This is a genomic window from Nocardia sp. NPDC050435 (genome assembly GCF_040655395.1).
Taxonomy (GTDB): Bacteria; Actinomycetota; Actinomycetes; order Mycobacteriales; family Mycobacteriaceae; genus Nocardia.
On sequence record NZ_JBFAJW010000002.1, the window covers coordinates 593,482 to 649,395 of the forward strand.

52 protein-coding genes (2 of these 52 cut by a window edge) are annotated in these 55,914 nt (G+C 69.5%); 23 read left to right on the forward strand and 29 right to left on the reverse strand.

The genetic code is table 11. From position 1 onward, the window contains the following. Positions 1-157, reverse strand: the start of a protein-coding gene (locus tag AB0I43_RS07105) for a YciI family protein (RefSeq protein WP_356971970.1). 251 nt of this gene lie to the left of the window's left edge; only the first 157 of its 408 coding nucleotides appear in the window; it begins with the start codon at positions 155-157; its stop codon lies off the left edge, out of view. A 25-nt stretch (positions 158-182) separates the two neighbouring features. Next, positions 183-680 carry a pyridoxamine 5'-phosphate oxidase family protein gene (locus tag AB0I43_RS07110; RefSeq protein ID WP_356971971.1) on the reverse strand — a complete coding sequence of 166 codons (498 nt, stop codon included), beginning with the start codon at positions 678-680 and terminating at the stop codon, positions 183-185. A gap of 257 nt (positions 681-937) precedes the next feature. Between AB0I43_RS07110 and lon the strand changes: the two genes are divergently transcribed. After that, the gene (gene lon, locus AB0I43_RS07115; protein ID WP_356972254.1) at positions 938-3,277 is read left to right on the forward strand and encodes an endopeptidase La; all 2,340 of its coding nucleotides are present in this window, start codon (positions 938-940) and stop codon (positions 3,275-3,277) included. Positions 3,278-3,358: 81 nt separating this feature from the next. Here the strand turns inward: lon and AB0I43_RS07120 are convergent, their stop codons facing one another. Both AB0I43_RS07120 and AB0I43_RS07125 read right to left on the reverse strand, forming a co-directional pair. After that, complete coding sequence (locus AB0I43_RS07120; protein WP_356971972.1) at positions 3,359-3,805, reverse strand: PaaI family thioesterase; 447 nt, start codon at positions 3,803-3,805, stop codon at positions 3,359-3,361. 53 nt (positions 3,806-3,858) lie between these two features. Further along, the gene (locus tag AB0I43_RS07125; protein WP_356971973.1) at positions 3,859-4,419 is read right to left on the reverse strand and encodes a TetR family transcriptional regulator; all 561 of its coding nucleotides are present in this window, start codon (positions 4,417-4,419) and stop codon (positions 3,859-3,861) included. Positions 4,420-4,492: 73 nt separating this feature from the next. Here AB0I43_RS07125 and AB0I43_RS07130 point away from each other — a divergent pair, with 73 nt between their 5' ends. Beyond that, positions 4,493-5,548, forward strand: coding sequence for a DNA polymerase IV (locus tag AB0I43_RS07130; protein ID WP_356971974.1), 1,056 nt, complete (start codon positions 4,493-4,495; stop codon positions 5,546-5,548). Positions 5,549-5,551: 3 nt separating this feature from the next. Here AB0I43_RS07130 and AB0I43_RS07135 read toward each other — a convergent pair whose 3' ends face one another. Beyond that, positions 5,552-5,794 (reverse strand): hypothetical protein, encoded by a 243-nt coding sequence (locus tag AB0I43_RS07135; protein WP_356971975.1) that lies wholly within the window; start codon positions 5,792-5,794, stop codon positions 5,552-5,554. An 81-nt stretch (positions 5,795-5,875) separates the two neighbouring features. Between AB0I43_RS07135 and AB0I43_RS07140 the strand changes: the two genes are divergently transcribed. Next, the gene (locus tag AB0I43_RS07140; RefSeq protein ID WP_356971976.1) at positions 5,876-6,871 is read left to right on the forward strand and encodes an oxidoreductase; all 996 of its coding nucleotides are present in this window, start codon (positions 5,876-5,878) and stop codon (positions 6,869-6,871) included. A 55-nt stretch (positions 6,872-6,926) separates the two neighbouring features. Here AB0I43_RS07140 and AB0I43_RS07145 read toward each other — a convergent pair whose 3' ends face one another. Beyond that, positions 6,927-8,438: an MFS transporter gene (locus AB0I43_RS07145; RefSeq protein ID WP_357431505.1), complete on the reverse strand. Its 1,512-nt coding sequence runs from the start codon at positions 8,436-8,438 to the stop codon at positions 6,927-6,929. A gap of 127 nt (positions 8,439-8,565) precedes the next feature. On the opposite strand from AB0I43_RS07145, the gene AB0I43_RS07150 reads away from it, so the two are divergent. Then, the gene (locus tag AB0I43_RS07150) at positions 8,566-9,297 is read left to right on the forward strand and encodes a TetR/AcrR family transcriptional regulator (protein ID WP_356971978.1); all 732 of its coding nucleotides are present in this window, start codon (positions 8,566-8,568) and stop codon (positions 9,295-9,297) included. A gap of 88 nt (positions 9,298-9,385) precedes the next feature. On the opposite strand, the gene AB0I43_RS07155 is transcribed toward AB0I43_RS07150, so the two are convergent. Next, on the reverse strand, positions 9,386-11,266 hold the full coding sequence (locus AB0I43_RS07155; RefSeq protein WP_356971979.1) for an ABC transporter ATP-binding protein: 1,881 nt from the start codon (positions 11,264-11,266) through the stop codon (positions 9,386-9,388). 138 nt (positions 11,267-11,404) lie between these two features. On the opposite strand from AB0I43_RS07155, the gene AB0I43_RS07160 reads away from it, so the two are divergent. Together AB0I43_RS07160 and AB0I43_RS07165 are read left to right on the forward strand one after the other, a co-directional pair. Beyond that, entirely contained in the window at positions 11,405-14,323 is a 2,919-nt protein-coding gene (locus tag AB0I43_RS07160) for an FAD-binding and (Fe-S)-binding domain-containing protein (RefSeq protein WP_356972256.1), read from the forward strand. 256 nt (positions 14,324-14,579) lie between these two features. Continuing rightward, complete coding sequence (locus tag AB0I43_RS07165) at positions 14,580-15,518, forward strand: DNA-3-methyladenine glycosylase 2 family protein (RefSeq protein ID WP_356971980.1); 939 nt, start codon at positions 14,580-14,582, stop codon at positions 15,516-15,518. Between the two features lie 187 nt (positions 15,519-15,705). On the opposite strand, the gene AB0I43_RS07170 is transcribed toward AB0I43_RS07165, so the two are convergent. Beyond that, positions 15,706-15,912 (reverse strand): hypothetical protein, encoded by a 207-nt coding sequence (locus AB0I43_RS07170; protein ID WP_194816555.1) that lies wholly within the window; start codon positions 15,910-15,912, stop codon positions 15,706-15,708. Between the two features lie 494 nt (positions 15,913-16,406). Between AB0I43_RS07170 and AB0I43_RS07175 the strand changes: the two genes are divergently transcribed. The 3 genes from AB0I43_RS07175 (at position 16,407) to AB0I43_RS07185 (ending at position 17,814) form a co-directional block, all read left to right on the forward strand. Then, a complete protein-coding gene (locus tag AB0I43_RS07175) occupies positions 16,407-17,339 on the forward strand; it encodes a helix-turn-helix transcriptional regulator (protein WP_356971981.1) in 933 nt (310 codons plus the stop codon). Next, positions 17,336-17,545 (forward strand): DUF397 domain-containing protein, encoded by a 210-nt coding sequence (locus tag AB0I43_RS07180; RefSeq protein WP_356971982.1) that lies wholly within the window; start codon positions 17,336-17,338, stop codon positions 17,543-17,545. The genes AB0I43_RS07175 and AB0I43_RS07180 overlap by 4 nt, the downstream gene beginning before the upstream one ends. Positions 17,546-17,676: 131 nt before the next feature. After that, positions 17,677-17,814 carry a hypothetical protein gene (locus AB0I43_RS07185; RefSeq protein WP_356971983.1) on the forward strand — a complete coding sequence of 46 codons (138 nt, stop codon included), beginning with the start codon at positions 17,677-17,679 and terminating at the stop codon, positions 17,812-17,814. Positions 17,815-17,862: 48 nt separating this feature from the next. Here the strand turns inward: AB0I43_RS07185 and AB0I43_RS07190 are convergent, their stop codons facing one another. From AB0I43_RS07190 to AB0I43_RS07200, 3 genes are read right to left on the reverse strand one after another with little or no spacing between them, the layout of a single operon-like run. Then, on the reverse strand, positions 17,863-18,609 hold the full coding sequence (locus AB0I43_RS07190; protein WP_356971984.1) for a succinate dehydrogenase/fumarate reductase iron-sulfur subunit: 747 nt from the start codon (positions 18,607-18,609) through the stop codon (positions 17,863-17,865). A gap of 2 nt (positions 18,610-18,611) precedes the next feature. After that, complete coding sequence (locus tag AB0I43_RS07195; protein ID WP_356971985.1) at positions 18,612-20,543, reverse strand: fumarate reductase/succinate dehydrogenase flavoprotein subunit; 1,932 nt, start codon at positions 20,541-20,543, stop codon at positions 18,612-18,614. A 33-nt stretch (positions 20,544-20,576) separates the two neighbouring features. Further along, complete coding sequence (locus AB0I43_RS07200; RefSeq protein WP_356971986.1) at positions 20,577-21,407, reverse strand: hypothetical protein; 831 nt, start codon at positions 21,405-21,407, stop codon at positions 20,577-20,579. Between the two features lie 368 nt (positions 21,408-21,775). On the opposite strand from AB0I43_RS07200, the gene AB0I43_RS07205 reads away from it, so the two are divergent. After that, on the forward strand, positions 21,776-22,933 hold the full coding sequence (locus tag AB0I43_RS07205; protein ID WP_356971987.1) for an acetyl-CoA acetyltransferase: 1,158 nt from the start codon (positions 21,776-21,778) through the stop codon (positions 22,931-22,933). 58 nt (positions 22,934-22,991) lie between these two features. Here the strand turns inward: AB0I43_RS07205 and AB0I43_RS07210 are convergent, their stop codons facing one another. The 4 genes from AB0I43_RS07210 to AB0I43_RS07225 all read right to left on the reverse strand — a co-directional run bounded on the left by AB0I43_RS07210 (position 22,992) and on the right by AB0I43_RS07225 (position 27,993). Further along, a complete protein-coding gene (locus AB0I43_RS07210; protein WP_356971988.1) occupies positions 22,992-23,279 on the reverse strand; it encodes a hypothetical protein in 288 nt (95 codons plus the stop codon). A gap of 192 nt (positions 23,280-23,471) precedes the next feature. Next, positions 23,472-24,443 carry an alpha/beta hydrolase gene (locus AB0I43_RS07215; protein WP_356971989.1) on the reverse strand — a complete coding sequence of 324 codons (972 nt, stop codon included), beginning with the start codon at positions 24,441-24,443 and terminating at the stop codon, positions 23,472-23,474. A 298-nt stretch (positions 24,444-24,741) separates the two neighbouring features. Further along, positions 24,742-26,682: an acyl-CoA dehydrogenase family protein gene (locus tag AB0I43_RS07220; protein WP_357431507.1), complete on the reverse strand. Its 1,941-nt coding sequence runs from the start codon at positions 26,680-26,682 to the stop codon at positions 24,742-24,744. Between the two features lie 129 nt (positions 26,683-26,811). After that, entirely contained in the window at positions 26,812-27,993 is a 1,182-nt protein-coding gene (locus tag AB0I43_RS07225) for an AAA family ATPase (RefSeq protein ID WP_357431509.1), read from the reverse strand. 112 nt (positions 27,994-28,105) lie between these two features. Here AB0I43_RS07225 and AB0I43_RS07230 point away from each other — a divergent pair, with 112 nt between their 5' ends. The 4 genes from AB0I43_RS07230 to AB0I43_RS07245 all read left to right on the forward strand — a co-directional run bounded on the left by AB0I43_RS07230 (position 28,106) and on the right by AB0I43_RS07245 (position 30,303). Further along, positions 28,106-28,363 (forward strand): hypothetical protein, encoded by a 258-nt coding sequence (locus AB0I43_RS07230; RefSeq protein ID WP_356971992.1) that lies wholly within the window; start codon positions 28,106-28,108, stop codon positions 28,361-28,363. 337 nt (positions 28,364-28,700) lie between these two features. Beyond that, positions 28,701-29,279, forward strand: a complete 579-nt coding sequence (locus AB0I43_RS07235) for a C40 family peptidase (protein ID WP_356971993.1) — start codon at positions 28,701-28,703, stop codon at positions 29,277-29,279. 9 nt (positions 29,280-29,288) lie between these two features. Then, positions 29,289-29,681: an RNA-binding S4 domain-containing protein gene (locus tag AB0I43_RS07240; protein WP_356971994.1), complete on the forward strand. Its 393-nt coding sequence runs from the start codon at positions 29,289-29,291 to the stop codon at positions 29,679-29,681. Between the two features lie 97 nt (positions 29,682-29,778). After that, positions 29,779-30,303: a hypothetical protein gene (locus tag AB0I43_RS07245; protein WP_356971995.1), complete on the forward strand. Its 525-nt coding sequence runs from the start codon at positions 29,779-29,781 to the stop codon at positions 30,301-30,303. Between the two features lie 3 nt (positions 30,304-30,306). On the opposite strand, the gene AB0I43_RS07250 is transcribed toward AB0I43_RS07245, so the two are convergent. The 3 genes from AB0I43_RS07250 to AB0I43_RS07260 all read right to left on the reverse strand — a co-directional run bounded on the left by AB0I43_RS07250 (position 30,307) and on the right by AB0I43_RS07260 (position 33,016). Then, positions 30,307-31,398: an RNA ligase (ATP) gene (locus AB0I43_RS07250; RefSeq protein ID WP_357431511.1), complete on the reverse strand. Its 1,092-nt coding sequence runs from the start codon at positions 31,396-31,398 to the stop codon at positions 30,307-30,309. 68 nt (positions 31,399-31,466) lie between these two features. Continuing rightward, positions 31,467-31,895 (reverse strand): DUF4189 domain-containing protein, encoded by a 429-nt coding sequence (locus tag AB0I43_RS07255; RefSeq protein ID WP_356971997.1) that lies wholly within the window; start codon positions 31,893-31,895, stop codon positions 31,467-31,469. Positions 31,896-32,044: 149 nt separating this feature from the next. Then, entirely contained in the window at positions 32,045-33,016 is a 972-nt protein-coding gene (locus tag AB0I43_RS07260) for a nitronate monooxygenase family protein (RefSeq protein ID WP_356971998.1), read from the reverse strand. Positions 33,017-33,233: 217 nt separating this feature from the next. On the opposite strand from AB0I43_RS07260, the gene fadD5 reads away from it, so the two are divergent. Then, positions 33,234-34,805, forward strand: coding sequence for a fatty-acid--CoA ligase FadD5 (fadD5, locus tag AB0I43_RS07265; RefSeq protein WP_356971999.1), 1,572 nt, complete (start codon positions 33,234-33,236; stop codon positions 34,803-34,805). 38 nt (positions 34,806-34,843) lie between these two features. Continuing rightward, on the forward strand, positions 34,844-35,449 hold the full coding sequence (locus AB0I43_RS07270) for a cysteine hydrolase (RefSeq protein ID WP_356972000.1): 606 nt from the start codon (positions 34,844-34,846) through the stop codon (positions 35,447-35,449). On the opposite strand, the gene AB0I43_RS07275 is transcribed toward AB0I43_RS07270, so the two are convergent. Then, positions 35,409-36,035 (reverse strand): helix-turn-helix domain-containing protein, encoded by a 627-nt coding sequence (locus AB0I43_RS07275; RefSeq protein WP_356972001.1) that lies wholly within the window; start codon positions 36,033-36,035, stop codon positions 35,409-35,411. The genes AB0I43_RS07270 and AB0I43_RS07275 overlap by 41 nt on opposite strands. A 105-nt stretch (positions 36,036-36,140) precedes the next feature. On the opposite strand from AB0I43_RS07275, the gene AB0I43_RS07280 reads away from it, so the two are divergent. Next, a complete protein-coding gene (locus AB0I43_RS07280) occupies positions 36,141-36,830 on the forward strand; it encodes a methyltransferase domain-containing protein (protein ID WP_356972002.1) in 690 nt (229 codons plus the stop codon). On the opposite strand, the gene AB0I43_RS07285 is transcribed toward AB0I43_RS07280, so the two are convergent. Beyond that, on the reverse strand, positions 36,827-39,202 hold the full coding sequence (locus AB0I43_RS07285; protein ID WP_357431604.1) for a lysylphosphatidylglycerol synthase transmembrane domain-containing protein: 2,376 nt from the start codon (positions 39,200-39,202) through the stop codon (positions 36,827-36,829). The two genes, AB0I43_RS07280 and AB0I43_RS07285, sit on opposite strands and share 4 nt — an antisense overlap. Before the next feature lie 274 nt (positions 39,203-39,476). Between AB0I43_RS07285 and AB0I43_RS07290 the strand changes: the two genes are divergently transcribed. Then, positions 39,477-40,328: an SDR family NAD(P)-dependent oxidoreductase gene (locus AB0I43_RS07290; protein WP_356972003.1), complete on the forward strand. Its 852-nt coding sequence runs from the start codon at positions 39,477-39,479 to the stop codon at positions 40,326-40,328. 5 nt (positions 40,329-40,333) lie between these two features. On the opposite strand, the gene AB0I43_RS07295 is transcribed toward AB0I43_RS07290, so the two are convergent. Then, positions 40,334-41,098 carry an SDR family NAD(P)-dependent oxidoreductase gene (locus tag AB0I43_RS07295; protein WP_357431513.1) on the reverse strand — a complete coding sequence of 255 codons (765 nt, stop codon included), beginning with the start codon at positions 41,096-41,098 and terminating at the stop codon, positions 40,334-40,336. Further along, positions 41,085-41,879 (reverse strand): 2OG-Fe(II) oxygenase, encoded by a 795-nt coding sequence (locus tag AB0I43_RS07300; protein WP_357431515.1) that lies wholly within the window; start codon positions 41,877-41,879, stop codon positions 41,085-41,087. The genes AB0I43_RS07295 and AB0I43_RS07300 overlap by 14 nt, the downstream gene beginning before the upstream one ends. A gap of 287 nt (positions 41,880-42,166) precedes the next feature. Here AB0I43_RS07300 and AB0I43_RS07305 point away from each other — a divergent pair, with 287 nt between their 5' ends. Together AB0I43_RS07305 and AB0I43_RS07310 are read left to right on the forward strand one after the other, a co-directional pair. Continuing rightward, positions 42,167-43,291 carry a nitronate monooxygenase family protein gene (locus AB0I43_RS07305; protein ID WP_356972006.1) on the forward strand — a complete coding sequence of 375 codons (1,125 nt, stop codon included), beginning with the start codon at positions 42,167-42,169 and terminating at the stop codon, positions 43,289-43,291. 177 nt (positions 43,292-43,468) lie between these two features. Next, a complete protein-coding gene (locus AB0I43_RS07310) occupies positions 43,469-44,863 on the forward strand; it encodes a threonine/serine exporter family protein (protein WP_357431517.1) in 1,395 nt (464 codons plus the stop codon). Positions 44,864-44,911: 48 nt separating this feature from the next. Here AB0I43_RS07310 and AB0I43_RS07315 read toward each other — a convergent pair whose 3' ends face one another. Then, positions 44,912-45,679 (reverse strand): GntR family transcriptional regulator, encoded by a 768-nt coding sequence (locus tag AB0I43_RS07315; RefSeq protein ID WP_356972008.1) that lies wholly within the window; start codon positions 45,677-45,679, stop codon positions 44,912-44,914. Positions 45,680-45,813: 134 nt separating this feature from the next. Here AB0I43_RS07315 and AB0I43_RS07320 point away from each other — a divergent pair, with 134 nt between their 5' ends. Further along, a complete protein-coding gene (locus tag AB0I43_RS07320) occupies positions 45,814-47,214 on the forward strand; it encodes an AarF/ABC1/UbiB kinase family protein (RefSeq protein ID WP_357431519.1) in 1,401 nt (466 codons plus the stop codon). A 21-nt stretch (positions 47,215-47,235) separates the two neighbouring features. Here AB0I43_RS07320 and AB0I43_RS07325 read toward each other — a convergent pair whose 3' ends face one another. The 6 genes from AB0I43_RS07325 to AB0I43_RS07350 all read right to left on the reverse strand — a co-directional run bounded on the left by AB0I43_RS07325 (position 47,236) and on the right by AB0I43_RS07350 (position 54,876). Beyond that, positions 47,236-47,835: a GDSL-type esterase/lipase family protein gene (locus AB0I43_RS07325; protein WP_357431521.1), complete on the reverse strand. Its 600-nt coding sequence runs from the start codon at positions 47,833-47,835 to the stop codon at positions 47,236-47,238. Positions 47,836-47,882: 47 nt separating this feature from the next. Continuing rightward, the gene (locus AB0I43_RS07330) at positions 47,883-49,232 is read right to left on the reverse strand and encodes a wax ester/triacylglycerol synthase family O-acyltransferase (protein ID WP_356972011.1); all 1,350 of its coding nucleotides are present in this window, start codon (positions 49,230-49,232) and stop codon (positions 47,883-47,885) included. A 395-nt stretch (positions 49,233-49,627) separates the two neighbouring features. After that, positions 49,628-50,560: a DMT family transporter gene (locus AB0I43_RS07335; RefSeq protein WP_356972012.1), complete on the reverse strand. Its 933-nt coding sequence runs from the start codon at positions 50,558-50,560 to the stop codon at positions 49,628-49,630. A gap of 168 nt (positions 50,561-50,728) precedes the next feature. Continuing rightward, a complete protein-coding gene (locus AB0I43_RS07340; protein ID WP_357431523.1) occupies positions 50,729-52,414 on the reverse strand; it encodes a cutinase family protein in 1,686 nt (561 codons plus the stop codon). A 244-nt stretch (positions 52,415-52,658) separates the two neighbouring features. Then, entirely contained in the window at positions 52,659-53,840 is a 1,182-nt protein-coding gene (locus AB0I43_RS07345) for an FAD-dependent oxidoreductase (protein ID WP_357431525.1), read from the reverse strand. 76 nt (positions 53,841-53,916) lie between these two features. Then, complete coding sequence (locus AB0I43_RS07350; RefSeq protein ID WP_357431527.1) at positions 53,917-54,876, reverse strand: WYL domain-containing protein; 960 nt, start codon at positions 54,874-54,876, stop codon at positions 53,917-53,919. A gap of 99 nt (positions 54,877-54,975) precedes the next feature. Between AB0I43_RS07350 and AB0I43_RS07355 the strand changes: the two genes are divergently transcribed. Next, on the forward strand, positions 54,976-55,389 hold the full coding sequence (locus tag AB0I43_RS07355; RefSeq protein ID WP_357431529.1) for a VOC family protein: 414 nt from the start codon (positions 54,976-54,978) through the stop codon (positions 55,387-55,389). Positions 55,390-55,485: 96 nt separating this feature from the next. Beyond that, positions 55,486-55,914, forward strand: the 5' portion of a protein-coding gene (locus AB0I43_RS07360) for a serine hydrolase domain-containing protein (RefSeq protein WP_357431531.1). It continues 648 nt past the right edge of the window; 429 of the gene's 1,077 nt are visible here — the first part of the coding sequence; its start codon is at positions 55,486-55,488; its stop codon lies off the right edge, out of view.

The window sequence follows — 55,914 nt, forward strand, 5'->3', positions numbered from 1 at the left end:
GCTCGACGAACTCGCCGGTCGCCTCGAGGCGGGCGCCGAAATCCTGCATGTACTGGATGTGCGCGGTCACCTCCTCGGGCGTCCACTGGTCCATCGGGACGTCGTTGACCGAGGCGGGCGCGCCGCGGTAGTGCTTGAGCAGCAGGTACTTGGGCATGATGTCGCTCCTGGAGGTTGTCGGGTCAGGCGTGCAGGCGTTCGGCCCGCTGCTGGATCAGCTCTTCGACGGCGCTGGGCAGTGTGGTGTCGAAATCGATCAGCTTGACCCAGGTGGGGGTCACCACGATGCGGACCATGCCGTCGTAGAGCGCGTGCACCTCGGCCTCCCACTGGACGCGCTGCTCGGCGGTCATCTGGTAGGTGCCGTTGGTCTGCAGGTATTCCTCGGGGATCCCGTCCACCTCGTCCAGTTCCACGCGGCCGCGGATGAGCAGCAGTTTCGGCGGGTGCACCTCGGTGTCGATGGTGAGCGCCACCTGGGGATTCTGCCGCAGCGCGGGCAGCTTCGGGGCGTTCTTGGAGGTGCACAGCACGATCTGCGAGCCGTTCCAGGTGAAGCCGATCGGGATGTTGCGAGGCGTGCCGTCCTTGGCGACGTAGGCCAGCCGCACCAGGTCGCGGTGCAGCAGCTCCTGGCTGACGGGGCGGTTCAGGATCTCGGTGATCTCGGTCTCGTGCATCGGTCGTCTCCTTCGTGGGTTGCTCGTACCCCTGGGACGGAGCCGCGGACGCGTTCTCGACATCCCCGCGCGGAAACCTCGAGAATTTTCGATTCGGCCCTGGATTCGCTGTCAGCGAACGCGTGACCAGGACAGGAACAAACCGGAACCGTGCGGGGTTGACTGGGCATCGCTCAACTTTCAGAAGGGTCGAACACGTGACTACACCTCAGAACCTGCCGGTGCTGTTCCTGACCGATCCGATCGTGCTGCCGGGCATGGTCGTGCCCATCGAACTCGACGAAGCCGCGCAGGCCGCGATCGACGCCGCGCGGGCCGCGAAGGCCGGGCAGGTCCTCATCGCACCGCGCCTGGACAACGGCTACGCCTCCTACGGCGTGGTCGCCACCATCGAACAGGTCGGCCGGATGCGCGGCGGCGCGCCGGCCGCGGTCCTCAAGGCCGAACGCCGCGCGAAGATCGGCCACGGGGTCACCGGGCCGGGCGCGGCGCTGTGGGTCGAGGCCGAACCGGTCGAGGCCGGCGCCGCCGACGGCCGCACCCGCGAACTGGCCGCCGAGTACAAGAAGCTCGTGGTCTCGGTGCTGCAGCGGCGCGAAGCCTGGCAGATCATCGACGCGGTCAACCAGCTCGACGACCCGTCCGCGATCGCCGACACCGCCGGCTACGCCTCCTACCTGACCGCCGAGCAGAAGCGCGAACTGCTCGAAACCCCGGACGCCGCCGCGCGTCTGGCCGTCCTGATCGACTGGACCAAGGCGCACATCGCCGAGGCCGAGGTCACCGAGAAGATCAGCGACGAGGTCCGGGAGAACGTCGAGAAGACCCAGCGCGAATTCCTGCTCCGCCAGCAGCTCAACGCGATTCGCAAGGAACTCGGCGAGGACGAGCCCGACGGCGCCGACGATTACCGCACCCGGATCGAGCAGGCCGACCTGCCCGCCGACGTGCGCGAAGCCGCGCTGCGCGAGGTCGGCCGGCTGGAGCGCGCCAGCGACCAGAGCCCGGAATCCGGCTGGATCCGGACCTGGCTGGACACCGTCCTGGAACTGCCGTGGACGGTGAAAACCGAAGACAGCACCGATGTCTCGGCCGCCCGCGCGGTGCTGGACGCCGATCACCACGGGCTGGACGAGGTCAAGGACCGCATGGTCGAGTACCTGGCCGTGCGCGCCCGCCGCGCCCAGCGCGGGCTGGACGTGGTCGGCGGCCGCGGTTCCGGCGCGGTGCTGGTGCTGGCCGGTCCGCCCGGAGTCGGCAAGACCTCGCTCGGCGAGTCCGTGGCGCGAGCGCTGGGCCGCAAGTTCGTGCGCGTCGCCCTGGGCGGCGTGCGCGACGAGGCCGAGATCCGCGGGCACCGGCGCACCTACGTCGGAGCGCTGCCCGGCCGGATCGTGCGCGCGGTGAAGGAAGCGGGATCGATGAATCCGGTGGTGCTGCTGGACGAGATCGACAAGGTCGGCGCGGACTTCCGCGGTGATCCGGCGGCCGCGCTGCTCGAGGTGCTCGACCCCGCGCAGAACCACACCTTCCGCGATCACTACCTGGATCTGGATCTGGACCTGTCCGACGTGCTGTTCATCGCCACCGCGAACGTGGTGGAGTCCATCCCGGGCCCGCTGCTGGACCGGATGGAGCTGATCACCGTCGACGGGTACACCGAGGAGGACAAGGTCGCCATCGCCCGTGACTTCCTGGTGCCCCGGCAGCTGGAGCGCAACGCGCTGACCGCCGAGGAGGTCTCGATCACCGAGGCGGCGCTGCGCGAGATCGCGGCGAACTACACCCGGGAAGCCGGTGTGCGGCAGATGGAGCGGCTGGTCGCCAAGGCCCTGCGCAAGGCCGCGACCAAGCTGTCGGAGGTGCCGCCGCGGCTGGGCTACGACGCCGGGCTGGGTTACGACACCGTCGAAACCGATACGCGCGCAACGGCCCTGACCATCGATCTCGGCGACCTGAAGGACTACCTGGGCCGTCCGCGCTTCACCCCGGACGGGGTGGAACGCACCGCGGTCCCCGGTGTCGCGACCGGTCTGGCCGTGACCGGCATGGGCGGTGACGTCCTCTACATCGAGGCCAACGCCGCCGAGGGCGAACGCGCCCTGACCCTGACCGGTCAGCTGGGTGACGTCATGAAGGAGTCGGCGCAGATCGCCCTCACCTACGTGCGTTCGCACCTGGAGGAGATCGGCCTCGAGCCGAAGGTCCTGGACCGCAACATCCACATCCACTTCCCGGCGGGTGCGGTGCCCAAGGACGGTCCCTCGGCGGGCGTCACCATGGTGACCGCCCTGGTGTCGCTGGCCCTGGACCGGCAGGTCCGCGCGGATGTCGGCATGACCGGCGAGGTCACCCTCAACGGCCGGGTGCTGCCGATCGGCGGCGTCAAGCAGAAGCTGATGGCCGCCCAGCGCAACGGCCTGAAGACGGTGTTCATCCCGGCTCGCAACGAGCCGGACTTGGACGACGTCCCGGCCGAGGTGCTCGGGGCGCTGGACGTGCGTCCCGTCGCCGACGTGGCCGAGATCCTGGCCTACGCGATCGAGCCGGTGCGGGAACCGTCGCTGGACGCCCCGAAGTTCGCGGCCACCGCCTGACCGACGCCGAACGGGCCGGGTACGGAATGTTCCGTACCCGGCCCGCTCTCGTGGGCCGGGACCTCGTCGTCCCGGCGCGGATCAGCCCCCGGTCGAGTCGAGCTTGCGCTCCACGGTGCGCGTCGTCCCCTGCGCCACCGCGCACAGCACGGGCTCGGAACCGTCTGTCTCGGCATAGATCTCGCAGCTGACCACGGCTTGGCGGCGCGTGGTTCCGGTGACCTTCGCCTCGGCGCGCAGCCGGGCCCCGGCGGCGGGGCGCAGGTAGGTGACGCTGAAGCCGCCGGTGAGCACGTTGCCGCCGAGGACGGTGCCCGCGGCGAAGGTGAGGGCGTTGTCGGCGGCGTAGGCCAGCACGCCGCCGTGCACGAAACCGAACTGCTGGCCGAGCTGGGGACGGATGGGGATGATCAGCGTGGCGGCACCGTCGCCGAAGGCGGTGATCTCGGTGCCGACCAGTTGCGCGAACGGCTGGGCGGCCAGGATCTGCTGGGCCAGTTCGTGGTTCAGCGCGGTCGAGGTGGTCATCGGGGCTCCGTTCATCGGGGTGGTGCGTGCGGCCGGGCGCGGCGTTCCGGGGGTCAGCGGTCGTCGGCGCGCAGCGCGATCCAGGCGGCGTCGGCCAATTCCTTGCCGACGTCCTTGGGTGAGGTGCGCATGTCGCCGCCGAGCCACTGGCGGGCGTATTCCTGCGCCGGGCCCAGCCACAGCGCGTAGACGAGATCGAAGTCGAGGTCGCGGACGGCGCCGTAGCGGGCGTGCGTGCGCCACCAGCGATAGACGTTGGCGAAGAATTCCCGGTTGCTCTCGCTCTCGCGCACGCCGGGCGGGCGCGCCGAGGTGAGAACCTTTGCCCGGTACTGATTCTCGGTGATCCACCGCAGATGCTCACGCACGCCGGCGGTGACCCCCTCCTGCGCGTCGGTGCTCTGCCCGACCGCGACCCAGAAGTGCTCCTGGTAGTCGGCCAGCGCGTGCGCCCACACCTGCCGGTACAGCTCGGCCTTGTCCGGAAAGTGGTGGTAGAGCGCCCCCACGCTGGCTCCCGCGGCGTCGCGGATCTGCGTCAGCGTCGCCTCGAGCGCCCCGCGCTCGGCGAACTGCCGCTCGGCCGCCAGCAGCAACCGATCTCGAATCTTCATATCCAGAACTTAGTTCTGTTTTCGGTCCGCGCGCAAGCCCCGTCTTGTCGCCCCGGTGCGGTAGGAAGGAGGTATGGCCAGGTGGCTGCTGCATGTCGATCTCGACCAGTTCCAGGCGGCGGTGGAGTTCCGGCGCCATCCGGAGCTGCGCGGCAAGCCGGTGATCGTCGGCGGCAACGGCGATCCGAGCGAGCCGCGCAAGGTGGTGACGTGCGCGTCCTATCCGGCCCGGGCCTTCGGGGTGCGGGCCGGTATGGCCCTGCGCTCGGCCCAGCGCAGATGCCCGGAGGGCGTGTTCCTGCCGCTCGACATGGCCACCTACGAGGAGGCCTCCGAGGAGGTCATGGCGGTGCTGCGCGGCTTCCCCGGCCGGGTCGAGGTGTGGGGCTGGGACGAGGCGTTCCTCGCCGCCGACACCGATGATCCGGAGCGGCTGGCCGCCGAGATCCGCGCCGCCGTCGCCGAGCTGGATCTCACCTGCGCGATCGGCATCGGCGACAACAAGCTCACCGCCAAGCTGGCCACCGGTTTCGCCAAAGCGGTGAGCAAGTCCGATGCCCCCGCCGAAGGGACCGGCATGTTCCGGCTCACCGCCGAGAACTGGACCGAGGTGATGGCGCACCGCCCCACCAGCGCGCTCTGGGGCGTCGGCAAGCGCATCGCCGCCCGGATGTCGGAGCTCGGCATCGAGACCGTCGCCGATCTCATGGCCGCGGACAGGCAGCGCCTGGCCGCCGAATTCGGCCCGAACACCGGGCCGTACCTGTGGGTGCTCGGCCACGGCAAGGGCGACACCGACGTCACCACCGAGCCGCGGGTGCCGGTGGGCCGCAGCAAATCCGAGACCTTCCCGCACGATCTCACCGACCGGGCCGAGATCGAAGCCCAGGTCGCGCGCCTGGCCACCGAGGTCGCCGAGGAGATGGCCGCCGCAGGCCGCACGCCGTTCCGGGTGTCGGTCACGGTGCGCAGCAACACCTTCTACACCCGCAGCAAGCAGACCAAACTGCCGGAACCGACCACCGACGTGGCCGTCATCGTCGAGGCGGCCGTCCGCATCCTGGACCGTTTCGAGCTCGAGCGCCCGGTCCGCCTGCTCGGCGTGCGCCTCGAACTGCTGCCCGAATAGCGCTCAGCGCCAGCGATGGATGACGGCCACCGGTCTACCCGCGAAGTCGGCCGCGGTGACGGCCAGCCGCCAGCCCGCGTAGGCGCTGTCCTGCAGGAAGCCCTGGCCGGCGTCGACGTCGACCCAGGAGCCGTCGGGTAGCAGGCAGGTGCCGGCACCGATGTCGGAGAGCTGATTCCACGCGTCCACCCAACGCATTTCGATTTCCGCGGAGGAGACGTGGTCCGCGGGATCTTGGTGCGTCATGCGACCACACTAGGTTTCGCGCGGGGTTCTCTCCACCGGTGAATCCCACCAAGGCGCGGGCATCCTCGTATGCTCGGGGCCATGGAGTTCTGGGCGATGGTGGCACGCCGGTCGGACAGCGGAATCGAGCTGCGGCGCGAGCAGGTGGGCGAGGATTTCCTCGGCCCGGGCACCGTGACGATCAAAGTGCATTATTCGAGTGCGAATTTCAAGGACGGCCTGGCGGTCACCGAGGGCGGCGGTGTGGTCCGCGAGTACCCGATCGTGCCGGGCATCGACCTGACCGGTGAGGTGGTCGAGTCCGCGGACGATCATTTCGCGCCCGGCGATCAGGTGGTGGCCCACGGGTACGACATCGGCGTCGCGCACCACGGCGGGTTCGCCGAGTACGCGCGGGTGCCCGCGGAATGGGTGGTGAAGCTGGACAGGCTCAGCACCCGCGAGGCCGCCGCGCTCGGCACCGCCGGGTTCACCGCCGCGATGAGCGTGCAGGCCCTGCTGAACCGCGGGTTGACGCCGTCCGACGGTGCGGTGCTGGTCACGGGCGCGACGGGCGGCGTGGGCAGCGTGGGGGTCGACATCCTGGCCGGCCTGGGTTTCGAGGTGGTCGCCTCCACCGGCAAAGCCGATGCGGCGGAACTGTTGTCGAAGCTCGGCGCCGCGTCCGTGATCGGCCGGCTGCCCGAGGATCCGGACGCGAAACCGCGCCCGCTGTCGAAGACGCGCTGGTCCTCCGCGGTCGACAGCGTCGGCGGCAAGTCGCTCGCCTACGTGCTGAGCTCGATCGGCTACGGCGGCGCCGCCGCCGTCAGCGGTCTCACCGGCGGCGCCGAACTGCCCACCACCGTGCTGCCGTTCATCCTGCGCGGGGTCACGCTCATCGGCATCGATTCCGTGCAGTTCCCCATCGATCAGCGCCGCGACCTGTGGAACCGGCTCGGCAAAGAACTGAAGCCCCAGCACCTTTCGGAACTCGAGCACCTCGTCCCGGTCACCGAGGCCGCCGACGTCCTGCGCGCCATCCAGTCCGGAGCACACACCGGCCGCACCGTCCTGGCAGTCGCCGACAGCTTCTGACACAGACGGCATCGGCCCGATCGGACACTGTCCGATCGGGCCGATATCGTCGGTGCTACGCGGCGAGCGCCAGTTCCCGCACCTCGGTGTCCGGCGCGGGCCGGTGCTTGCGCAGGACGAAGAAGGCCAGGACGGCGGCGGTCACGACGCCGGCGGCGCCCGCGAGGAAGCTGGCCGACATCGCCTCGGCGAAAGCCGCTCGGGCACTGGTGATCAGCGTGTCGTCACCGGTCGCGGCGGCCACGGCGAGCGCGTCGCCGATGGAGTGCCGGGCCGCCTCGGGGACCTCGGCGGGCATGGCGGCGGTGTATCCGGTGGACAGGATGGCGCCGAGCACCGCGATGCCCAGGGCGGCGCCGGCCTGCTGAATGGTGTCGTTCAAAGCCGAACCCGCACCGGCCTGTTCGGCCGGAACCGCGCCCATCAGCGCCGCGATGGCGGCGGGCTGGGCCAGACCGGCGCCGGCGCCCAGCACGGCCAGCGCACTCGCGATCATCCCGAAACCGCTGTCGGCCTGCAGGTTCGACAGCAGCACCAGACCGCCGGCGCTGATCAGCATGCCGCTCACGGCCAAGGCGCGGTTGCCGAGCTTGGCGCCGAGCCCGGCTCCGAGGGCGTTGCACAGGATGGAGGTCAGCAGCATCGGGATGAGGGCCAGCCCGGCCGCGGTCGGGGAGTAGCCGAGCACGAACTGCAGGTACTGGGTCAGCACCAGCAGGATGCCGCCGTTGGCGACCTGGACCAGCGTCAGCGAGAGGCTGCCGCCCGCGAAGTCCCGGTCCCGGAACAGGTTCAGCGGCACCATCGGCTCGGCGACGTGCCGTTCCCAGGCGAGGAAGGCCGCCAGGCTCGCGACGGCGACGGCGAGGGTGACCTGGGTGCCGGTGTGATCGAAGCCGCCCTTGGGAAATTCGATGATGGTCCAGACCAGGGCGGTCATGCCGACCATGGACAGCAGGGCGCCCGGGATGTCCGGCTTGGTCTGCGGGCCACGGGATTCCGGCATCAGCACCAGGGCCGCCACGATGGCGACGACCGCGACCGGAATGTTGATCAGGAAGGCCGCGCCCCACCAGAAGTGCGCGATCAGCACGCCGCCCAGCACCGGGCCGCCGATCAGGCCGAGCACCGAGGCCGCGCTCCACGCGCTCATCGCCTTGCGGCGCTCCGCGTCGTCGAACACGGTGATCAGGATGGACAGCGTGCTCGGCAGCACCAGCGCGCCGCCGATGCCCATCGCGGTGCGGGCCGCGATCATCTCCAGCGCGCTGCCGGCGAGGGTCGCGCCGAGCGAGGCCAATCCGAACAGGGCCAGGCCGATGATCATCACCCGCCGGCGGCCGAACCGGTCGGCCAGGCTGCCCGCGGTGAGCAGCAGGCCGGCGAAGACCAGGATGTAGGAGTCCAGGATCCACTGGATGTCCTGGGCGCTCGCGTCCAGATCCGCGGCCAGTGACGGCACCGCCACGGCCAGCACGAAATTGTCGATGACCAGGACCAGGGTGCTCAGGCAGAGCACGACCAGGATCCACCAGCGCTTCGGGTTGCGGGTGTCGATGGTGTCCATCGGAAACTCTTCTCTCACGGGGTTGCGAACGCTGTTTGCGTGTTGCGAACACTGTACGCATACAGATTGCACGTTCGCAAGAGCGAACAATGTGCGCTATGGTGGGCGGCAACGAGAAGGAGTGCCGATGTCCAGCGAGAAACCACAGGTCGAATCGGTGTGGACGCGCCCGCGTAAGCGGCGTGATCAGCCGGCGCTCACCCGGGAGCACATCGTCGCCGAGGCCGTAGCCCTGCTGGACGCGGAGGGCATGGAGGCCCTGACCATGCGTCAGCTCGGCACCCGCCTCAACGCGGGCGCCACCTCGCTGTACCGCCACGTCGCCAATCGCGACGAGTTGATCGAACTGGTGGTGGACGAGGTCTACGGCGAGATCACGGTTCCCGGCATCGCCGCGCCCGCGCAGTGGCGGGAAGCGACCGTGCGTTTCGCCGGCGATCTGCGCGCGATGGTCCTGCGCCACCCCTGGATGGCCGGCACGCTCAGCCAGGTCGGCCTGTCCCACCTCGGCCCCAACGTCACCCGCATGACCGATCGCATGCTCGCCCTCTTCCGCGCCGGCGGTTTCACCGCCGCCGAGGTCGGCGACGCCATCAGCGCCCTGAGCTCCTACGTCGTCGGCAGCAGCGTCAGCGAAGCCGCCTGGCTCACCACCCTGGCCCGCTCCGGCCGCTCCGAGGCCGACATGCTCGCCGCCCTGCGCCCCGCCGTCGAACAGGCGGCCGCCGACTTCCCCCGCCTCACCGAAGACCTCGCCACCACCACCTGGACCGAGGACCCCGCCGAAATCCGCGACCGCAAATTCACCTACGGCCTCGACCGCCTCCTCGACGGCCTCGACCCCCGCCGCACCCCCTGACTCGTTCACGGAATTCGGTCGGCGGCATGCCTTCCCGACAGTGCGACCCCGCCCACGCGGACAGTGGGCGGGGTCGTGCGGTCAGCGGCTAGGCGGCGGCTTCGACTGTGTCGTCGGCGAATTGGGTGCGGTAGAGCTCGGCGTAGCGGCCGGCGGCGGCGAGTAGCTGGGTGTGGGTGCCGCGCTCGATGATTCGGCCGTCTTCCAGGACCACGATCAGGTCGGCGGCGCGGATGGTGGAGAGGCGATGCGCGATCACCAGGGCGGTGCGGCCGTTCAGGGCCTCCGACAGCGCTTCCTGGACGGCGGCTTCCGAGGTGGAGTCCAGGGAGGCGGTGGCCTCGTCCAGGATGACCAGGCGCGGCTGCTTGAGCAGCAGGCGGGCGATGGTGAGGCGCTGGCGTTCGCCGCCGGAGAGCCGGTAGCCGCGCTCGCCGACCACGGTGTCCAGGCCGTCGGGCAGCGATTCGATCAACGGGCGCAGGCGCGCTCGTTCCAGCGCGTCCCACAGATCCGCCTCGGGTGCGCCGGGGCGGGCCAGCAGCAGGTTGGCGCGGATCGTGTCGTGGAACAGATGCCCGTCCTGGGTAACCAGACCCACGGTGGCGCGCAGTGATTCGGCGCTGAGCTCGCGGACATCGGCGCCGTTCAGCCGCACCGTGCCGCTGTCGACGTCGTAGAGGCGCGAGACCAGCTGCGCGATGGTGGATTTGCCCGCGCCGGAGGAGCCGACCAGGGCCACCAGCTGCCCGGGCTCGGCCCGCAGCGACACGTTGTGCAGCACGTCGATACCGCCGCGGGTGTCCAGCGTGGCGACCTCCTCGAGCGAGGCCAGCGACACCTTGTCGGCCGAGGGGTAGCCGAAGGTGACATCGTCCAGTTCCACGGCGACCGGGCCCGCCGGCACCGCACCGGCGCCGGGCGCGTCCTCGATCAGCGGCTTCAGATCGAGCACCTCGAAGACCCGCTCGAAGCTGACCAGCGCGGCCATGACCTCCATGCGGGCGCTGGCCAGCGCCGTCAGCGGCGTGTACAGCCTGGTCAGCAGCAGCGACAGGGCGACGACCGCGCCGGCGTCGAGCTGACCGCGCAGCGCGTACCAGCCGCCGAGACCGTAGACCAGCGCCAGGGCCAGCGCCGAGACCAAGGTGAGCGAGGTGACGAAGACCGTCTGCAGCATCGCGGTGCGCACACCGATGTCGCGGACGCGGCGGGCCCGCAGCGCGAACTCCTGGGACTCCTGCTCGGGCCGGCCGAACAGTTTCACCAGGGTGGCGCCGGGCGCGGAGAAGCGCTCGGTCATCTGGGTGCTCATGGCCGCGTTCAGCTTGGCCGCCTCGCGCTGCAGCGTGGCCAGCCGATTGCCCATGCGCCGCGCCGGAATGACGAACACCGGCAGCAGCACCAGCGCGAGCAGGGTGATCCGCCAGGAGATGCTGACCATCACGCCGAGGGTGAGCGCGAGGGTGACCAGGTTGGCGACGACACCGGAGAGCGTGTCGCTGAAGGCGCGCTGCGCGCCGATCACGTCGTTGTTCAGGCGGCTGACCAGCGCGCCGGTGCGGGTGCGGGTGAAGAACGCGATCGGCATCTTCTGCACGTGGTCGAACACGGCGCGGCGCAGATCGAGGATCAGGCCCTCGCCGATCCGCGAGGACAGCCACCGGATCACCACGCCGAGCGCGGCGTCGAACAGGGCCAGGACCGCGATGATCAGGGCGAGCAGCACCACGACTCGCGGCGCGGACCCGCCGACGATGCTGTTCACCACCCGGCCGGCCAGCACCGGCGTGGCCACCGCCAGCAGGGCCGAGATCACGCTGAACACCAGGAACACCGCGATCCGCCGCCGGTGCGGCTCGGCGAACCGGGCGATCCGCTTGGCCGTGGCCAGGCTGAACGGCCGCTGCTCGTCCGGTGCGTTCATCCGGCGGTACATCTGGCTGTAGGCCACGGACTCGATACTCACGCTCGCACTCCCTCTCGCTTCCGGCCCATTCAAGCCGGTGCCCCCGACACTAGAACCTGAACAATGGTTTAGATCAACCCATTCCTCCCGGTCCGGGCCCGGCCCCGCCACTAGGCTGACGGGGTGACCGAGGATGGGATGGCCGACGCCCTGCGGAAACGCATTTCCGGCACGGTCGATTCCTCCGCGCGCCGGCGCGCGGAGTATTCCTCGGACGCCTCCAACTATCGGGTGCCGCCCGCCGCCGTGGTGTTCCCGCGCGCGGACGCGGATGTCGCGGCCACCCTCGCCTTCGCCCGCGAGCACGGCCTCGCGGTGACGGCGCGCGGCGGCGGCACCTCGGTCGCGGGCAACGCGATCGGCGCGGGGCTGGTCCTGGATTTCAGCCGGCACCTGAATCAGGTGCTGGAGCTGGATCCCGAGCGCCGGATCGCGCGGGTGCAACCGGGTGTGGTGCTGTCGGAATTGCAGCGCCGGGCGGGCGCGCACGGATTGCGGTTCGGCCCGGACCCATCGACGCAGAACCGGTGCACGCTCGGCGGCATGATCGGCAACAACGCCTGCGGCCCGCGGGCGGTGGCCTGGGGTCGCACCTCCGACAACGTGCGCGAACTGCGGATCCTCGACGGCCGGGGCGCCGAACGGCTGCTGGCCGACGACCCGGCGGCGCTGCCCGGCCTGCCGGAATTCACCCGGGCGCACCTGGCCGTGCTGCGCACCGATCTCGGCCGCTTCGAACGCCAGGCCTCCGGGTACGGGCTGGAACACCTGCTCCCGGAGCGCGGTTCGTCGCCGGCCAGGGCCTTCGTGGGTACCGAGGGCACCTGCGGACTGCTGCTCGAGGCGACCGTGGAGCTGGTGCCGCTGCCGCGGGCCACCGTGCTCACGGTGCTCGGCTACCCCGACATGGCCGCGGCGGCGGACGATGTCGCCGCCGTCATGCGCTGCGCCCCGATCGCCGTCGAGGGCATCGATGCCCGCCTGGTCGATATCGTGCGCGCCCATCGCGGCACCGTGCCCGACCTGCCGCGCGGCGGAGCGTGGCTGTTCGTGGAGACCGCGGGCGAGACCCCGGCGGCGGCGGTCGACCTGGCGGTGCGGCTGTGCAAGGAAGCCGGCGCCCTGGATTCGCGCATCGTCACCGAAAGCGCCGAGGCAGCGCCGCTCTGGCGCATTCGCGCGGACGGCGCGGGTCTGGCCGGGCGCACCCCGGACGGGCGGCCCGCCTGGCCCGGCTGGGAGGACGCCGCCGTCCCCCCGGAACACCTCGGCGCGTACCTGCGCGATTTCGCCGACCTCACCCGCGCGCACGGCGTCGACGGCCTGCTCTACGGCCACCTCGGCGACGGCTGCATCCACGTGCGCCTGGATCTCCCGATTGCCGAAGCGCCGCAACGCTTCCGGTCGTTCCTGTTCGACGCGGCCGAGCTGGTGGTCGGTTACGGCGGTTCACTGTCCGGCGAGCACGGCGACGGCCGGGCCCGCTCGGAACTGTTGTCGGTCATGTACTCCCGCGACGTGCTCGACGTCTTCGCGGAGTACAAGGCGCTGTTCGACCCGGACAACGTCCTGAATCCCGGTGTGCTGGTGGATCCGAGCCCGATCGACGCCGCGCTCCGGGTCGCGGATCTGCCGATCGTGCCCGCCGCCGGCGGTTTCGCGTTCCCGCACGACGACGGCGATCTGTCCACAGCCGTCCACAGGTGTGTCGGCGTCGGTAAATGCCGGGCCGACAACGGATCCGCGGGCGGTTTCATGTGCCCGTCCTACCTGGCTACGGCAGACGAGAAGGACAGCACCCGGGGCCGGGCCCGGGTGCTGCAGGAGGTGGTGCGCGGCGCGCTGCCCTGGGATTCGCCGGCCGTGGCCGAATCCCTCGACCTCTGCCTGTCCTGCAGGGCCTGCCGCTCGGACTGCCCCGCCGGCGTCGACGTCGCGACCTACAAATCCGAGGCGCTGTACCGCCGCTACCGCCGCCGCCCGCGCCCGATCGATCACTACACCCTGGGCAGTCTCCCGCGCTGGCTCGCGCTCGCGACCCGCTGGCCGCGCGCCGCGAACGCACTCGCCGGAAACAGCCTGCTCCGCCGAATCGGCCTGCGCGCGGCGGGAATCGATCCGCGCCGGGATGTGCCGCGCCTCGCGGTGCCCAGCCTGCGCCGCGGACCGGAGTACGCCGCCCTGCGGGGGCAGCCGCGCAGCCGGTGGCCAGGCCGCCTGCGCACCGCGTGGAGCGGCCTCGGCACGGGACGGCCGGAGCGCGCCGACTCGCCGGACCGCCGAGTCCACGCTCGCGGCGAGATCGCCCGGCCACGGGATCGCGCAGCCGAGCCGGGAGCGCCCCTACCCCGGGAATCCACTCCACCGGTGCTGCTCTGGGTGGACACCTTCACCGACGCCTTCGACCCCGACATCGCCCTGGCCACAATCGAATTGCTGCGCTCACTCGGGCATCGGGTGCGCGTACCCCGTCGCCGAATCTGCTGTGGTCTCACCTGGATCAGCACCGGCCGATTGGACGCGGCGCGCGCCCGGCTCCGCGCCACCGTGGACGAACTCGACGACCACGTCCGCGCCGGCGGCGTGGTACTCGGCCTGGAGCCCTCGTGCACCGCGGTACTGCGCGCGGACCTGCCGGAACTGCTGCCCGAGGATCCCCGCGCCGCGCGCGTCGCGGGCGCGGTCCGCACACTCGCGGAATTCCTTGCCGAGCAACCCGATTGGCGGCCGCCCCGGCGCGACGGCGCCGAGGTGGTGGTCCAGCCGCACTGTCACCAGCACGCCGTGCTCGGCTTCGACGCCGACCGCCGGCTGCTCGCCGCGATGGGCGTGCGGGTCCGGGAGGTGGCCGGCTGCTGCGGCCTGGCCGGGAACTTCGGAATGCAGCGGGGGCACTACGACATCTCGGCGCGGGTGGCTGGGAACGGCCTGCTCCCCGCGCTGCGCTCGGCGCCCGACGCCACACTGCTCGCCGACGGCTTCTCCTGCCGCACCCAGGCCGGGCAACTGGCCGGGCGCGAGGGCGTGCACCTCGCGCGCTTCCTGCGCGGCGACTGAGCTCGCCGCGCGGGCGCGGCGAGCTCGACGGCCTCAGCTACCGAAGGGCAGCGTGCCGGGCGGGACCGAGTAGCCCGAGCTGCCGGGGGAGATGGCGCCCCAGAAATCGAGCAGGGCATTGAGCAGACTGGTGAGCATGAAACCCTCCGATGGTTCCGATAGATCGTGCGTGCCGGATCACGATCGCTATCGGTGCCCGGGAATGGCCCGTTAACCCGATGCGACGAGCGCCACCCGCGCCCGGCAGAATGAGGCGGTGCGCGAGCAGGCGGCGATTGCCGAATCCGGCCTGGCCCGGACGGTGACTTCGGACCGCCCGGTCGATCTCGCCCACACCATCGCCCCGCTGCGCCGCGGCGCCGGTGACCCGTGCCACGTCGACGCCGCGGACGGCACGTTCTGGCACGCCTCCCGCCTGCCCTCGGGTCCGGTGACCTTCCGGCTCGCGCAATCCGGCGCCCGCGCCGTGCGCGCCCAGGCTTGGGGCCCGGGCGCCGACGAATTCCTGGATCGGCTGGAGCACATGCTCTGCCTCGACGAGGACGTCTCCGGGTTCGTGCCCGAGCACCCCAAGCTCGCCGACGCGCACCGCCGCTTCCCGGGCCTGCGCATGTTGCGTACCGGCCTGGTGTTCGAGGCGCTGGTGCCCGCCGTGCTGGAGCAGAAGGTGCACACCAAGTCCGCCCGGGCGTCCTGGCGCGCGCTGGTCCGAAGATTCGGCACGCCGGCTCCCGGCCCGGCCCCGGCGGGGTTGCTGCTGCCGCCGGACGCCGACACCTGGCGGCGCATCCCGTCCTGGACCTACCACCGTGCCAATGTCGGCCCGCAGCGCGCGCAGACCATCGTCCGCGCCGCCCGCCTGGCCGACGCCCTGGAGCGCACCGCCGCGCAGGACCCGCTCGAGGCCGCGCGCCGGCTGTGCACGATTCCCGGCATCGGCGTCTGGACCGCCGCCGAGATCGCGCAGCGCGCGTTCGGCGACGCCGACGCCCTCTCGGTGGGCGATTACCATCTCGCCGCGATCATCGGCTGGACCTTGCTCGGCCGCCCGATCGACGACGCGGAGATGATCGAGTATCTGGAACCCGTGCGGCCGCACCGCTATCGGGCGGTGCGCCTGCTGGAGATCAGCGGGTACGCGCACAAGCCGAAGTTCGGCCCGCGCACCCCGCTCACCGATCATTCCTGGCACTGACGCCGAAACCGGCCGTCCCGCCGGAGCTTCGGGCGGGATCCAGACGCCGGCACCCGCGAACGGGTCCTCTCTACCGGAACATGCTGGATCCCGGCCGAAGCTCCGCCGGGACGGTGGTGCTGCGGTGCGCGCGCTGCCGAGGCCTTCCCCAAAGTCCCGGCGGCGCGCGCTCCTCGGCGGGAACTGCTCAGGTACGCAGTGCCCGCTCGTCCAGGACGCACTTGCCCGCTTCGACCAGGGTCGCGCGGGCGCGGCGGCGCACGCGGCACCGGTCCACGGTGCAGTCGAGGTGCAATTGCATTGCCGCGTGCGCCTGTTCGGTGGTCATCGGACCCGGATCGGTCCCGCAGGCGAGCAGAGCGGCGACGTGCATATTCAGGTTTGTCAACTGCATGGCGCGACCTCCATCCTTTCCCGGGAGTCGTGGGCTGGCATTCTGTCAGCTACCGCTCTCGACGCGACCGACCACGGCGCGGCGCTGGGCCGCGCGTGTCGCGGGGAAACCCTCCAGCGCTCCCGGCTGGACTGGTCCGGTCGTCGATCTTCCACGGCCATGACTCCTCGTTCCTGCGTGCGATTCCTGTGATGTGCCCGGAGCTTTCGCAGCGGGGAGGGGGCCGGGCCTGGAAGGCTCCGGGCACACTTCCAGCACACCACTGAGAACGGCGTCGAGCAACGGACTTGCCGGAAGCCGGAAGATTTCGCGCGAATTCCCAGCACGAAGTCCAGGGAGGGGAGGAAGATTCTCCATACTGGATGAGAGTGTGCTGTAGCCCCCAAAGAGCCTATTGCCCAGGCGAAGTGCCGGGCGCGTGCCGAGCGGCGCGCGTCGGCGCGGCGCCTCCGGGCGAGCCTGAGCACTGAACGGAGCGTGCCGTGTCTGCGAGTATGGCAAGAGTATCCGCCACCGACAGCGATTCCGATCGCCCCTCCGCGAGTGCGGACAGCGCGTCCTCGACGCTGCCGCGCCGCCAGCTCGGCAGATATCTACGGGACTGGCGCACGCAAGCCGGCTTGACGATCGCCGAGGCCTCGCGCCTGATGGAGTGGGGCGCGAGCACCCTGCAGCGCATGGAAAAGGGCCAGGCCGACCGCATTCGGACGATCGACATCCAGGAGCTGTGCCGCATCTACGGCATCCCCGACGATCTGGCCGACGCGCTCAAGGGTCTCGCCCAGCAGGCCGCGGTGAAGAGCTGGTGGCACGCCTACGGCGATCTGATCCCCGAGAACTTCGACGTCTACGTGGGTTTGGAGGCCTCGGCGCATCAGCTCACCTCCTACCGTTCCGAACTGGTACTGGGCCAGCTCCAGACCGCCGACTACGCGCGGGCGCTGAACCGGCTCGGCTACCCCGAGGCCTCCGAGGACGAACTCGAGCGCCGGGTGCAGCTGCGCCAGCAGCGCCAGGCCCTCACCTCGCGCAAGACCTCGCCCGCCGGCGTCGACGTGGTGCTGCACGAATCGGTGCTGCGCCGGGTGGTCGGTGACGTGAAGGTGATGGCGGCGCAATTGCGGCACCTCGCCGATATGAGCACCAGACCCAATGTGTCGCTGCGTATTCTGCCGTTCGCCGCCGGCATCCCGCTCGGCGACGCCACCGGGCCGTTCACCGTCCTGCAGTTCGGGATCGACAGCAAGGGGCATCCGGTGGAACCGCCGGTGGTCTATGTGGAGGGGTTCACCGGTGATCTGTACCTGGAGCGCCCGGCCGACGTCGAGCGGTATCTGGATGCACACGAGTGTCTGCAAAGCGCGTCGCTGGACGCGCAATCGAGCCGAAACCTGTTGCGGCAGGTAGCGAAGGAGTTCGTGGGATGAAGGGAAACGTCGATCTGTCCGCGGCCACGTGGCGCGCGACGGGCGGGCCGGCGGGCAACGGCGTGGAAGTCGCGTTGCTCGCGGACGGCTATGTCGCACTGCGCAACGGCAATGATCCCGGCGGCGGAGTTCTGGTATTCACGCCCTCGGAATGGGCGGCATTCACCGCGGGCGTGCACGACGGGGAGTTCGATCGCCCGCAGTGAAATGATCACGGAATCGTGCACGGGGATCACCGCTTTGTTTACTTCGTCTAACAGCGGGGTAGTTATTTCAGGTGGACCGCGGGTTGAAGAACACCCATCCCCGGTATCGGAAATTACGTCCGGGCGATTGGGTGGAATGGCTGATCGTAGCGCTGTTATTCGGCGTCTCGGCGGTCGGCGTGTACGTTCTCTCGGGGTCGCTGCTGTCGGCGCTGTTCGTCGGGGTCCTGGTGTGGGCGGTCGCCCTCGGGGTCATCGCGACATTGTGACAGGGTGCGCGGGAACCGGCCGGGTGCGCAACCCGGCCGGTTCTGTCGTCAGCGCCGGAAAAGCTTGTTGCCCAGCCAGACCAGCGGATCGTACTTGCGGTCGGCCACGCGCTCCTTCATCGGGATGAGTGCATTGTCGGTGATCTTGATGTGTTCCGGGCAGACCTCGGTGCAGCACTTGGTGATATTGCACAGGCCGAGCCCGTGCTCGTCCTGCGCCATATCGCTGCGGTCGGCCACGTCGAGCGGATGCATTTCCAGCTCCGCGATCCGCATGAGGAAACGCGGCCCGGCGAAGGACTCTTTGTTCTCCTCGTGATCACGAACGACGTGACAGGTGTTCTGGCACAAGAAGCATTCGATGCACTTGCGGAACTCCTGCGAGCGCTCGACATCCACCTGCTGCATCCGGTAATCACCCGGTTTCAGGTCGGCGGGCGGCGTGAAAGACGGTATTTCCCTTGCTTTTACGTAATTGAAGGAGACGTCGGTGACAAGATCGCGAATCACCGGGAAGGTGCGCATCGGCGTCACGGTGATCAATTCGTCCGCGCCGAAGGTGGACATCCGGGTCATGCAGAGCAGCCGCGGTTTTCCGTTCACCTCCGCCGAACACGAACCGCATTTGCCCGCTTTGCAATTCCAGCGCACGGCGAGGTCGGGCGCCTGGGTGGCCTGCAGGCGGTGGATGATGTCGAGCACCACCTCGCCCTCGTTCACCTCGACGGTGAAATCCTCCAGCGCGCCGCCGGTGTCGTCGCCGCGCCATACGCGGAACTTCGCGTCGTATCCCATGGCTAGGCCTCACCTTCCGCGGCAGTAGCCGGCTGGCCCGGGAGTTCGTCCGGGCGGTAGTACTTTTCGAGCTCGGCCACGTCGAACAGCTCGAGCAGGTCTTTGCGCATCGGCACCTGGTCCGCCGGGGTGACCCGGATGGCGGGCACCGGTGCGTCGGCGTCGTTCGGGTCGATGGAGCAGACCAGCAGCTTGTTGCGCCAGACCGGATCCATCGCCGGGAAATCGTCGCGGGTGTGCCCGCCCCGGCTCTCGGTGCGCAGCAGCGCGGCCTGCGCCACGCACTCGCTGACCAGCAGCATGTTGCGCAGGTCCAGGGCGAGGTGCCAGCCCGGATTGAACTGCCGGTGTCCTTCGACCACCATGCTGTCGAAGCGTTCCCGCAGTCCTGCCAGCCGTTCGATGGCCTGCTGCAGTTCGTTCTCCTTGCGGATGATGCCGACCAGGTCGTTCATCGCCTGCTGCAGATCGGTGTGCAGGGTGTAGGGGTTCTCGCCCGCACCGTCCTCCGGCGGATCGAACGGCGCCACAGCGGCTTCCGCGGCGGCGGACAGGTCCTCGTCGGTGATCGTGGGCCGCTCGGCCAGCTGCTCCACGTAGCTCGCCGCGCCGAGCCCGGCGCGTCTGCCGAAGACCAGCAGATCCGACAGCGAGTTGCCGCCCAGCCGGTTCGAGCCGTGCATGCCGCCGGAACACTCACCGGCGGCGAAGAGCCCGGGGACGGTGGCGGCGCCCGTATCCGGATCCACCTCGATGCCGCCCATCACGTAGTGACAGGTCGGGCCGACCTCCATCGGCTCCTTCGTGATGTCCACGTCGGCCAGCTCTTTGAACTGATGGTGCATCGACGGCAGCCGCCGCCGGATCTCCTCGGCGGGCAGTCGCGAGGCGATGTCGAGGAACACGCCGCCGTTCTTGGTGCCGCGGCCGGCTTTGACCTCGGAGTTGATGGCGCGCGCCACCTCGTCGCGGGGCAGCAGGTCGGGGGTGCGGCGCGCGGAGTCGTTGTCGCGCAGCCACTGATCGGCTTCTTCCTCGGTTTCGGCGTACTGCCCCTTGAAGACCGGCGGGATGTAATCGAACATGAACCGCTTGCCCTCGGAGTTCTTCAGCACTCCGCCGTCGCCGCGCACGCCCTCGGTGACCAGGATGCCCTTCACGCTGGGCGGCCAGACCATGCCGGTCGGATGGAACTGCAGGAACTCCATGTTGATCAGGGTCGCGCCGGCGCGCAGCGCGAGCGCGTGCCCGTCGCCGGTGTACTCCCAGGAGTTCGAGGTGGTCTTGTAGGACTTGCCGATGCCGCCGGTGGCCAGGACCACCGCGGGCGTTTCGAAGAGGATGAACCGCCCGGATTCGCGCCAGTAGCCGAAGGCGCCGGAGATCTTGTCGCCGTCCTTGAGCAACTCGGTGATGGTGCACTCGGAGAACACCTTGATCCGGGCCTCGTAGTCGCCGGTCGCGGCGAAGTCCTCCTGCTGCAGCGAGACGATCTTCTGCTGCATCGTGCGGATGATCTCGAGGCCGGTGCGGTCGCCGACGTGCGCGAGCCGCGGGTAGGTGTGGCCGCCGAAGTTGCGCTGGCTGATCCGGCCGTCCTTGGTCCGATCGAACAGCGCTCCATAGGTTTCCAGTTCCCAGACCCGGTCCGGCGCCTCCTGCGCGTGCAGTTCGGCCATGCGCCAGTTGTTCAGGAACTTGCCGCCGCGCATGGTGTCCTTGAAGTGGGTCTGCCAATTGTCTTTCTCGTTGGCATTGCCCATCGAGGCCGCGCAGCCGCCCTCGGCCATCACGGTGTGCGCCTTGCCGAACAACGACTTGCACACCACCGCGACGGAGTGGCCGTGTTCCCTGGCTTCGATCACCGCCCGCAGACCGGCGCCGCCGGCACCGATCACGACGACGTCGTATTTGTGCCGTTCGAGTTCTGGCATGGGTGCGAATACTCCTGGAATCGAGGCTGATAGCTAGTTGATGAACCGCAGATCGGAGAGGGTGCCGCTGGCCACCAACATGACGTAGAAGTCCGTGAGCACCAGGGTGAACAGGGTGACCCACGCCAGCTGCATGTGCCGGGTGTTGAGCTTGGAGACCTGGGTCCAGAACCAGTAGCGGACCGGGTGCGCGGAGAAGTGCTTGAGCCGCCCGCCCGCGATGTGCCGGCAGGAGTGGCACGACAGCGTGTAGGCCCAGAGCAGGATGACGTTGCCCAGCAGCACGATATTGCCCAGGCCGAAGCCGAATCCGCCGGTCTTGCCGTGGAAGGCGGTGATCGCGTCGTAGGTGTTGATCAGCGAGACCAGCACGGCCACGTAGAAGAAGTAGCGGTGCGCGTTCTGGATGATCAGCGGCAGCTTGGTCTCGCCGGTGTACTTGGCGTGCGGCTCGGCCACGGCGCAGGCCGGCGGCGAGAACCACACCGCGCGGTAGTAGGCCTTGCGGTAGTAGTAGCAGGTCAGCCGGAAGCCGAGCAGGAACGGCAGCACCAGGAAGCCCAGCGGGATGAACGCGGGCAGCTCGCCGAACCAGGCGCCGAAGTGCCGGGCGCCCTCCTCGCAGCTGGTGCTGACGCAGGGCGAATAGAACGGCGTCAGGTAGTGGTAGTCCTCCACCCAGTACGCCGTTCGTACGAACGCCCTGATCGTCGCGTAGATGATGAACGCGCTCAGTCCGAGCACCGTCAGCAGCGGGGGGACCCACCACCTGTCGGTGCGCAGGGTGCGCTCGGAGATCCGGGCCCGGGTCCGGCTGAAGACGCCGGGGCCTGTCTCGGGAGTGGTTGTCGGTGCGGCACTCACAGCTGGATGCCTCGCTCTGCTGTGCGGGTGGTCATTCGATACCTCCGCAATCGAATGTGATGCTGAGCACCATACGACACGTCAGCTATCGCGTGAGCGGGGTCCCGGCAAAGCCGACCCATATGATCTGTGCCACAACTGATCTTGGGAAGGTATGACAAACCCGGCAATCAGCGGTTTTCGAACCCCGTTCGAAGGCAAGGTGATTCGCTGTCCAGGCAACCGGTGTGCTACGAAAATGAAACCGTACGGATTGCAACTTCACACGGCGGCAACACGACTGTGTTGTGGTGACTCCAGGATCGAACCGCGACGTGCACCGAGGAATCGGGCACGGCGGGCGAGCAGTGGTCCGGGAGGTAGACACGATGAGAAGAGCCGCGATTGTGGCGCCGGTCCGCACGCCGAGCGGCGTCGACCGCGGCGCGCTGTCCGGGCTGTCGCCGCACAGCCTGGTGACGGCGGTCCTCGATCACGTCGTGGATCGTTCCGGCATCCACCCGAGCCGGATCGAGGACATCGCGCTGGCCGGCGTCGACGCCCGCACACTGTCCTGGCTCGCCCTGCCCGGCTTCATCACCGACCGCCGCGGCGGTAGCGGACTGCAGGCCGTGCTCACCGCGGCGATGATGGTGCAGACCGGCGCCGCCGACGTCGTCATGGCCGGCGGCGTCGAGTCCGCCTCGCATCCGACCGCGCCGGACCGCGGGGCCCTGGCCAACGCCGAGGCGGTCGCCGAGTACTACGGCATCGGCCGGGCGGCGGCCGACGAGTTCACCGTGGCCAGCCATCGCAAGGCCGCCCGCGCCTGGCGACGCGGCGCGTTCGCCGCCGAGATGGTTCCGGCCGGCCGGGCCGCGGGCCCGATCGACGCGCCGACCGATTCCGGCGCACTCCGGATCCTGCGCGACGAGGGCGTGATCGAAGAGATCTCGGCCGAGGCGCTGGGCATGCTGGAGCCGGTGCTGCCCGGCGGGGTGGTGACCGTCGCCAATATGAGCGCGCACCGGCACGGGGCCGCGGGCTGCCTGGTGGTGGCCGAGGACCGGCTGGAGGAGCTGGGCCTGGAGCCGATCGCCTTCGTGGCCGGCTGGGCCGCCGCCGGAATCGATGCCGGCACCGCGACACTCGGCGCCGCGCCGGCGGTGACCAAACTCCTGGACCGCACCGGTCTGACCCTCGCCGATCTGGACCTGGTCGAGATCAACGAGGGTTTCGCGGTGGAGGTGCTCGCGCTGGCCGAGGAATGGGAACTCGATCCGCTGGCCGGGCTCAACGTCAACGGCTCCGCGCTGGCGCTGGGGCATCCGGTCGGCGCGACCGGGCTGCGCATCATGACGACGATGCTGCACGAGCTGGCGCGCGGCGACGGCCGCTACGCGCTGGAGGTGATCGGCCTGGGGCCGCACCACGGCATCGCGGCGCTCTTCGAGTCGGCGCGCACGGCCCCGGCCGTCCAGGCGCCGCGCGGCGCGCGGTTCCACGGGGCCAGTCCGTCGCGGCGCTTCGGCCGCCATCGCGCCTGAGTCCCGCCGCGCACGCAAATGTCCCGGCCGTGGCCACGGCCGGGACGCGGAGGAGCGGCTACTTGGTGCGCGGGCGGGAGTGGAAGCCGAGGCCCTCGTCCTGCGCGCCCATCCAGGCCGACTCGTCGGACTTGCTGTCGGGGACGTAGATGGTCTCCTGCGGGCGCCGCGACACCTCCGGTGGCGGGGTCTGCTCGAAGTCCTCGGCGTCGATGACGAGACGTTCGAGATCGTTCTCCAGTCGCCGCACGGTGTTCGCGTCGCCGTAGTGCGAGCGCAGTGCGCTGATCGATTGCCGGAGCTGGCCTACCGCATAGCGGAGTTCCGCGATTTCGCTGCGTGTCATCGTTTCCTCCTGTGTTCGCTGGCGGGTCATTGATCGCGATGAGACTAGTCAACCCTGTGACCCACCACACATCGTGATCTACAACACAGTACGTGACGATTTCGGATCTGGCTCGTCGGATGCGGAATTCTGGTGGATTGCCCGAGTGTTGCCCGTTTCGGTTGTGACCTCACCCGTAGGTTCGCCCAAGAGCTAGCCCGCCGCCGCGAACTCTGTACCCGGCCCGTGCTCGGTGAGCGTGGCGCACACCCGGTCCACCAGCGCGACGATCTGCAGTGCCACCTCCTCGGCCCGCTCCAGGATGACGCTGTGCCCCGCGCCCTCCACCCGCACCAGCTCGGAGCTGCTCAGCTGGGAGGCCAGCACCACCGAGTGCACGAACGGGACCACGATGTCGGCCGAGCCGGCCAGCACCAGGGCCGGGATGTGCCCGAGATTCGGCAGCGAGGCGGTCTCGTCGAAGGCGATCAGCGACCCCAGGAAGCTGGACATGGTGAGTAGCGGCGTGTCGTTCAGCATCGCGGTGGCGACCGCGACCATGCGCGGATTCACCTTCTTGGTGCCGAACTGCGCCTCGCGGATGATCGGCTCGAAGATCCGGCGGGAGAACCGCTTCGAGGCCTGCATGACCCTGGGCGCGCGCAGCACCGCGGTCTGCAGCGAGTTCACCGCGTACCGGTGCAGGAAGCGGCCCAGGCCGATCTCGGTGAGGCCGTTGGCGGCGCCGGCGATCAAGCCGACGCCGACCACGCGGGTGCCGATCGCCTCGGGAAACAGGCGGGCATAGGCGAGGCACACCATCGCGCCCATCGAGTGTCCGACCAGGACGACCGGGCCGGTCGGGGCGACCGCCCGCAGCACGGCGTCGAGATCGCGGCCGAGCTGATCGATGGTGTAGGTCGAGGGGTGGGCCACTCCGGACTCGCCGTGGCCGCGGTGGTCGTAGAAGACCATGCGGGTGTCGGTGTTCCAGTGGCTCAGCAGTTGATCCCGCAGATAGGACCAGGAGTCGGTGCGCAGGCAGTGCCCGTGCACGAAAACCACGGTGAGCGGCGCGGTTTCGGCGCCGAAGGTGCGGACGGCGATCGCGACGCCGTCGTCGGCAGCGACCGTGACACGGTGGCCGTCGTAATCGGCGGCCACCCGGGCGATGGGGGTGGACATGGGAGTCTCCTGTGGCGCGTCGACCCAGTGGAGCTTTTGCCCGGTTGTCGATATACATTGCCGGTCCGTTAGCCGGTCATACCTGCCGTTATGTACGCGTTGTGCAACTGACGCGGTAGATCGACATCGCTCGGCCGAGCCGGAACACAGGTGTCTATCAGGCGATCTTGGATTTCATCTAGACAGCCCTAGATTCTGGTGTCGGCATGGGGAGGGCCCGCACCCGGAGGTGCGGGCCCCTATATCGAGTGTCTACAGATATCTAGTAGATACTTAATATTGCCGAATACTTACCCGATTACGTCGTCCGTGTCGTCGGCAGGAACGGATTGAGCAGGTTGGGTTCAGTGGAGGCGCCCACCTGCCATTCCGCGATCCACGGCCCGGTGCCCTCGCTCGGATCGAACACGCCGCCCTCCAGCCAGCTGTAGCGGCCGTCCAGCACGCCGCGGGTGACCGCGCCGTCCTGATCGTCGGTGTTGTCCCAGAGCGCGCCGAACAGTTTGCGCACCCGGACCCGGGACTGCTGGCAGAAGGCGTCGGCGAGTTCCGCGGCGGCCGCGCCCTCGGGCGCGTCGCGCAGCGCGTGCGCGCGCACCACTGCGGCCGACATGGCGAACAGTTCGGCGCCGATGTCGACGATGCGGCCGAGGAAGCCCTGCCGGTACTCCAGGCTCGCCTGCCAGCGGCCCATGGCGTACATCAGCGAGCGGGCCTGCTTGCGGGAACTGCGCTCGATGAAGCGCAGATGCTTTGCCAGCGCGCCGAATTCGCTGTACGTCGCCGGCACGGTGCCGCTGCCGACGGCGAGCTGCGGGAACCACTTGGCGTAGAAACCCGTCGCGCCGACAGCGGCTTTCGCCTTGTCCTTGAGCTCGGCGTTGCGATCGACCAGCGCGCCGGCGGCGGACATGTGCGCGTCGGCCATCTCGCGCGCGATGAGCAGCCGCATGATCTCGCTGGAGCCCTCGAAGATCCGGTTGATTCGCAGATCGCGCACCAATTGTTCGGCGGGAACGGCACGTTCGCCGCGCGCGGCCAGCGAGGCGGCGGTCTCGTACCCGCGCCCGCCGCGGATCTGGACCAGCTCGTCGGCGATCGCGCAGCTCATCTCGCTGGCCCACAGCTTGGCCAGCGCCGCCTCGATCCGGATGTCGTTGCGGGCCTCGTCGCACATGGTCGCCGACAGGTCCAGGGCCGCCTCGAGGGCGTAGGTGGTCGCGGCGATGAAGGAGATCTTCTCTGCCACCGCGGCGTGCTCGCCGACCGGGCGGCCCCACTGCACGCGTGCCCCGCTCCACTCCCGGGCGATCTTGAGCGACCACTTCGCCGAGGCCGTGCACAGCGCGGGAATCGCGAGGCGGCCCGCGTTGAGGGTGGTGAGCGCGATCTTGAGGCCGTCGCCCTCGCGCCCGATGAGATTGCGCTTGGGCACCCGCACGTTGTGCATGCGGGTGACGCCGTTCTCGATGCCGCGCAACCCCATGAACGCGTTGCGGCGCTCCACGGTGATGCCGGGGGAGTCGGCCTCGACCACGAACGCCGAGATGCCGCCGCGGCGGCCCTCGCTCTTGGGCACCCGGGCCATCACCACGAGCAGTTCCGCGACCACGCCGTTGGTGGTCCACAGCTTGACGCCGTTCAGCTCGTAGGCCTCGCCGTCCGCGGTGGGCGTCGCGGTGCTGGCCATGCGCGCCGGGTCGGAGCCGACGTCGGGTTCGGTGAGCAGGAACGCGCTGATCGCGCCGGCGGCGCAGCGCGGCAGGAACTCGGCCTTCTGCTCGGGCGTGCCGGCCAGCTTGAGCGGTTCGGGCACGCCGATGGACTGGTGCGCGGACAGCAGCACGCCCAGGCTGGCGTGCGCCGAGCCGACCAGCATCAGCGCCCGGTTGTAGCCGACCTGGGAAAGCCCTTGGCCGCCATAGGATTCCGGGATCTTCAGGCCGAAGCAGCCGAGTTCGGCCAGGCCCTTGACCACCTCGTCCGGGATGCGGGCCGAGGCCTCGATCGCGGCGCCGTCGATGCTTTCGCAGAACGGGCGCAGCCGGTCCAGGTAGGCCTCGGTGCGCGCGGCGTCCGCGTCGTCGGGCCGGGGGTAGGGGTGGATGAGGTCGAGCCGGAAGCGGCCGAGGAACATCTCCTTCGCGAACGAGGGTTTGGCCCAGCCGGTTTCGCGGGATTCCTCGACGAGCGCGCGGGCCTGTTCTTCGGTGGCGTCGACTTTGGCGGTGGTCGCCATGATGTTCCTCCTCTGGAGGTGATCAGCGTCACATCCGAGTGTAGGAACATCGGTTACCCGCCGGTAGGCAATTGCCCGAGATTTCTAACGATCTCTAATGATCTTGGTAGACAAGCGAATACGTGGTTATCAGACGCTGCGCAGATAGCGCCCGAAATGCGGGACCGTGAAGCCGATGGTGCCCCGCTCCGCGGAGTAGATCAGGCCCTTCTTGATCAGCCCGTCACGCGCGGGGGACAGCGAGGCGGGCTTGCGGCCCAGTTCCTGGGCCACCGCCGCCGTCGCCACCGGGCCGTCGTCGCCGGACAGGTCGGCCATGGCGCGCATGTACTCGCGCTCGGCGGGCGTCGCGCGCTCGTAGCGGGAGCCGAAGAAGCCCACGGCCAGTTCCTCTTCCGCGGTCGGCGCCGCCACCTCGACGTCCTCGGCGGTGATCGGGCTCTCCGGCGCTTGGTCCCAGGCGGCCTTGCCGTAGGCCTGCACGAAGTACGGGTAGCCGTCGGCCTTGAGGTACAGCGCGTCCAGGGCCTCGTCGGTGAACTTCACGTCCTCGCGCTGCGCGGGCGCGATCAGCGCCTGATTCGCCGAATCGCGATCCAGGCGGTCGATGCGGTGGTAGCTGAACAGCCGTTCGGAGTAGCTCTTGGAGGCCGAGAGCACCGCGGGCAGATGCGGGAGCCCGGCCCCCACCACGATCAAAGGCGCGGCGTCCTGGCTCAATTCGTGGCAGGCGCCGCAGATGGCGGAGATGTCGGCCGGGCCCAGATCCTGCATCTCGTCGATGAAGATCGCGATGCCCACGCCGATATCGCCGGCCAGGGCCGCGGCCTCCTTGAGCAGTTCGACCAGATCGATCTCGATGTCGCCGGAATCCGCGCGCCCGGCGATCGCGGGCACGTCGATGCCGGGCTGCCAGCGCTCGCGCATGCCTTTGTCGGCGGTGGAGCGCAACGCGAAAGCCTTGAGAATGCCGAGGAAGTCGTCGACCCGCTCGGGATTGCGGTGCGCCATCGCGACCGCGCGCGTGGCCATGTGCAGCGCCGAGGACAGCGGGCGGCGCAGCTCCTGATCCGGGCGCGCCTCGATCTTGCCGGTGCCCCAGCCGCGGGTGACGGCGGCCGAGCGAAGCTGGTTGAGCAGCACCGTCTTTCCGACGCCGCGCAGACCGGTGAGCACGACGCTGCGCTCCGGACGGCCGCGCGCGATGCGTTCCAGCACGATGTCGAAGGCGGTGAGCTGCTTGTCGCGCCCGGCTAGTTCCGGTGGGCGCTGGCCGGCTCCGGGAGCATACGGATTCCGCACGGGGTCCATGCCCTAACACCGTAGCGCCAGAAGTCCGTAATCTCTCGGGCTCTCTACGAAGTCTTCTAGACGTAACTATTTTGTCCTTGTATTCCCAACGGAACTCTTTACGCTGAGGCCGGTGTCCGAGGAAACCGCGCAGACAACCGCCGAAGTCGTCGAGTCCTGGCATGTCCCGGCCGGGGCCACGCAGGCGGAGCTGATCCGCTCCAACATCCTGGTCGCGATCCAGCAGGGGTACGACGACCCGCAACTGGTGGCGGATCTGGCGGTCGGCCCCTTGGTCATGGCGCTGGGCAAGCTCGAGGTCGGATTGGCCGAGGCGCGCCGCCGGATCGCCGAACTCGAACGCGCGCTCGCCGACCGCGATTCCCGCTAGCGGTTTCGGTAACGGGTCCGGGCCGCCTGCGATATCCAGTCGTGACCCCTCGTGTCACGGCGTCTGGACACCTCGCATCCTGGGGTTTTGCTGCCGCACAAGAACATGCGCCGCTGTGCGCTGGACAACATCGGGTCGGCACCGTAATCTTCTCGTGACTTAGTGGAGTCTGTCGCTTCGTAAGAGAAGCGGCGCCACGAAGTCACCATCAATCGGTCGTCGGGGCTTCTGGGTCCCCGGTTGGTGGTGGAGTATGAAACGGAGACTCAGCTCGGTGGGTAGACACAGCTTGCAGCGGGAATCTCGGGTTCCGAATTCCGTCAAGGGCGCCATTGTGATGGGCGCTATCGCAACGACCGGCGCGATGCCAGCCATTCAGGCGCAGGCCGCGACGATCAACGTCCCCGGCATCGGTGACTTCGATGTCCCAGTGCCGCAAGAGTTCGAGGCGCAGGCCCAGGATCTCGGCAAGCAGCTGGGTCAGGCCCTCTCCTCCGTGCCGCAGGCCTCCATCGGCACGCTTCCCGCGGCGCCGCAGGCCGGTCTGGGCTTCTTCCAGGCTCCGACGCAGACCGCCGCCGACATCGCGCTCGACGCCGCCAAGACCAAGGTCGGCGCCGCGTACTCGTGGGGCGCCTCGGGCCCGTACAACTTCGACTGCTCCGGTCTGGTGCAGTGGGCCTACAAGCAGGCCGGAATCGAACTGCCGCGCACCAGCTTCGAGCAGTCGCACGTCGGCGCTCCGGTGGCCTTCCAGAACCTGCAGCCCGGCGACATCGTCATCACCAACGGCGGCGGCCACGTCGGCATCTACGCCGGCGACGGCAAGCTGCTGAACGCGGTCCAGTCCGGCACCCCGGTGTCCTACACCCCGCTGCGCCCTGACCAGGTCGTCACCGCCCGCCGCGTCATTTAACTTGTAGGGGTGCCCCCTACCGAACGGATTGCTCCCGCCCAGGCCCGCGTCGACGCGTGGACCTGGGCGGTTCGTCTTTTCAAGACCCGTTCGGCGGCCGCCGAGGCCTGCCGGGGTGGCCATGTCCGCGTCAACGGCACCGCGGCCAAGCCCGCCCAGACGGTGAAGCCGGGCGACGAGATCCGGATCCGCGGCGGCGGTCTCGAACGCATCGTGATCGTCGAGCGGATCGTCACCAAGCGCGTCGGTGCTCCGATCGCCGCGCAGTGCCTGATCGACCGCAGCCCGCCGCCGCCGTCCAAGGAATTGCTCGCGAGTCAGCCGATCCGCGACCGCGGCTCGGGCCGGCCCACCAAACGCGAACGGCGCGAAACCGATCGTCTCCTCGGTCGCGCCGAGTAGCCCGCCCCGGCGACACAGCCGCTGACCGCGATTGCCGGGTTCCGGCGTGCGGCAGGAGAAGAATCGCTCCCGACTGCCACGCCGAAGGAGCCGGATCTTGGGAGAGTTCGTCGCGTACAGCCCGGAAGAACTGCGTCTGCACGCCCTGCGCCAGCGCGACCCGGAGTTCACCACCTGGCTCGCCGCGATGGACGACGACCTGGCCCGGCTGGCCCGCGACGACGTGCCCGAACTCGGCCCGCAACCCTGGGGCCGGGCCCAGCTGCCGATCCTGGAACAGGCCCTGCTGCGCCATTTCCCGGCCGGTGGGCTGGCTCCGACCGTCGCGCAGTACACCCTGTTCGAGCGGTTCGCCCGGGGCGCCGGCCACATCTTCGCCAGCACGCTGGACGGCACCTGGGTCTACGCGACACCGGTGGTCGCGCCCGGGGCGCCCGCCCACCCGGTCGTCGAGGTCCCGCCGTTGCCGGTGTGGATCGACCCGGGCGCGTTCCTCGGCGCGGCGCTGGCCGGCCGCACGGGCGAGATCGTCGCCGCGGCCTACGATCTCGCGGACGCCCAGCACCGGCGGTGGACCGAGGCGGGCCGCCCGGACCCGGAACAGTGGGCCCGGGCGCACTGACCACTACTCGTATTCGGTGCCGCCGTCGCGCAGCAGGTAGGCGTTGGACACGATCTTGCCGATCGCGCGTCCACCCAGCACCGGTGCGTACCGCTCGCTCGCGGGCCGGACCACCAGGCCCTCCCGCAGATGGGCCGCTGTGCCGCTGACGGTCTCGGCGCCCTCGGCCAGGCCGAGCAGCGCCTCGATGTCGTAGGGACCCTCGTACAGCACCGGCGCCAGCGGCACCTCGATACCGAGATCGCCCAGCGTGGCCTCGATTTCGGCCCGGCTCAGCCAGCGCACCGGCTCGGGCGCCGGATCGATCACCAGGTCGAACAGCGCGTAGCCCAGCGTCTCGTCCTGCGCGGCCGTCGCGCCGTAGTGCAGGTCCTGCACGCCCTGGCCGTAGACCTCGCCGAAGAACGCGACGCGTTCGAGATCCAGGGCGGCACTGAGCTTGCGGGCCGCCTCGGCCAGGCCGTGCCGCTGCGCGGCGCGCCAGTACAGGTTGCCCGGGGCGTGCACCAGCGCCAGCGACTGCCCGCCGACGCCCTTGGAGGACACCAGCACTCGGTCACCGTCGCGCAGGTAGGTGACCAGGCACGCGGTGCCGTGGACCTTCTCGGTGGCGACCACCGGCTCGCCGGGTTCGAAGATGTCCGGGTAGCGCTTGATGTTCTCCACGTCGATCCACCGGATCAGCTCCGGCGCGGGCTCCACCTGCCCCGACATCGACACCGGGATCGGCGGTACCCACTTGGTGATTCCGAGCGCCTCGGCGAAATCGGTGCGCGCGGCCTCCGCCGCGGCCAGGTCGGTCCCGGCCAGCGCGGCCGGCCGGCACACGATGCCCTGGGAGACCTCGCCGCGCAACCGCACCGTCTTCACCCGATTGTGTTGCGCGCCCGCCAGTTTCCCGGTCAGGCCGAGTTCCGCGATCAGCGCCTCGGGCAGGCGGGCCTGCTCCGGGATGTAGAGCGCGTAGTCGCCGGTCGTGAATTCGCCCTTGGCGACGACGGCGCGGAACAGGCCGACCTGGGCCAGCTCCAGCCGGTCCGCGTTCGGATGTGGATGGACGACGAGCTTTTCGACAGTGACGGACAGCGTGGACATGAGCATCCCCTCCCAGAAGATCGGGTCAGCCTACGAGTCCGTCACCCCCGCGGTCCACGGGTTTTCGGTCAGTCCGGGACGCCGGAGCAGCCCGAGATCACGATGTGCGGCTGCTTGGGCGCGGCGCTGCCGAGGTTCGGGAACGGCGGCGCGAGCGGGCCGAGCTTACGGATCGCGTCCTGTTCCGCGACCTGCTTGCGGGGGCCGTAGCCGACCTCCCAGTTGTCGTCGGTCTCCACGAGCGCGGCGCACTGATCGCGGAACCGCGCGACGATCTCGCATTCCGAGCCGCCGCAGATTTCGAGCGCGGAGGCGTCCGAGGCCGCCCAGTCCGGGTAATTCGCGGACAGCCGGACCGCGCCGGTGTCGAAATTGACCGCGATCGAGCCGTAGTAGCTGCCGTCGGCTCCCGGTTCCGCCTGTGCCGCCCCGGCCCCGGCCGTGGCCAGCGCGAACGAGGCCGCCGCGAGCAACGCTGCTTTGCGCGCCAATGACATTCAAGTACTCCCACTGCAGAAGAAAATCCCGACCCGGCGAAATCATTACCGAGTAATCCGATTTGTCCAAAAGGGCCAAACTGATCGGTATGTACGCCCTGGTCGGGTCTTCTGTCAGGTTCGACCTGAAAGGTTCATCCAGCAGTCGATCAGGCGACCAGCTCGGCCAGGCGCGCCTTGATCAGTTCCTCCGCCTCGCCGACCATCCGCTCGATCAGCTCCGCGCAGGTGGGAATGTCGTGGATCAGGCCCTGCGCCAGACCCGCCGACCAGATGCCCGCGTCGAGGTCGCCCTCTTCGAAGACACGGCGGCCGCGGGCGCCGGAGACCAGCTCGCGCACGTCCTCGAAGGTGCCGCCGGCCTTCTCGATCTCGACCACCTTGCGGCTGATCTCGTTGTCCGCGACGCGGGCGGTGTTGCGCAGCGTGCGGAAGATCAGCTGGGTGTCGAGTTCGGAGTTCGCGACGATCTGTTCCTTGACCTTCTGGTCGATCGAGGATTCCTGGGTGCACAGGAAGCGGGTGCCCATATTGACGCCGTCCGCGCCGAGGGCGAGGGCGGCGACCAGGCCGCGGGCATCGGCGATGCCGCCGGAGGCGACCATCGGAATGTCGAGCGCGCGCGCCGCCGCCGGGATCAGGATCAGGCCGGGGATGTCGTCTTCGCCCGGGTGCCCAGCGCATTCGAAGCCGTCGATGCTGACGCCGTCGACGCCGATCTTCTGCGCCTTGAGCGCGTGCCGGACGCTGGTGCACTTGTGCAGCACCTTGATGCCGGCCTCGCGGTAGTAGGGCAGGAACGGCTCGGGATTGCTGCCCGCGGTCTCCACGATCTTCACGCCGCTGTCGATGATCGCCTGCACGTATTCCGCGTACGGCGGCGGGTTGATCGAGGGCAGGATGGTGACGTTCACGCCGAACGGCTTGTCGGTCAGCTCCCGGGTGCGCGCGATCTCGTTACGCAGCTCCGCCGGGGTGGGCTGGGTGAGCGCGGTGATGAAGCCGAGGCCGCCCGCGTTGGCGACGGCGGCGACGAGCTCGGCGCGGCCGACCCACATCATGCCGCCCTGCACGATCGGGTGTTCCACCCCGAAGGTCTCGGTGAACCTGGTACGCAGCATCGCGCTCTCTCCTGTGTGTCGCTGATCGCCGTTCGCCTAGATGGTGACACGTTAGTCGACCCATCGACAAGAAGTAAGTGAGCCGTGGTTCGCACTAAAACTGTCAATTACGTCGTATTCCGGCACATCAATTCGCTCTTGCTGCTCAATTAAGTTAGTTGTTATTCTCGTCTCAGTCGGCCCCGTTCAGGTGGGCCGCCGGCGAGGAGCTCAACTCATGACCATTGGTGCCCAAGCGCTCGACGAGCCGATTCGTTCGCGGCGCAACCACTGGAACAACCAGATCGCGACGCACGCGCTGATGCGCCCCGACGCGGTCGCGCTGCGGTTCCGTGGCCAGGACACCACCTGGGCCCAGCTGCACGCGCGCTCGGAGAAGTTCGCCGACGCGCTGGCCCGGCGCGGCGTCGGCTTCGGTGATCGGGTGCTGCTGCTCGCGCTGAACTACCCCGAGTACCTCGAAGCCGTGTTCGGCATCAACGCACTCGGCGCGATCGCGGTGCCGGTGAATTTCCGGCTCACCCCGCCGGAGGTCGCCTACATCGTCGGCGACAGTGGCGCGAAGGCGATCGTCACCGATACGGTGCTGCAGCCGCTGGCCACCGCGGTGCAGGCGCAGGCGCCCGCACTGCAGACCTGCGTCGTCATCAACGGCGTCTCGGGCGAGGGCGTGCTCGGCTTCGACGAGCTGCTGGCCGAGCCGGGCGAGCCGCACACCCCCCTCGACATTCCCGAGGACACCCCCAGCCTGATCATGTACACCTCGGGCACCACCGGCAGCCCGAAGGGCGCCGTGCTGTCGCACGCGAACATGAACGCCCAGGCCCTGACCTGTATCCGGGCCATGGACATCACCCCCGACTCGGTCGGCTTCTGCACCTCGCCGCTGTTCCACATCGCCGGATTGGGCAGCCTCGCCCCGTATTTCCAGCTCGGCGGCAAGACCGTGCTGCATCCGCTCGGCGCCTTCGACGCGACCGAGTACCTGGACGCGGTGGAGAGCGAAGGCGCCACCACCGCCTTCTGTGTGCCCGCGCAGTGGCAGTTGATCTGCGACGAGCCCACCGTCAAGCAGCGCAAGCTGGCGCTGAAGATGCTGAGCTGGGGCGCGGCGCCGGCCTCGGACACGGTGCTGCGGGCCATGGCCGAGTGCTTCCCGGAGGCACAGAACGTCGCGGTGTTCGGCCAGACCGAGATGTCGCCGATCACCTGCGTGCTCGAGGGCAAGGACGCGATCAGCAAGCTCGGGTCGGTCGGCAAGCCGATCCCGACCATCCAGACCCGCATCGTCGACGACGAGATGAACGACGTCGCGCCCGGCGAGATCGGCGAGATCGTCTACCGCGGGCCGACGCTCATGCAGGGCTACTGGAACAAGCCCGAGGCCACCGCGGAAGCCTTCGGCGGCGGCTGGTTCCACTCCGGCGACCTGGTGCGCCAGGACGCCGACGGCTTCGTCTACGTCGTCGACCGCAAGAAGGACATGATCATCTCCGGCGGCGAGAACATCTACTGCGCCGAGGTGGAGAACGTGCTGTTCGCGCATCCGAAGATCCGCGAGGCCGCGGTCATCGGGCGCGCGCACGAGAAGTGGGGCGAGGTGCCCGTCGCGGTGGTCGCGCTGGCCGATCCGGCCGCCGAACTCACCATCGCGGAGCTGGAATCGTTCCTCAACGAGAACCTGGCCCGCTACAAGCACCCGAAGGACCTGGTCGTGGTGGCCGAGCTGCCCCGCAATGCCAGCGGCAAGGTGGTGAAAGTCCAACTGCGCAAAGATTATTCTTCCTGAACTGTGCGCCAGCGCGGTCGATGCCGCATGATCGGCCCATGGCTACTCCCCGCATCCGCGCCGCCGTGCTCGGATTGCACTGGCAGGTGAATGTGGTTCGGCCCGAGGGCTTCTTCGGGCCGATGCTGGCGGCCCCCGTCGCGCGCAGCGGCGTCGTGCGGCGGGCCGTCGCCTTCCACGCGGGCGCGCTGGAAGCGGGCGTGCCGGTGGTGTTCACCCGGTTCACCATTCCGATCGGGGAGGGCGAGCTGGTCCGCAACACCGGATTCATGCGTTCGGTCGCGGCCGGGCAGACCGATTTTCGCCCGGTCTCGGCCGGGGCGCAGACGATTCCGGAGATGACGGGCCGGTACACGGTGGCCTTCGACAATCAGAAACTGTCCGGCCTGGCCGGCAGCAAGATTCTCGAATGGCTCGCCGACCACGAGATCGACACCCTGTTCCTGACCGGGGTCGCCACCAATCTCACGGTCGAGCAGACCGCCCGGCACGGGACCGATCTCGGGTTCACGGTGCACGTCGTCACCGACTGCGTCACCGCAGCCTCCCCGGAGGCGCACGCCGCGTCGCTGGCGAATCTGGAGCTGGTGACCGCGGGCAGTCTCACCTCGGCGGTGGCGCTGGAATTGTTGCGCCGCCGCTGAATTCGCGACCGGCGGCGCGCAGCCCGGGGCCCGCCAGCTGGTTCAGCCGCCGGTACGCCTCGCGCGGCGGGGTCGGCGGATCCTGCTGAGCGATCGCGCCGAGCAGGCCGACCACACCCCAGGACAGGAACGTCACGGTGGCCGCGAGCTCGGCCGCGTCCAGCTCCAGCCGGTCGCCGAGGCGTTCGGTCAGCAGGTCGGCGAGCACCGCCTGGTAGGCGCGCAGCAGGTCGCCACTGCTCTTGCGGCCCAGCCAGGCGCGGTAGACGTCGGAGTACTCCGACGTCAGCCAGAAGATCGTGTACAGCGGGGCCAGGGGATCGGAATCCGGCGGCGACCACTCGCGGTGCGGTGCGCTGCGTTCGGCGGCTGCCAACGCCGTGCGCAGGAACTCGGCGCTGCTCACCACCAACAGGTCGTCCTTGTCGCGGAAGTGCGCGTAGAAGGTGGATCGGCCCACATCGGCGCGTTCGAGGATGTCGCGCACCGTGATCCGGTCGTAGCCGCGCTCGAGCATCAACTCGATCAGGGCGCGGTGCAGCAGTTGCCGGGTGCGCCGGACCCGGCGATCCACGGTCTCGTTCATATCGGCTCCCGAGTTCCGGACAATACCGGGAAAGCTGTCCGGAAACGAACTGTTCGCGCCGCATTGTTCCTGGTGGCCGCGGGCTCGGCGGCCGAGCATCGGAGCATGACCGAAAAACGAACGCCCGCACCGGAACACACCGACGAGATCGGCATCCTGCTCACCGACCCGCGCCGATACCTGCTCTTCCGTTCGGTATTCATGCTCGGCCGCGGCGCCGGGCTAAATCGAAAACTGACCGCGCTCAGCGGCGCGCGGCCCGGCGATCATGTCGCCGACATCGGCTGCGGCCCAGGTGATCTCGTGCGGCGGCTGGCCGAACGGGTCGGCTCGCGGGGCTCGGCGACCGGCGTCGACCCCGCCGCGGAGATGATCCGCTACGCGCGCGCCCACGTCCCCGACGGCCGCTTCGAACTCGCCGCGGCGCAGCACCTTCCGCTGCCCGACGCCGCATTGGACGTGGTGACCTGCACCTTCGTCATGCACCACATTCCGGAGGCGCAGCGCCCCGCCGCGCTGGCCCACATGTTCCGGGTGCTGCGGCCCGGCGGCCGGCTGCTGCTCGCGGACACCCATCCGCGCGGCTTGGTGCTGCCGTCGCTGATTCGCGCCATGGGCCGCTCGGCCGGCCGCCGCACCCACGACCCCGCCGCGCTCGCCCCCGACGCGGACCCGGCCGCGGCCGTCGATATCCGCCGCTATCGGGAACTGTTACGCGAGACCGGCTTCCGGGACATCGAGTTCACCGCGGTCCGCCCGATCACCGGCGTGCTGCACGCCGTCAAACCGCGCTAGATCAGATTGCGGGCGGTCATCCAGCGCATGGTGGGCCAGCCGCAGAACACCGGCAGCCAGCAGGTGAGGACGCGATAGAGCAGAACGCCGGGGACGGCGACGGTCGGCGGCAGGCCGAACGCGGCGAGGCCGCCGATCAGGGCGGCCTCGACCGCGCCGATGCCGCCGGGCGTGGGCGCGGCCGAGGCCAGCGTGCCGCCGATCATGGTGACGATGGTGACGGTGACGAAATTGGCGCCGCCGCCGAAGGCCTGCACGCTGGCCCAGAGCGCACCGGCCATGCCGAGGGTGATGGCGGCCGAGCCGAGCACGATGATGGCGAAGCGCTTCGGATCCCGGGCCAGGTCACCGAGCTCGCCGAGCACCTCCTGCAACTGCGGCCGGACCGAATTGTTCAGCCAGCGCCGCAGTTTCGGCACGAACATGAAGGTGCCGATGACGCCGACGCCGACACCGGCGGCCAGGTAGAGCACGGTGGCGTCGGGCACGAAGTGCGACAGGTTCGCCGAGGTGCCCGCGACCACGCTGAACAACAGCAGCAGCGCGAGGTGGGTGAGCACCTGCACCGCCTGCTGCAGCGCCACCGCCGCGGTGGCCCGCACCGCGCCCAGTCCGCTCTTCTGCAGGAAGCGCACGCTCAGCGCGAGACCGCCGACCCGCGCCGGGGTGGTGGTGGCGGCGAAGGTGTTGGCGATCTGCATGATCACCAGATTCGGGAACGAGGCCAGCCCGGACGCGCAGGCCCACAGCGCCGCGGCGGCGCCGACATAGGTGAGCAGCGAGACGCCCAGGCCCAGCAGCGCCCACCACCAGTTCGCCGATTTGAGCTGGGTGAAGAAGGTCGGCACCTGACTGATGAACGGGTAGGCGACATAGACCAGGCCGATCAGCAGGGCCAGCTGAATGATCTGCTTGCGGCTGAAGCGGGTGATCTGGTCCGCTTCGATCTTGTCCTTGCCGGTCTGCGCGCGGACCTCGTCCCGGGTACCCGTGACCACCGATTTCCAGTCCGGAATGGATTTGCGCAGCCCGGTCGGCATGGCGGTCTTGGTGAGTCGCGGTGAAGCGGCGAGCACCGGCGCCTCGCCGATCGCGTCGATGACGGCCCGTACGGCCACGTCCTTGCCGAAGATCGCGGAGGTGAGTACCAGCAACTGCGCGATATCGGACTTCTGCTGTACTTCCGAGGCCCCGAACTCGGCATTGCCGAATCCGGTGAAGCGGGTGACGCCGTCGTCGCCGAGGCGGATCTCCTCGGGCCGCAGTTCGCCGTGCGCGATCTGACCGCTGTGCAACGCCAGCAGCGAGGTCCATACGCTGGGGAGGTCCGCCACCGCCATCTCGCGCAACGGTCTGCCGCGCGGGACGGTGTGCACGTACAGCATCCACCCCCGATCCAGCGCGGTGACCGCGACCGCGTCCTGGGCGGCCAGGCCGATTTCGCCGGCGGCGATGGTCATCAGCGCGCGATGCTCGACCGCGCGGTGCAGCGATCCGTGCAGGGCGGCGGTCTCGCCGCGGCGGAAGGTCAACCAGCGGAACAGCATCCGCAGCGCGCCGTGGCTGCGCTGGTCCTTGCCGTAGAGCTCGACGTTGAGGGTATCGGTGTCGCCCTCGGTCGCGGCGGCCAGCACCAGGGGCCCGCGCCCGGCCGGGCGGACCACCCGGAACCCGGTCACCGTGTGGCCCCGCCGGGCCAGCACCCGCGCGGCCGCGTCCAGCGGCACCTCCAGCGCGGGCGTGCCCACCAGCCACACGATGATCGCGCCGACCAGCCAGCCGACCGAGAGCCCGAGCATGGCCCGGGCCGGCACCACCGTCGAGACCACCAGGTGGATCGGCGCGAAGAGCAGCAGCAGGATCCACCACCAGCGTCTGGGCTTGCGCGGTAGCCAGGGGCTGGACACGGTGAGCACCGCGGCCAGCATGGCGATCCAGCGGGGATCGTCGAGGAATTGGGAGAGGAAGGTGTCCAGGCGATCCGGGACCTGCCAGTGCCACTGCGGCGCGGCGAGCCCGGTTTCGGTGATCGAGAGCAGCAGCCCGGTCACCAGCGCGGCCGCGGTGTATCCGGCGAGCAGCTTCCACTGCCGGCCGATGATCAACTCGACGAGGATCGCGAAGGGCAGGATCAGGATCAGCACGCCGTAGACGAGATAGACCAGGTTCGACTGGTCCGGGGTCAGGAATCCGACGATCTCGGACACCGACTGCTCCAGGGCCAGCCACTCGGGTCTGGTGATGACCGAGGCGGCGATGATGACACCCAGCCAGGCGGCGGCCAGCACGACGCGAACTATGTCGGTGGTCCGCCGGATCAGCGGCTGCAGCAGGCTGCCCGTGACCGGGATGTCCCGCCCGTCGACTCGCATTCGCATCGGCACTTTCGGATCGAGTGAGCTGCATGCTGCGCTGTGCGGGGGATACCCACATCGAGTGGCGGGCCACCCGGTGGTGAGTATGCAGCAGCCCGCCGGGACGTTCGGAGCCAACACGCCGACGTCCGCGCGGTGATCAGCCTGCCAGAACCGCCGCCGTCGGTCGTAGCCCGGGAGACATTGCCGGCGCGAGCGTGGGTATGCGCCCTTGAAGAACTCTGCCGATGCGCCGACGATCGAGGCGGGTGGGATATTCAGGGAGGAAGTAATGGCAGTGCAGGACAAGGACTTACAGGGCCGGACCATCGTGGTGACCGGCGCCAGCAACGGGATCGGCGCGATCGGCGCGGCCCGGCTGGCCGAGCGCGGCGCCACCGTCGCGGTGGTGGGCCGTGATCCGGAGCGGACGGCGCGGGTGGCCGAGGGGATCGGCGCGGCGCACTTCCTGGCGGATTACGCCCGGCTCGACGACGTACGCAAGCTGGCCGGGGAGCTGCTGGACCGTTTTCCCCAGATCGATGTGCTGATCAACAACGCGGGCGGCTCCTGGCCCGACCGCGCCGTCACCGCCGACGGCAACGAGCGCACCTTCCAGGTCAACCATCTCGGCGGCTTCCTGCTCACCGCGCTGCTGCTGGAACGGCTGCGCCAGGCCCCGCGAGCGCGGGTGGTCAACACCTCCAGCGTGACCTACCGGACCGCGAAACTGGACCTGGACACCGTGAACGCGCCCACCGGGTCGTTCTCCATGCTGGGTTCCTACGCCGGATCCAAACTGGCCAATATCGTGTTCACCCGGGAACTGTCCCGGCGCACCGGCCTGGTCAGCGCGGCCTTCCATCCGGGTGCGGTCGCCACCAACGTCTACGACAACATCCCGTTCGGAGTGGGCGCGCTCATCCGCTCGCCGCTGTCGCGGCCGTTCTTCATCCGCCCGGAGAAGGGGGCCGAGCCGCTGGTGCACCTGGCCGCGACCCCGGACGCCGCGGCGATCGACGGCAAATACTTCCACCGGTTCAAGGAGGAACCGCCGAGCGTCAAGCAGGCGGTGGATCCGGTGTTCGCCGAGCAGCTCTGGGAGCTCTCGGAGCGGGCGACCGGGGTGACCTACCAGCGCTGAGGCGGTCAGGCGGGCAGGGCGTGCCTGCCCGCCGGCGGTTCCTCGTCGGCGTCGTCGACGTCGAAGACCCCGCCGGTCATGGCGCCGCTGTCGAGTTCGTAGATGGCGCGCAGCACATTCTCGACGGGGGTGACGCCGGGAAAGGTGTTCGGCGCGATCGCGTTCACGCGCACCCCGAATTCGGTGAACTCGCGCGCCAGATGCCGGGTCAGGTGGTTCAGCGCGGCCTTGGACGCGCTGTAGAGCGCCTGCCCGCCGGAGTACACCTCGGCGCCGGACGCGCAGGAGACGTTGACGACATTGCGGTTGCGCGCCCGGTTCCGCTCCGCGTCGTGCAGCCAGGCCCGCTGCGCCAGCCGCACCGACATCCGCAGCGGTACTTCGACATTGGTGCCGAAGGTGGCGCCGAAGTCGGCCAGGGCGGCATCGCCGTCGACCAGGCCGTTGGTGTGATAGCCGGCATAGGAGGCGTTGTTGACCAGCAGGTCGACCCGGCCGAACCGGGCCAGCGCCAGGTCGACGACGCGCTCGATCGCGCCCGGCGCGGTCAGGTCGGCGCGGATCAGATGCACGCGGGCGTCGTTCTCGGGCACCGGGCTCGCCGGCGCGAACGGGTCGATGAACCATTCGTGCTGCGACGGCGCCGGCGGAACGCGCTCGCGGTGCACCGCGACGATGTCGTAGTCGGTGTAGAGCCGGCGGCAGAATTCGCTGCCGAGCATCCCGCCCGCGCCGGTGAGCAGGCAGACGCGACGGTCACCACTTGACAATATGGTCTTCCCCCCAGCGCCGGACGGCTTCGGATTTCGGCCGGTGCAGCCACATGACCACGCTGTTGCGGTCGTGGGTGTTGCCGCCGGCGAAGCTGTGCCAGGAACGCGGCGTGCACTCGAAGATCACCATGGAGTTGTTCAGCGGCGGCACCAGCAGATCCGGTTCCGGATCGTGGCGGCCGTTGACGTGTGCGAACAACGCCGTCTCGCCGCCGTCGCCGGCTTCCCAGCCGGGCTCGTTGGCCAGGTAGAACATGACGGCCACGCCACGCACCAGCTCGCGGGCCTCGACGCCGGATTCGCGCTCGCCGGTCTGGATGTCGACCGTGTCGTCGGGCAGGCGGATCTGCTCGGCCGTGGGCGCGGGCCCGCCGAACCAGGCGGGCGCGAGGTCGCTGTGTGGCCAGCCGCGCGGGCTCTCCGGCGGGTGGTGGTGCACGGCGCCCTCGATGTCGCCGGTGCCCCGCACTCCGGTGACCCCGGCGATCAGGTCGTGCCATTCCCGGGAGCCGAACAGCGCGAGCGGCCCGTTGCGCAGCTTGTTCAGCGAGATGGCGTCCGCGCTGTAATGCTCGCTGACCACGTGGAACTCCGGCTGCCGGTCGCGCCGGACGCGCTCGTACTCGGTGGCCAGGCGGTGATAGAACTCCTCGACGAACACGTCGCGGACGTAGATGTGCGGAAACGGGGTCGCGCGGCGGACCCACCGCCGATGCGCGAACAGCTCGGTGAACCACGCGGGCAACGTGGGCGCCGGACTTTCCATGACGCCGGTCAAGGCAACTCCCTCCCAAACGAACACCGCGATCCTATTGGGTCCGTGCCGGATTGGACGGCCCGGTTGACCGGAAATTAAGGCTGTACCACGAAAACTAGAACGTGTTACTGTCGGAATATGGTGCACCCGCCAGTCGAGGCTGTCGCTGCCGCGCCATGGCGATACTCGCGGTATGCGGCAGTTTCGAGACTTGCGGGATGCAGCACGCCGCCTGTGACTAGAACACGGCCAGACCGCTCTGTAACCCGTTATAGGTCTGTATCTACTCCGAGGGAGACCAGCACGCCATGCGTACCGAAATCTGCGACCGGCTGGGGATCGAGTTCCCCATCTTCGCCTTCACCCACTGCCGCGACGTAGCCGCCGCGGTCAGCAATGCCGGTGGCATCGGCGTGCTCGGCGCGGTCGGCTTCACCGCCGAGCAGCTGGAGGTCGAACTGAGCTGGCTGGACGAGCACGTCACCGGCGTCTACGGCGTGGACCTGGTGATTCCCTCCAAGTACGAGGGCAAGGGCGTCGAGGGCCTGAGCCCCGAGGAACTGGAAGCCAAGCTGCGCGAGATGGTTCCGCAGGGCCACCGGGATTTCGCCGAGAAACTGCTCGAGGATCACGGCGTGCCGCACCTGCCCGCCGAGGAGCACCACAACCAGCTGCTGGGCTGGACCGCCACCACGGTCGCCCCGCAGATCGAAGTCATCCTGAAGCACCCCAAGGCGAAGCTGGTCGCCAACGCGCTGGGCACCCCGCCCGATGACGTGATCAAGCAGATCCAGGACTCGGGCCGCCTGATCGGCGCGCTGTGCGGTTCGGTGAAGCACGCGCTCAAGCACAAGGAAGCCGGCTTGGACTTCGTCGTCTGCCAGGGCACCGAGGGCGGCGGCCACTGCGGTGAGGTCTCCTCGATGGTGCTGTGGCCGCAGGTGATCGACGCCATCGGCGATCTGCCGCTGCTGGCCGCCGGCGGCATCGGCAACGGCCGCCAGGTCGCGGCCGCGATGGCGATGGGCGCGGCCGGCGCGTGGACCGGCTCGATCTGGCTCACCGTCGAGGAGGCCAATGTGCCGCCGGCCCAGATGCAGAGCTACATCGACGCGACCAGCAGCGACACCGTGCGCTCGCGCGCCTGGACCGGCAAGCCGGCCCGGATGCTCAAGAACGACTGGACCGAAGCCTGGGAGCAGCCGGAGAACCCGAAGCCGCTGCCCATGCCGCTGCAGATGATGGTCGCCCTGGACGGCGTCAAGCGCGGGCACCGCTACCCCGAGCAGGCCAAGGACGTGAACTTCAATCCGGTCGGCCAGATCGTCGGCATGATGAACAAGGTCGAGCGGTCCGCGGACGTGGTCGCGCGCCTGATCCAGGAGTACGTCGACGCCTGCGAGCGGCTGAACAAGCTCAACGGAGCGCTGTAACCGGCTGTCGCGCAAACTGTTCGGGCCGCCTCGACCGTTTCGGTCGGGGCGGCCCGTCGCGTCGGCGGGGCCCGCCGCGCGGAGCCGCTTCTTCTGCGTCCGGCGCCGATGGTTGCCATAAGCTTGCCGAACTGGCGGTCGGCAGGGAGGTGGGCGAGCGAGGTGAACTCCGGACGGGTGAGCTCCTGGGCTGACGCGCGGTTCCAGGGGTTCGCCGATTTCCTGCTGCGCCGCTGGGCCGCCGCCCGCACGCCCCCGCCGCCGAAACCGTCGCCCCTGGAGGAGCCGCCGGTCTCGGCGGATCTGCTCGACCTGCTGCGCTGGCTCGGCGTAGCCCTGATCGGCGCCGGTGAGACCACCAATCGCGTGCAGACGATGCTCGACGAGCTGGCGCACAGCTACGGCGCGGAGGGCGTGCACTTCTTCGTCCTGCCGACCGGTGTCTTCGTCCGGATCCAGGACGCCAAGGGCGCCTCGGTGGACATCATGAGCGCCTCCGTGGACACGCTGCGGCTGGATCAGATCGCTGCCCTGTACCGCCTGCTGGACCGGGTGAAGCGGGAACTGCCGCCGCCGGTGGAGGTAACCAAGGCGTTGCAGCGCATCTTCGAATCCGAGCCGCGCAACCCGGTGCTGCTGATCATGCTCGGACAGGTCGTGCTCACCCTGGGGCTGGGCCTGATGCTCAATCCGGTCAAGCACGCGCTGGTCGGCTACTGCGTGCTCGGCGTGCTGGTCGGGGTGCTGGTGTGGCTCGCGCAGAAGATCCCGCTGCTCTCGCTGGCGCTGCCGGTCACCGCCGCGACGCTGGTGTCCTGGGTGGCGTTCCGGTTTCCCGACGAGCTGTCCGGCGGTCATCCCAGTCAGTTGCTGATCCCCGCGATCGCGACCATGCTGCCCGGCGCCATGCTCACCAACGGCACCATCGAACTGGCCACCGGATCGATGGTGGCGGGCGCGAGCCGGCTCATCTACGGCATGAATGTGCTGCTGCTGTTGTCGTTCGGGCTGCTGATCGGCCTGCAGGGGTTGGGCAAGCACCCCGTCCCGGAGTCCAGCGGGGTGGATCGGCTGGGCTGGTGGGCGCCGTTCCTGGGCGTGCTGCTGATCGGCATCGGGCATTCCTGGCGGGCCAGCGCGCCCCGGAAATCATTGGGCTGGTTGCTGATCGTGCTCTACGTGACCTACGCGACCCAGGCCCTGGGCAACCACTTCTCCGGCCAGGTGCTGGGCGCGTTCCTCGGCGGGCTGATCGCGGTGCCCGCCGCGTACCTGGTGCAGCGCCGCCGGAACGCGCCGCCGTCCCAGGTCGCGTTCCTGCCCGCGTTCTGGATGCTGGTGCCCGGCGGCATCGGGCTCACCGGCGTCTCGGACCTGATCGCGCAATCCAATCCCAATGGGCTGCACGTGATCGTCTCCGCGTTGCTCACCGTGCTGTCGATCGCCCTGGGCGTGCTGGTGGGTTCGGGCCTGGTCGGCGAGCAGCGCCCCCGGATCAGCACGATCCTGGGCAGCCTGCTGCCCGCCGAACGCCGCGTTCCGGCCGACCCGCTCGAGCCGAAGCACTCCTAGCCATATCGTCTGAGACGGCAGGATGACCGGGCCGCGGGAACCGGCTCGTCAGGCGGTGGCGGCGTGCACCTCGTCGGCCGCGGCGTCGGTGCCCACGAGTTCGGTGAACCGCGCGACGACCTTCTCGTGGTACATCCCGAACAGGTCCTCGAACAGCGCCAGCTGCGCCTCGGAGGGGCCGGAACCGGACTCCCACACCGCGATCAGCGCGCGCCAGACCAGCACGTGCAGGTCGGCGGCGCCGGCGAAGAACGCCTCGATCGCCTCCGGCACCTCGAGCACCATGTCGCCGATCGAGTTCAGGATCGCGCGCTGCATCGTCGACCCGATGCTGGACAGCAGCTTTCGCACCAGCGTCAGCTCGATGTCGAGAATCCGGTGGAAATCCGGAACCTCCAGTCGCGCCAGCGCTTCCATTTCGTCGACGGCGGATTTCAATTCCGCCGGATCGATTTCCTGGGTGCTGCCGGTGTAGGCCAGCAGCGCGTCCATCACGATTCCGCGTTCGACTTCCACGATGTCGCGGAACATTTCGAGCGCGACCTCGGGACTGGAGAAACGAAACAGATGCCGGTACACATCGATGCCGCCCGCCTCCCGGACGTCACGAATGGTGAACCCCTTGCCCCGGCGTGCTTCGACGAAACCGTAGGACTCCAGCCGGCCGAGGGTCAGCTGCGCGGTCGCACGGTTCATCTGGAATTCCTCGGCGACCTGGCGGACCGAGGGCATCAAATCCCCTGGCTGATATTCCCCTGCGGCAACCCGGCGCGCCAATTCGTCGGCAACGTCGGCGACTACCGTTTGGGATCCCATCGATGCCACCTCTCAAGTCTGTCCCGCGCTGGTAGCCGGGAATCAGATTCCGTTTACGTCCCAGACAGTCTAGGCCCTCTTGTGTCATACCGCACCTGCGGTAACACTGGTCAGCGCAGAGTGTGAGGTGATTCATGACAGGGAAACCGCCGGTGCGGAGTTCGGTGCGCAACGCCAAACTCGCGGCACTGCCGGTGGCGTATGCGGGGCGGCAGGCCGCCGGTGTCGGCAAGCGGGTACTCGGGCGTTCCTCGAGCGAGATCAACCGCGATATCCAATTGCGCACGGCTCAGCACATCTTCGAGGTGCTGGGTGAGCTGAAGGGCTGCGCGGCCAAGCTCGGGCAACTGCTGGCCATCTACGGCCTGGCGCTGCCGCGCGAGGTGGCCGAGCCCTACACCGCGGCGCTCGGCCAGCTGCAGGATTCGGCCCCGGCGATGCTGCCGGCGATGGTGCACGCGGCCATGTCCGAAAGTTTGGGTTCGCGCTGGCGGGAGCAGTTCCGGGAATTCGACGATCGCCGTGCGGCGGCCGCGTCCATCGGCCAGGTGCACCGCGCGGTGTGGCACGACGGCCGCCGGGTCGCGGTGAAGATCATGTACCCCGGCGCGCGCTCCGCGATCGAGGGCGATCTGCTGCAACTGCGTCGTATTTCCGTCCTGGCCACGGTATTTCTGGCCGGCGCCGATGTGAAGGGCGTGACCGAGGCGATCTGCGACGGCGTGCGAGCCGAACTCGATTACGCCGCCGAGGCCGAGCATCAGCGCGCGTTCGCCGCGGCCTACGCCGGCGATCCGGATTTCTGCGTGCCGGACGTGGTGGCCCAGCACGGCGACGTTCTGATCACCGAATGGCTCGACGGCACACCGCTGACCCGGGTGCTCGCCGGCGGCAGTCAGGACGAACGCGACCGGCTGGGCATGCTGATGCTGCGTTTCGTGCTGTCGGGCTGGGCCCGGGAAGGACTGCTGTACGCCGATCCGCATCCCGGCAATTTCCGGGTGCTGCCCGACGGCCGGCTCGGCATCGTCGATTTCGGCGCCTGCTGCCCGTGGCCGCCCGCGGGATTCGACCAACTCGCCCTGGATTACTGCACCGCCATTTTCAAAGGCGGCCCCCGGGATCTGGAACTGGCCGCGCGCCGGCACGGATTCGTGGAATCCAGCCGGGTTTTCGATATCGACGCGTTGTTCAAGATGGTGATGTCGGCCAGCGAGCCGTTCCGCCGCTCCTCGTATCGGCTGACCACACCCTGGCTGCGCACCCAGGTACTGCGCACCACCCGGCTCGACTTGTCGAATGTGACACGGCAATTGACGATGCCCGCGTATTTCACGCCGTTCGCCCGCTCCGCGCTCACGCTGATCGGAACGCTCTCGCAGTTGGAAACCGAAGGGCCCTACCGGGACGAGATCGTGCGCTGGCTGCCGATGCTCGGGCAGGCGATCGAGGCCACGCCCGCGAAGTCCGCGCCGATCGATCTGGCCGGCATGCGCGCGCGCCGGGCGGCGGCCACGGTCCGGCGGATCGGCTGAACCGTTGCGCACCGGGCGGTTTCAGTGCCCGAGCCAGGCCAGCCACTGCGGCAGCGCGAGCGCGGCCAGCGCGTCGTAACCCGCCGCGCCGGGATGCGCGCCGTCGCCCGCGCGGACCTCGCGCATCCACACCGCGCTCTCGCGCAACGCGGTGTGCACCCTGAGGTAGGGCACCTCGGCCGCCGCGCAGATCGCGGCGAAGCGTTCGTCCAGCTCCGCCGTGCGGGCGTTGTGCGCGGCGTCGTCGACCGGCGGCGGCGCGACCATCAGCACCGGCCAGCCGCGTTCGGCGGCCTGCCCGAGCAGCTTCGTCAGGTTGGCCGCCGACTCCTCCGGATCGACCCTGGGTACACCGTGCTCGACCATGGCGTCGTTCACGCCGAACGAGAGCACCACCCGCCCGGTGCAACTCGACGGCAGCCGCGGCGCGCACTCGGCGGCGAAACGAGCCAGCACCTCGGCCGAGGTCTGCCGCCGGACGCCGAGGTTGTAGGACGTCAACGGCACGCCGGCGGCGTGCGCCCGCTGCCCGAGCCGCCCCGCCCAGCCCAGCAGCAGCGGGTCGCCCACGCCCGCGACGAACGAATCCCCGACGAAACACACCCGGACATCAGCACTCATCCGGTCATCCTGGCAGGACGGTGCGGCCGGGGCCAGCGGTTTCCGGACTAGATCGCGTCCTCCAGCTCGGCCAGCGAATTCTCCAGATGATCGAGGATCCGGTCCATGTCCGGCACGCTGCGCCGGCAGCCGACCAGACCGAAGTCGAGATTCTGGGCGGTGGTGGTCAGGGTGATGTTCATGGCCTGACCGTCGAACGGGATCGACATCGGGTAGCTGGCGTCGAGCCGGGCGCCGTTGAAGTACATCGGCTCCCGCGCGCCGGGCACATTGGAGATGACGACGTTGAACGGCGGCGCCGTCCGCTGCACCAGAGCGGGCAGCAGCGACATCGCGATCGGGCTCAGCGTCATCGCCGACAGCGCCATGGACTGGGTGGGGGACAGCTGCTTGTACACGTTCTTGGTGTCGTGCATGGAGGTGCTGATCACCTCCAGCCGGGCCAGGGGATCGAGCACGTCGGTGCCCAGGTTGCACAGCGCCGCGCAGACCTTGTTGCCGCTGGTCTCCGTGTCGTCCTCGCCGCGCAGGTTCATCGGGACCATGGCGATCAGCGGCTTGTCCGGCAACGCGTCCCGCTCGGCCAGATAGCTGCGCAGCGCGCCCGAGGACATGGCCAGCACCACGTCGTTGACCGTCTTGCCGGTCGCCTTCTTCACCTGCTTGATCCGCTCCATCGGCCAGGACCGCACCGCCACCGTGCGGGCGCCGCCGATGGGCACGTTGAGCATGGTGCGCGGCGCCTCGAACGGCAGCGTCAGCTGCTGCTCCAGCAGCGCCGCGCGCGCGGCGCGCAGCAGCTTCGGCCCGAAAGTGCCGGCGGACACCAGGTTTCGGGCCGCGCCGCCGAGCGCCGAGCTTTCCGGCCGCGGCGGCCGGTGCGTGCGCGGCAGATTCCACGGCACCCGGATCTCCCGGTCGGCCGGGTCGCTGGTGAGTGTGCGCTGCATCAGCCGCTGCGCGGCCACGCCGTCGATCAGGGCGTGATGCATCTTGGTGTACAGCGCGAACCGGCCATCGTTGAGGCCCTCTACCACGCGGACCTCCCACAGCGGGCGATGCCGGTCCAGCAGCTGGCCGTGTAGTCGGGAGGCCAGGTCGAGCAGCTGGTCGAAACCGCCGGGGCGGGGCAGCGCGGAACGCCGGACGTGGTAATCGATTTCGACGTCGGGATCCTCGGACCAGCCCAGCTGCGGAGCGCCCAGCCAGGTGGCCGGCCGCCGGCGGAAGGTGGGGCTGATCTCCGCGCCCGCCAGCACCTGCTCGTAGAGGTCGCGGGCGAAGTCGGGACCGGCGTCCTCGGGCGCTTCGAACAGTTGCAGCCCGCCCACGTGCATCGGGTGTTCCCGGGATTCGGCGAGCAGGAAAATGGCATCGATCGGTGCGAGTAACTCCATGAGATGTCGCCCCCTGACGACAGTGGTGAAGTCTTGTAACGGATCGACCACGTTGTCGGACGGGCCCGCGCGACCCGGTGCTGCACGGCGTCGCGCGATAGTCCAAAGTTACCCGGCCGACCGGCCGCGTGTGCGCCGAATCATCGTGGCATCCAGCACAACAGGGGAGTTCTGCTCGCACCGCTCGCCGGGACCGGGTTCCCGGATCACTCGCGCGGTCACCGCGCCACCGGCGGCTCGCAACTCTTCGGCAAGCCGGACCGGAAGCACCGGTGCACGCGAAATGCCTTGTGGCAGAATGGCTTCACCACCTCGGAACCATTCGATGCCCGCAAGGCGTGCCCTTTCGCAAGGGGTACCCGGAGACAGCCCCGTTAACACTCCGGGAACCGGATTCACCCGCGGTCGCCGTCGTAGACGGCGGGCGTGACCGGCACATCGGCGCACGGCACCACCGGCGCTTCGTCTTTCGGCTCGGCAGTGCGCGAGCGCGCCGTGCCCAGGATCGAACCCAGGATGACCAGCGGGAAGCCGATGGCCATGCCCGCCGTGAGCGGTTCGTTCAGGGCGGTGACGCCGAGCAGGATGGCGACAGCCGGGTTGATGTAGGTGATCACGGTCGCGCGGGCCGGGCCCACCTCGCTGATCAGAGCGAAGAACACCAGGAACGCCACGGCGGTGCAGAGCACCGCCAGACCGGCCACCGACCAGACGGCGTCGGCCGGATAGTGCGCGGGCCGGCGCAGCGCCGCGAACGGCGCGTAGAGGACGGCGGCCAGGAGCAGGGAGGCGGTCACCACGCCCATCGGCGGCAGGTCGGCCAGCGAGCGGTTGATGATGATCGGCCCCACCGCGTACCCGATGGTGGTGAGCGCGATCGCGCCGATCGCCGCCGGATCGGTCAGGTCGACATCCAGCCCGACCAGCGCCGCGACGCCGCCGAATCCGACGATCAGGCCGAGTACCCGCCGTGTGTCGAAGCTTTCGCTGCCCAGCACGGTGACCAGCACCACCGCGATCAACGGCGTCGCCGCGATCAGCAGGCCGACGGTCGAGCTGTTCAGGGTGGTCTCGGCGAAGCCGATCAGGAACCACGGCCCGGTGATCTCGACCAGGGTGTACGCCAGCAACGGTTTCCAGCGCCGCAGCACCGGAATCAGGGTTTTGGTGTAGAGCGCGATCGGCAGCAGGAGCAGCCCGCCGAGGACCGTGCGCCCGAAGGCGACCACGAACGGGTCGAAATCCTCGACCGCGATCCGGATCATCGCGTACGGCACGCCCCAGATGGCGCCCATCGCGAGAAACAGCACCCAGCCACGCCTGGTCATCGGTTTTCTCCGCTCTGTGATCCACCCGGGAGCCTAACGAAAGATCCGATCATCCGACATCGAATTCGCTGGTCCCGCAGCACGGTTCGACGCGGCCGGAAGCCCTGGGAAACGGGCGAACCGGCCGGATGGGCATCCGGCCGGTTCGCTGGTTCGAAGGTCGTGCTGTTACTTCGATTCGGTGGTGGTCGGCGCGTCCGACGTCGTGGTCGGCGCGACCGTGGTGGTCGGCGCCGCCGTGGTGGTGGGCGCGACGGTCGTCGTCGGGGCCACGGTGGTGGTCGGCGCCGGGGTCGTCGTGCTCGGAGCGGTGGTCGACGGGGCGACCGTGGTGCTCGGCGCCGGAGTCGTCGAGGCTACCGCCGCACCGGATTTCGTGGTGCTGGTCGCCGAGGACGACGTGGTCGACGGCTTGCCGGTCGTGCTCGTGGCCGTGCTGGTGGTGGTGCTGGTCTTGGGCGCCTTCGACTCCTCGACCGCCTTGTACATGGCCTGCACGTCCTCGGACTTCGGCGTGGCCGTCTTGTCCACCGGCTCACCGGCCTGCGCCTGCTTGGCCAGATGTGTCAGCCAGGCCGCCGCGTACTCGGCGGAGGTGAGCGGCTTGCCGTTCTCCGGATCCGCGTTCTTCCAGTAGTCGAAGTGGTGGCCGGTGTGGTTGGGGCCCAGCGTCAACTTGTACGGATCGCTCATGACGACCGGAATCGTGTTCTGGTTGGTGACGATCAGGCCGATGATCTCGTTGAGCACCTTCTGCGGCAGGTAGGCCAGCGGCGACATCTCGTCGGTGGAGATCTCCGACTTCACCGGGGTGGCCTTGGGGGTCTGCTGGCCCGGCTTGTAGCTCGGGTCCGAAACCCGCAGCAGCACGGTCAGGAACGTCTCGTCGCTCTTCATCCAGTCCGGCTGCGCGGCGATGTCCGCGAAGGCGGCCATCGCGATGCGGCCGAGCACCTCGGCGACGTTCTGGCCCGTCGCCGGGGTGAGGCCGTCGCGCTCCAGGTTGTCGACATTGATCTGCCGGCCGACGTTCACGGCCAGCTGCAGCAGCGAGATGTTCTGCGGGGCGGCGCAGGTCAGGTCACCCTCGGAGCAGAAGGAGGCGACCTTGCCGTTCAGCTTGCCGAAACCGCCGCTGGTGCCGGGCATCGCGCCCTGCCCCGAAACCGGCTTGCCGTTGTACTTCTGGTCGAAGTTGTCGGGGTTGTTCGGATCCTTGGCGCCGATGAAGGTGCCGTCACCGGCCGAGCGGCCCGGATCGGCCAGGATGACCACGCCGACGACATCGTCGGGGTTCACGATCCCGTACTTGCCGTCCTTGTCGGCCTCCTGGTTGCCGACCTCCATCGCCACCCGGCGCACCACGTCGGCGCCCTCGCTGTAGCCGACGATGGAGAAGCGGGTGTCCGGGCAGGCCTGCGCGATCTCGCGCATGACTTGCTTGGTGTTTGCTACACCGGCGTTCACCGAGTCCTCGTAGCTGGACATGTTCGCCGGGTAGGCGACATACACCGCGCGATAGGAACCCGGATCCACGTCGTCGGCGGGCGCGTTGACGACCGGGTCGACCCACTCGCTGCGATGATCGCCCGACAGCGCGGCCGGCAGCGGATTGCCGTTGGCGTCGAGCAGCATCGCCGTGGTTTCCGGATTCGGCGTGTCGTTGCGACCGGCGACCGAGATGGTCACCATGTCGTGGCATTCGGTAACCGAGCTGGTCAACCGGGTATCGCGGGTCTCCGGTTGCGATGTCAGCGCGAACGACGCGCCGACGATCGCCGCCAGACCCAGCACTGCCGGAGCGGCGACGCCGACGCCGATTCGATGGCGCGCAAGTAACTCGCGAAAAGCCATGTCCTGATCCCCATTTTCATGTAGTGACAAGCGGAAATGGACACGCCCCCCGACGGGCCATGTGTCACGGATGCTGTCGTGCCAGGGGCCACGAGTGTTACGGATCGTGTGCTGCGTTCCGCCGGACCGCAGTTCAGCGCGTTGAAAGCTTGTCCGCCATGCCGACAATCGGAGGCGCGAACGGCGTGGCGCTCGAGCGATTTTCGACGCCCGCGACAGGTGGTCGCGGGCGTCGGGCACGGGCTCAGCGGGTCGGCGTCGCGGCGCGCGCGGCCGCCAGCCGCTGCTCGCGCTGGTCGTCCTCGGACCACCAGGTGCGCACGCCGGGCTTGCGCGCCTCGTAGCTCAGCTGCCAGACGGTGCTCCAGCAGACGACCGCCTTCAGCAGCGCGCCGGGCCGCCCGCCCAGGTAGCGCTTGGTCGCCTGATCGTCCTTGGACGAGAACTGGAAGATGCCGTGCCGCCGGCCGAGGCTGATGCACTGCCCGGCGAAACCCACGTCGACGGTCGCGGGCTCGGTGCCCGCCAGGCGGCTGAGCACCGTCTCGGCGGCCTGCGGCCCGGTCTGCACCGCCGATTGGCACCCCATCCGGAACGGCAGATCCGACGGCGCCGCCGAATCGCCGGCCGCGATGATGCGATCGTCATCGATGCTGGTCAGGGTCTCGTCGGTGCGCAGCCGGCCCAGCGCGTCGGTGCGCAGGCCACTGCGGGCGGCCAGGTCCGGGACGCCGAAGCCCGCGGTCCAGAGGGTGATCGCGCTGGGCAGCTCCCGGTCGTCGGCCAGGCGCACGGCGGTGCGCGTCACGGCGGTCACCGTCGTCCCCGGGCCCTCGAGCACGGTCACACCGAGCCGGGCCAAGCGCGCGGCCACCGAGCGCCGGCCGTTCGGGTGCAGGTACGGGCCGAGGATGCCGCCGCACACCAGCGTCACCGGCCGGCCGCGTTCGGCCAGTTCGGCGGCCGTCTCGATGCCGGACGGACCGGCGCCGACCACCGTCACCGGCGCGTCGGGGGCGGCGTCGACCACCGCGCGCACCCGCTCGGCCTGCTCCAAACTCGCCAGCGGATAGGCGAATTCGGCGGCGCCGGGCACCTGCGGGTCGGCACTGCCGCTGCCGACGGCGTAGACCAGGTAGTCGTAGCCGAGCGCGGCGCCGGAGGCCAGCGCCACCGAGCGTGCGGGCGCGTCGATCGCGGTGACGGTGTTCACCACCAGACGGACCCGCTCGTTCAGCACCTTGCCGTACTCGGCAACCGCGTCGTCGGTGCCGGCCACCAACTGGTGCAACCGGATGCGCTCGACGAACCGCGGGCGGGGGTTGATCAGCGTCACGCTCACGTCGTCGCGTTTGGTCAGCCGGTTCGCCGCCATCACCCCGGCGTATCCGCCGCCGATCACGACCACCTCGATGTTCTTGCTCATGACGTCTCCTCCGTTTCGAGCGTTCGGGCATGAAGACACCGGGTGGGAGCGCGTTGTGACACCTGTGTGTCGCAGGTCACTCTCTGGGCGATCCGGCGCGGCGGCAGCGCTCCGCCAGGCGGGTGAAAGCCGCGCTCAGCTCGGGTGGGCCCACGACCTCGAGGTCGGCGTCGAACCTGGCCAGCGCCGCGGCGAGGGCGTTCCAGGACCAGGAGCCGAGCACCAGCCGGCAGCGGTCCGGACCGGCGGCCACCACGAGACCGTCCTGCACATAGGGCGCGACCGCGGCGGCGGGCAGCGCCAGGAGCACTTCGCCGCGACACGGCCAGCCGGTGTCGGAGCCCCGGAAGCGGGCGCTGACGAACGCGGCCAGATCGCCGCCGGGCACCTCGCGCGGCGTGAAGCGCGGCCCGGTGGGAACGCGCGGGGTGATCCGGTCCGCGCGGAAGGTGCGCCAATCGTCGCGCTCGAGATCCCAGGCCAGCAGATACCAGCGACCGCCCCGGGTGAACAGGTGGTGCGGCTGCACCCGGCGCGGCGGCCCGGTCTCGGGCGGATAGTCGAAGCGCAGCACTTCGCAGGCGTGCACGGCGGCGCCGAGCGCCAGCAACGTCTGGCCGCCGACCGGCGAATCCGAGGGCGCGGCAGGGGTTTCGACGGCGGTGACGCGCAGCATGTCCAGACGGCGGCGCAGCCGCGCGGGCAAGACCTGCCGCAGCGTGGTCAGCGCGCGCGCCGCGTCCTCGCCGAGGTCGGCCCCGCTCACGGCGGTGGTCTGCAGGGCGACCGCGAGAGCGACGGCCTGGTCGTCGTCGAACAGCAGCGGCGGCAGGTGCGCGCCCGCGTCCAGCCGATACCCGCCGTCCGGACCCTTGCTCGCCACGATCCGGTAGCCGAGTTCGCGCAGCCGGTCGACATCGCGGCGCACCGTGCGCGGGCTGACCTCGAGTCGTTCGGACAGCAGCGCCCCCGGCCAGTCCCGGCGGGCCTGCAACAGGGACAGCAGGGCGAGCAGTCGCGCGGAGGTCTTCGGCACATCGCCGATTCTGCCCGGAGAAGCGGACACATCCCGGCCGCTACCGCTGCGACCGTGGAGCACGCGCCGGAACCTCCGGCCCCCGACGAAAGGCGAACAATGGCGATCCAGACCACGACCCATCTGAACTTCCGCGGCACGGCCCGCGCGGCACTGGAGTTCTATCAGCGGGTGTTCGGCGGCGACCTCGTCGCGATCACCTACGCCGACGCCGGAGCGGTCGGCGACCCGGCCGAAGCCGATCAGGTGATGTGGGGACAGGTGGCCGCGGACAACGGGTTTCGAGTGATGGCCTACGACGTGCCGGGCCGTCTGCTTTACGCACCGGGAGAGAACCCCTTCTTCGTCTCGGTGCGCGGGGACACCGTCGCGGAGGTGACCGAGTACTGGTCGCGCCTGTCCGAGGACGCGACCGTCGTGCAGCCGCTGGGACCGGCGGGCTGGGCTCCCGCCTACGGCATGCTGCGAGACCGCTTCGGGGTCGTCTGGGTCCTCGATGTCCGCAGTGAGTGACCCAGATCACTCTTGAGGTTGACCCGGGGTCAGGGTGGACGCTCCTTCGCAGCGGCACGGAAGCGCCGAACACACACCGCCGAAGGAGCGACCACCATGACCACCAACCGCACCGCACTGCAGCAGACCATCGACGAGATCGTCGGCACCGGCTTCGTCGGCATCTCGCTGCGCGTGCACGATGAACAAGGCGAATGGGTCGGCCGCGCCGGCCGCGGCGAACTCGCCGCCGACGCCCTGCCGCCACTCGACGGCCACGTCCGGATCGGCAGCAACACCAAGACCTTCATCGCCACCGTCGCCCTGCAACTGGTGGGCGAGGGCAAGATCGAACTCGACACCGCCGTCGCGAAATACCTGCCCGAGTTCGACCTCGACCCGCGCATCACCGTGCGCATGCTGTTGCAGCACACCAGCGGAATCTTCAACTTCACCGGCGAGTACTACGAGGACGGCAGCACCGCGCCCGGCATCGTGTGGTCGGGCCAGGACTGGGTGCAGGACCGCTTCCGCACCTACCCGCCC

What these genes read in the sequence shown, in the direction of transcription:
- AB0I43_RS07110 (WP_356971971.1), bottom strand. Translation starts at nt 680, where the DNA reads ATGCACGAGACCGAGATCACCGAGATCCTGAACCGCCCCGTCAGCCAG.
- lon (WP_356972254.1), top strand. Translation starts at nt 938, where the DNA reads ATGGTCGTGCCCATCGAACTCGACGAAGCCGCGCAGGCCGCGATCGAC.
- AB0I43_RS07120 (WP_356971972.1), bottom strand. Translation starts at nt 3,805, where the DNA reads ATGACCACCTCGACCGCGCTGAACCACGAACTGGCCCAGCAGATCCTG.
- AB0I43_RS07125 (WP_356971973.1), bottom strand. Translation starts at nt 4,419, where the DNA reads ATGAAGATTCGAGATCGGTTGCTGCTGGCGGCCGAGCGGCAGTTCGCC.
- AB0I43_RS07130 (WP_356971974.1), top strand. Translation starts at nt 4,493, where the DNA reads ATGGCCAGGTGGCTGCTGCATGTCGATCTCGACCAGTTCCAGGCGGCG.
- AB0I43_RS07135 (WP_356971975.1), bottom strand. Translation starts at nt 5,794, where the DNA reads ATGACGCACCAAGATCCCGCGGACCACGTCTCCTCCGCGGAAATCGAA.
- AB0I43_RS07140 (WP_356971976.1), top strand. Translation starts at nt 5,876, where the DNA reads ATGGAGTTCTGGGCGATGGTGGCACGCCGGTCGGACAGCGGAATCGAG.
- AB0I43_RS07145 (WP_357431505.1), bottom strand. Translation starts at nt 8,438, where the DNA reads ATGGACACCATCGACACCCGCAACCCGAAGCGCTGGTGGATCCTGGTC.
- AB0I43_RS07150 (WP_356971978.1), top strand. Translation starts at nt 8,566, where the DNA reads ATGTCCAGCGAGAAACCACAGGTCGAATCGGTGTGGACGCGCCCGCGT.
- AB0I43_RS07160 (WP_356972256.1), top strand. Translation starts at nt 11,405, where the DNA reads ATGGCCGACGCCCTGCGGAAACGCATTTCCGGCACGGTCGATTCCTCC.
- AB0I43_RS07170 (WP_194816555.1), bottom strand. Translation starts at nt 15,912, where the DNA reads ATGCAGTTGACAAACCTGAATATGCACGTCGCCGCTCTGCTCGCCTGC.
- AB0I43_RS07175 (WP_356971981.1), top strand. Translation starts at nt 16,407, where the DNA reads ATGGCAAGAGTATCCGCCACCGACAGCGATTCCGATCGCCCCTCCGCG.
- AB0I43_RS07180 (WP_356971982.1), top strand. Translation starts at nt 17,336, where the DNA reads ATGAAGGGAAACGTCGATCTGTCCGCGGCCACGTGGCGCGCGACGGGC.
- AB0I43_RS07190 (WP_356971984.1), bottom strand. Translation starts at nt 18,609, where the DNA reads ATGGGATACGACGCGAAGTTCCGCGTATGGCGCGGCGACGACACCGGC.
- AB0I43_RS07195 (WP_356971985.1), bottom strand. Translation starts at nt 20,543, where the DNA reads ATGCCAGAACTCGAACGGCACAAATACGACGTCGTCGTGATCGGTGCC.
- AB0I43_RS07205 (WP_356971987.1), top strand. Translation starts at nt 21,776, where the DNA reads ATGAGAAGAGCCGCGATTGTGGCGCCGGTCCGCACGCCGAGCGGCGTC.
- AB0I43_RS07210 (WP_356971988.1), bottom strand. Translation starts at nt 23,279, where the DNA reads ATGACACGCAGCGAAATCGCGGAACTCCGCTATGCGGTAGGCCAGCTC.
- AB0I43_RS07215 (WP_356971989.1), bottom strand. Translation starts at nt 24,443, where the DNA reads ATGTCCACCCCCATCGCCCGGGTGGCCGCCGATTACGACGGCCACCGT.
- AB0I43_RS07220 (WP_357431507.1), bottom strand. Translation starts at nt 26,682, where the DNA reads ATGGCGACCACCGCCAAAGTCGACGCCACCGAAGAACAGGCCCGCGCG.
- AB0I43_RS07225 (WP_357431509.1), bottom strand. Translation starts at nt 27,993, where the DNA reads ATGGACCCCGTGCGGAATCCGTATGCTCCCGGAGCCGGCCAGCGCCCA.
- AB0I43_RS07235 (WP_356971993.1), top strand. Translation starts at nt 28,701, where the DNA reads ATGGGCGCTATCGCAACGACCGGCGCGATGCCAGCCATTCAGGCGCAG.
- AB0I43_RS07250 (WP_357431511.1), bottom strand. Translation starts at nt 31,398, where the DNA reads ATGTCCACGCTGTCCGTCACTGTCGAAAAGCTCGTCGTCCATCCACAT.
- AB0I43_RS07255 (WP_356971997.1), bottom strand. Translation starts at nt 31,895, where the DNA reads ATGTCATTGGCGCGCAAAGCAGCGTTGCTCGCGGCGGCCTCGTTCGCG.
- AB0I43_RS07260 (WP_356971998.1), bottom strand. Translation starts at nt 33,016, where the DNA reads ATGCTGCGTACCAGGTTCACCGAGACCTTCGGGGTGGAACACCCGATC.
- fadD5 (WP_356971999.1), top strand. Translation starts at nt 33,234, where the DNA reads ATGACCATTGGTGCCCAAGCGCTCGACGAGCCGATTCGTTCGCGGCGC.
- AB0I43_RS07270 (WP_356972000.1), top strand. Translation starts at nt 34,844, where the DNA reads ATGGCTACTCCCCGCATCCGCGCCGCCGTGCTCGGATTGCACTGGCAG.
- AB0I43_RS07275 (WP_356972001.1), bottom strand. Translation starts at nt 36,035, where the DNA reads ATGAACGAGACCGTGGATCGCCGGGTCCGGCGCACCCGGCAACTGCTG.
- AB0I43_RS07280 (WP_356972002.1), top strand. Translation starts at nt 36,141, where the DNA reads ATGACCGAAAAACGAACGCCCGCACCGGAACACACCGACGAGATCGGC.
- AB0I43_RS07285 (WP_357431604.1), bottom strand. Translation starts at nt 39,202, where the DNA reads ATGCGAGTCGACGGGCGGGACATCCCGGTCACGGGCAGCCTGCTGCAG.
- AB0I43_RS07290 (WP_356972003.1), top strand. Translation starts at nt 39,477, where the DNA reads ATGGCAGTGCAGGACAAGGACTTACAGGGCCGGACCATCGTGGTGACC.
- AB0I43_RS07305 (WP_356972006.1), top strand. Translation starts at nt 42,167, where the DNA reads ATGCGTACCGAAATCTGCGACCGGCTGGGGATCGAGTTCCCCATCTTC.
- AB0I43_RS07315 (WP_356972008.1), bottom strand. Translation starts at nt 45,679, where the DNA reads ATGGGATCCCAAACGGTAGTCGCCGACGTTGCCGACGAATTGGCGCGC.
- AB0I43_RS07320 (WP_357431519.1), top strand. Translation starts at nt 45,814, where the DNA reads ATGACAGGGAAACCGCCGGTGCGGAGTTCGGTGCGCAACGCCAAACTC.
- AB0I43_RS07325 (WP_357431521.1), bottom strand. Translation starts at nt 47,835, where the DNA reads ATGAGTGCTGATGTCCGGGTGTGTTTCGTCGGGGATTCGTTCGTCGCG.
- AB0I43_RS07330 (WP_356972011.1), bottom strand. Translation starts at nt 49,232, where the DNA reads ATGGAGTTACTCGCACCGATCGATGCCATTTTCCTGCTCGCCGAATCC.
- AB0I43_RS07335 (WP_356972012.1), bottom strand. Translation starts at nt 50,560, where the DNA reads ATGACCAGGCGTGGCTGGGTGCTGTTTCTCGCGATGGGCGCCATCTGG.
- AB0I43_RS07340 (WP_357431523.1), bottom strand. Translation starts at nt 52,414, where the DNA reads ATGGCTTTTCGCGAGTTACTTGCGCGCCATCGAATCGGCGTCGGCGTC.
- AB0I43_RS07345 (WP_357431525.1), bottom strand. Translation starts at nt 53,840, where the DNA reads ATGAGCAAGAACATCGAGGTGGTCGTGATCGGCGGCGGATACGCCGGG.
- AB0I43_RS07355 (WP_357431529.1), top strand. Translation starts at nt 54,976, where the DNA reads ATGGCGATCCAGACCACGACCCATCTGAACTTCCGCGGCACGGCCCGC.